We start from the raw sequence: 57,671 nt of genomic DNA, 5'->3' as shown, positions 1-57,671 counted from the left end.
AGATGTGGTACCACGTCGGCTCCAAGGATGACCCGCAGGGCCGCTCGGGTTTCGCCCATCTGTTCGAGCACCTGATGTTCAAGAGCACCAGGCACATGCACGCCGAGCAGTTCGACCGGCTGACCGAGGACGTGGGCGGCAACAACAACGCCTCCACCGGCGACGACGTCACCAACTATTTCGAGGTGGTGCCCAGCAACCACCTGCAGACCCTGTTGTGGGCCGAGGCCGAACGGCTGTCCAACCTCAACGTGGACGAGGCGAACTTCAAGTCCGAGCGCGCCGTGGTGGAGGAGGAATACCGCCAGAGCGTGCTGGCCAATCCGTACGGCAAGCTGTTCAACGCGATCGATCCGAAGTCGTACACCGTGCATCCGTACCAGCGCCCGACCATCGGCAGCATCGAGGATCTTGAGGCGGCGTCGCTGCAGAACGTGATCGCGTTCCACAACACCTTCTATCGTCCGGACAACGCCACCCTGATCGTCGCCGGCGATTTCGATCCGAAGCAGCTCGATGCCTGGGTCGACCAGTACTTCGGCTGGATGCCGAAACCGGCCACGCCGGTGCCGCAGGTCACCGCGCAGGAGCCGGTGCGCAAGAAGGACCTGCACTACACGCTCACCAGCGACACCGCGCCGCTGCCCGCCGTGGCGATCACCTGGCTGATCCCGCCGGCGTCCGACAGTGCCGACAGCATTCCGCTGAAGGTTGCGGCCGCGCTGCTGTCGCAGGGCGATTCCTCGCGCTTGTACCAGTCGCTGGTGTATCGCCATCAGGTGGCGCAGGAAGCCGGCGCCGACGCCGATGGTCGGGTCGGCCCGGGTCTGTTCACCGCCTACGCGATCCTCGCCAGTGGCCACCAGCCGGCCGAGGCGGCGAAGCTGCTGCATGAGGAAATCATCTGGCTGGCGACCCAGCCGATCCCCGCCGCCGAACTGGACAAGGTCAAGACCCAGCTGCTTACCGCCGAACTGAAGCAGCGCCAGACCGCGCAGGGGCTGGCCTTCGCACTGGGGCAGGCCAGCCTGATCGACGGCAATCCGGAACGCGTCAACACCGACCTGGCGGCCTTGCAGCAGGTCACCGAGCAGGACGTGCATCGGGTGTTGCAGAAATACCTCACCGGCGCGCACAGCGTCACCATCGACTACCTGCCGCAGGCTGCCGCCGCGCCGGTCGCCGCCAAGGGAGCAGCGAAATGAGCCGTTCGACGAAGATCTTGCATTTGGCCGTCTTTACGGCTGCGCTCATGGCTGCCGGTAGCACGCTGGCCACCGACTTCCCGGCCACGCCGCCGGCACCGGGCCCGGCGCCGAAACTGACCGTACCGACGCCGTCGTCGCAGATGCTGGCCAACGGCCTGCGCGTGATCAGCGTGCGTCGCGCCGGGCTGCCGCTGGTCACCGCCCAGCTGGTGGTGCGCAGTGGTGGCGAGATGGATCCGCCGCCACTGGCCGGACTGGCCAACCTCACCGCCAACCTGCTGACCAAGGGCGCCGCCGGCAAGACCGCGCCGCAGATCGCCGCCGCGGCCGAGGCGCTGGGCGGTTCGCTCGGCGCCAGCGCCGGCTGGGACGAGAGCGCGGTAGGCATCACCGTGACCACGCCGAAACTGCCGCAGGCGCTGGGCCTGCTGGCCGAGGTGGTGCGCCAGCCGGACTTCAGCGAAGCCGAACTGAAGCGCTCGCAGACGCAGGCGCTGGACGACCTGCACCTGATGCTGAGCCAGCCGACCACGCTGGCGTCGTTTGCCGCCAGTCGCGGCGTGTTCGGCGACGGTGCCTACGGCCACTCGCGCAGCGGCACGCCGCACTCGATTCCGCGCATCACGCGCAGCGATGTGCAGCGCTTGCACGCCGCGCTGTTCCGCCCGGACAACGCGATCCTGGTGCTGACCGGCGACATCACCCCGGCCCAGGCCCGGCAGCTGGCACAGGCCAGCTTCGGCGACTGGAAGAAGCCGGCGACAGCACTGCCGACGCCGCCGGTAGGCTTGCGTGCGAGCCAGCTTCCGCCGGTGCTGCTGATCGACCAGCACGGCGCCGGTCAGGCCGGCGTGGTGGCCGCGTATCCGGCACCGTCGCGCGCCGACCGGGCCTACTACGTCGGCACAGTGGCCAACGCGGTGCTCGGTGGCTCGTATTCGGCACGACTGAACGAGGAGATCCGCATCAAGCGCGGCCTGTCCTACGGCGCCAGCAGCCGGTTGGCGCCGCTGCGCACGGCTGGCATGTGGCTGGCCTCGGCGCAGACCAAGAACCCGTCCGCGCCGCAGGTGGTCGAACTGATGCTGGGCGAGTTCAAGCGACTCGGCGGTACGCGGGTTTCCGCCGAGGAGCTGGCCGCGCGCAAGGCCACCCTGATCGGCGGCTACGGCCGCAGCCTGGAAACCACCGCCGGGCTGGCCGAGCAGGTGGGCGAGCTGGCGGTGTATGGCGTTCCCCTGGACGAGATCGGCAAATACATCGCCCAGGTACAGGCGGTGACGCCGAAGCAGATCGAGAAGTACGCCGACAAATACCTCGGCGCGGATGCCGGCACCGTGGTGGTGGTGGGCGATGCCTCGAAATTCGCCGCCGACATCCGCCGTGCGCATCCGCAGGCCGTGCTGCTGCCCTCGACTGCACTGGACCTGGACAGCGCGAGCCTGCAACCGGGGGCCGCAAAAAAATAGCCGTCTCGACCCGGCATTCACCCGACCCCGGCCATCGTGCCGGGGTTTTTTGTGGCCGGCCGAAACACCGTGTTCGCGAAATGCACCCAAAAGAGTGAAGTCGGGGCGCAACGGTGTAGATAAACTTGCTGGTACATTAATTCACGATCGACCTCATTCCTCGCGAGAGCGCCATGTCCCTTCCTGTTCTCCTCCGTTGCATCGCGGCGCTCGGCCTGGTCGCCGTTGCCGTGCCCGCCAGCGCCGCCACCCGGGTCGAAGTCCAGGCCGGGCGCAGCTACATGGACAGCTACGGCAGCAACGCGGCCTTCGTGGAGGCGGTGTTCGCGCCACGGGCGCTTGCTCAGACGCGTTACAGCTGGTCGCCCGACGTGTCACTGGGCTGGATCGACGGGCGTGACCTGAGCCGCTACGACTACAACCGCTATCCCACCCGTCAGTCGGTGGCCTTGCTGGCGGCCGGTGTGCGGGTGCATCGGGGCGCTGCCGGCGACTGGTATCAGCCGCTGTTCGTGAGCTTCCAGCTTGCGGCCACCAACCACGCGACCCAGGCGCTGTCCGGCCACTACCAGTTTGTCAGCACCCTGGGCTGGCAGGCGAAGCATTTCAGCGTGGCGATCCGGCATGTCTCGAACGGCGGCCTGAACGGCCCGAACCGCGGCGAGACGATGGCGGTGGTTGGTCTCGCTTTCGAACCTTGAGCGCTTGCGAAAACGGCCCCGTCAGGGCCGTTTTCGTGCAATCGGATGGAGCGGTCAGTGGCCGCCGGCGGCCGGACCGGCCTTGGCGCTGAACGGCGGCTTGGCCAGCCAGATCACGAAGACCAGGCCGATGAAGATCCAGCCCAGCGCGTGGAACACCTCGTTGAACGAGATCTGGTAACCCTGCTGGGTGATCATGTTGTTGATCAGGCTGCCGGCGGTTTGCGTATCGCCGTGGCCAAGCTGGGTCATCGCCGCCTGGGTGGTGGGGTCGTACGCGGTGATGTGTTCGGCCAGTTGCTCGTGGTGGCTTACCGCGCGGCGTTCCCACAGCAAGGTGGTGATCGAGGCGGAAAAACTGCCGCCCAGCGTGCGCAGGAAGGTGGCCAGTCCCGAACCGGCGGCGATCTCGTTCTGCTGCAGATCGGACAGCAGGATGGTCAGGATCGGCATGAAGAACAACGCCACGCCCAGGCCCTGCCACAGCTGCACCATCGCCACGTGGTAGAAGTCGATGCCGATGAAGAAATCCGAGCGCATGAAGCAGGTCATGCCCATCACCACGAACGCCACCGACGCCAGCAGGCGCAGGTCGACCTTGGTGGCGTACTTGCCCACGAAGAAGGTCAGCAGCACCGGAATGATGCCCAGCGGCGCGGTGGCGTAACCGGCCCAGGTCGAGGTGTAGCCGAGGTTGCGCTGCAACCACAGCGGCACCAGCAGGCCGATCGAGAAGAACGCGGCGTAGGCCAGGATCAGCGCGATCGTGCCGGCGGTGAAGTTGCGGTGGCGGAACAGCTTGAGATCGACGATCGGATCCTTGTCGGTCAGCTCCCAGATCAGGAAGATCGCGATGTTGACCGCCGAGATGATGCTGGTGACGATGATGAAGGTGGAATTGAACCAGTCCTCGTCGTTGCCCTTGTCCAGCACGATCTGCAACGCCCCCACGCCGATGATCAGGGTGATCAGGCCGACGTAGTCGATCTTCGGCCGTTCGGTCTTCTCCACTTTCCCGCGCAGCTGATTGGCCACCACCATGCTGGCGAAGATGCCGATCGGCACGTTGATGAAGAAGATCCACGGCCACGAATAATTGTCGGTGATCAGGCCGCCGAGGATCGGGCCGGCGATCGGCGCCACCACCGTCACCATCGCCAGCAGCGCCAGCGCCATGCCGCGCTTGGCCGGCGGGTAGATGCCGATCAGCAGGCTCTGCGTGATCGGGTACATCGGTCCGGCCACCGCGCCCTGCAGCGCGCGGAACAGGATCAGCATGCCCATGCTCTGCGACACGCCGCACATGAACGAGGTCAGCGCGAACAGCAGCGTGCAGGCGGTGAACAGCTTCACCTCGCCGAAGCGGCGGGTGAGGAAGCCGGTCAGCGGCAGCGAGATCGCCATGCTCACCGCGAACGAGGTGATCACCCAGGTGCTCTGGTTGTTGCTGACGCCGAGGTTGCCGGCGATGGTCGGCAGCGACACGTTGGCGATCGTGGTGTCCAGCACCTGCATGAAGGTAGCCAGCGACAGACCGATCGTGCTCAGTGCCAGGTTGGGTGGGCGGAATTGGGTGGTCATCGGTGTCGATCAGTGATGGGGGATCTGCTCCTCCCCCTGCAAGGCAGGGGGAGGTCGGGAGGGGGTAAAGCTTTTGATCTTCAATCAAGATCAAGAGCAACCCCACCCCAGCCCTCCCCTGCAAGCAGGGGAGGGGGCCTCATTTGTTGCCGGCCATGTTGGCGTGGATGATCTGCGCGATCGCCGCATCGGCGGCGACCAGTTGCCGCTTGTAGACGTCCGTGCTGAAGGCGGCTTCGGTCGGCGACTGCTGCGCCAGGGTGGGGCCGTTCTGGTCGTGCAGGCTCACGTCCACCGTCACCGACATGCCCAGCCGCAGCGGGTGCTTGTCGAGGGTGGTCGGATCATCGAACACCACGCGCACCGGGATGCGCTGCACGATCTTGATCCAGTTGCCGGTGGCGTTCTGCGCCGGCAGCAGCGAGAACGCGCTGCCGGTGCCGACGCCGAGGCTCTGCACCTTGCCCTTGTACTTCACCGAGCTGCCGTAGACGTCCGACTCGATCTCCACCGGCTGGCCGATGCGCATTTTGGTCAGCTGGGTTTCCTTGAAGTTCGCGTCCACCCACACGCCATGCAGCGGAACCACCGCCATCAGTGCGGCGCCCGGCATCACGCGCTGGCCGACCTGCACCGAGCGTTTGGCCACATAGCCGTCCACCGGTGCGACCAGGCTGGCACGGGCATCGTCGAGGTAGGCGGCGCGCAGCTTCGCGGCAGCCACCTGCACATCGGGGTGCGAGGCAACCACGGTGTCGTCGACCAGCACCTTGCTGGTCTGGTACTGCTGCTGCGCGGTGATCAGCGCGCTTTCCGCGGTGGTCAGCGCGTCGCTGGCATGGGCCAGTTCCTCGGTCGAGATTGCCCCGGACTTGGCCAGCGCCACACGCCGGTGGTAATCGGCGCGCGCCTTGTCGACGGCGGTCTTGCGCTGGGCCACGTCGGCCTGTGCGCCGTTGACGCTGGAATACAGGCCGCGCACCTTGCGCACGGTGTTGGCCAGGTTGGCCTTCGCCTCGGCCAGCGCCACGTCGGCATCGCTGGGATCGAGCTGCACCAGCACGTCGCCGGCGTGCACCAGGTCGCCGTCGTCGGCGCCGATGCTGACCACGGTGCCGGGCACCTGCGGGGTGATCTGCACCACGTTGCCGTTGACGTAGGCGTCGTCGGTGCCTTCGTACCAGCGGCCATCAAGGAAATACCACAGTGCCCAGGCGACGATGCCGAGCAGCACCACCACGCCGAGCAGGCGCAGCATCAGGCCGCGCGAGGTCTTCTTCGGTGGCGGGACGACCGGGGTGGTTTCGGTCGCGGTGGGAGTCTGGCTGGACATGGGGCTGCCTCAGGAATGTGAAGGGGTGGAAGACGGGGATGCTGCTGGCGCATCGGCTTGCGGCTGGAAGCCGCCGCCGAGCGCCTGGATCAACTGCACCGACAGGTCGACCTGCTGCGCCTGCAGCGCGGCCATGCCGGTGTTGGCGACGAGCAGTTGCTGGCGCACGACAAGCGCCTCCAGATAACTGCCGATGCCGGCCTGGTAGCGCTGCAGCGCCAGGTCCCAGGCTTGCTGCGCGGCCGTCTGCGCACGTTGCTGTGCGGCCAGCTGATCGCGCAGCGATTGCAGCGCGGACAGATCGTCGGCAACCTGGTTGAGCGCGCCGACCAGAGCCTGGTTGTACTGCGCCACCGCGATGTCGTACTGCGCGTCCTTGCCGGACAGGTTCGCGCGCAACTTGCCGCCGTCGAAGATCGGCAGGCTGAGCGATGGCCCGAACTGGTAGAACCGTCCCGCCAGGCTGAGCGGGTTGCCGCCGCCCATGCTGATCACGCCGGCCATCGCGCCGATGCTGATGTTCGGCATGAATTCGGTCTTTGCCACCTTGATGTCCTTGCTCGCCGCCTCGACGCGCCAGCGCGCGGCGACCAGGTCGGCGCGATGGCCGAGCAGGTCCAGCGGGAGGTTCGACGGCACCGCCAGCTCGGCCGGCTTCAGCAACCGCGGCCGGGCGATCTGCAGCCCGCGATCCGGGCCCTTGCCCAGCAGCACCGACAACGACGAGCGCGCGGCATCGACCGCGCGTGCCGCCCGTGCCGTGTCCTGCTCGGCGGTGGCCACCTCGGTGTCGCCCTGTTTCAGCGCGATCTGGTTATCGACGCCGGCGGCGACGCGCTGGCGGGTCAGTTCGCGCGACTGGTTGGCGCGCTTCAGTTCGCCGGCCGCCAGATCCTGCTGGGTGAACGCGTAGCCAAGCTGCGCATAGGCCCGGGCGATGTTGCCGGAAAGCTCGATGCGTGCGGCGCGGGCATCGACCTCGGCGGCGCGCGCCTGGCCCACCGCCGCTTCCCACGCCGCGCGCTTGCCGCCCCACAGATCCAGATCCCACTTGAAGCTGGCATAGCCGTACTTGGCCAGCGCGAAATGCGCCTTGTCGCCGAGCAGCGCGGCCGGCGGCCGGGCGCCGGCGGCCGCGGCGCCACCGTTCACGCTGGGCTTGCGCGCGGCTTCGGCAACACCGGCTTCGGCCTGCGCGGCGCGGGCGCGCGCGTCGGCGACGCCCAGGCCGGGGTTGTCCTTGAGCGCTTCGGCGATCAGCGCGTCGAGCTGCGGATCGCCCAGCCCGGTCCACCAGTCCGTGTCCGGCCAGGCGGCGGCGGAGAAGGTGGCCAGGCTGCGGTCGGCCTTCAACGAGGAGGGATCGATCGGCGTGCCGTCCGGGTGCAGGCCGCCGCTGCTGGCGCAGCCGGCCAAGGCCAGAGTCAGTGCGGTAGCCGCCGCAAGTAGGTGCAGACGCATGGGTTGAAGTCCGGGGAAGAGGCGGGGATGGGGTGGAAAAACGGGCCGATCAGTTCTTGTCGCGAAGCGCGCTCAACACGCGTCCGAGGTAGTCGTGCAGCCGGGCCTGCTCGGTCGGTGTCATCGAGCGCTGGGCCGCCTTCAGCACCCGCTGGCTGCACACCGATGCGGTATCGCGCCAGACCTGGTTGCCGTCATTGGTCAGTTCGATGCGCAGCGCGCGGCGGTCCTGCGCATGCGGCGTACGGCGAAGCAGGCCCTTGCGCTCCAGCTGATCCAGCTGGCGCGTCATCGCGCCGCCATCCAGTTCCACCGCGCGGGCCAGCTCGGTGGCCGACACCGCGCCCAGCTGGTGGGCCTTTTTCAGGATCAGGAACTGGGTGAAGCTCAGGTCCAGGTTCTGGCTGGCGAGTTCGGCTTCGATCGCGCGGACCATCTCGGCACGCACCATGCTGAGCAGCATGCCCAGGCTGGGCAGGTCGGCTTCGGCGGGCAGGTCGGGGGCAGGCTGGGCGGTAGCGGGGATCCGATTCATGACGGGCATTCTATTGCCCGAGTGATAATTGTCAAGGCAAATATGTTGCTGTTTATGTTTGGCGTGGCAAAATCAACGTGGCGCGCTTCCCGGGTCGAAACGCAACGCTTCCAGCTCGTCGGCCAGCCAGGTGCGCAAGGCCGGGTCGCGCAGCTTGAACAGTTCGAACACCCCCAGCGCCTGCAGTGCAGGCAGCTGTGCCAGCAGCCTCGGTTCCAGCGCACGGCGGGCGGCTTCCGGCGTGGCCGGGTCCAGCATCCGGTGCGCGCAGGCCACAAAGGTCTCAAGCGGAGAATCAGCCGCCACGTGCTGGCTGGACAGCAGTTCGATCGAAGACATGGATTACCTCGAAGTTCGGTGGGTGGCGTTGCGCGGCACGATGGCAGCGCGGATGCATGATTCCGGCTCCGCATGACGGGCGGTGGCAGGGCGGTTCGCCGTGGGGCGTGGGTGCCGCAAGCAGTGGCAGCGGCGGAATCCGGGGTCACTCACTGGACGTCGAACAGCGTAGGCGCAGATCGACACAAGCTGTTAACGTTATTTAGTCAATTTCTATCGAGAACCGGCCATGAGGTCGAGTCAGGACTCCTTGTTCGAGCTGATCGAGCGCGCCGACGGCCCCGCGCTGATCGCCTACTGGCTGGGTGAGGAGGTGGCCAGCGAATACGGTGAAGAAAGCCACTTCCACGACTGGCACCAGCATGTGCGCGGGCAGTTCTTCTGCATCGAAAGCGGTCTGATCCAGGTGCATACGCGACACGGCTCGTGGCTGTTGCCGCCGCATCGCGCCGGCTGGATGCCGCCGGGTGAACCGCATACCGTCACCATCAGTGGGCCGATGAGCGGCTGGGGCCTGTTCATCACGCCGGCCGTCGACCATGGCCTGCCCGAACACCCCTGCGTGATCGGCGTTACCGAGCTCACCCGCGCCCTGGTCCGGCGGGCCAGTTCATGGGCATGGCACGACGAGCTGAGCGACGAGCAGGAGCGGGTGATGGCGGTGCTGCTGGACGAGATGCGCCGCGCTCCGCATGAAGCGCTGTACCTGCCGATGCCGGTCGACCGGCGGCTGTCGCGGATTGCCCACGCGGTGCTCGAACAGCCGCATGACAATCGCGGGCTGGAGGCATGGGCGGCCTGGGCCGGGCTGTCGGCACGCAGCCTCAGCCGGCTGTTCCGCGCCGAAACCGACTTGAGCTTTGCGCAGTGGCGGCAGCAGGCGCGATTGACCCGTGCGCTGGAGCGGCTGGCCGAAGGCATGCCGGTGGCGGCAGTGGCCGATGCGCTGGGCTATGTCAGCGTCAGCGCCTTCGTGGCCATGTTCCGGCGCAATTTTGGCCAGCCGCCGGCGCGCTACTTTGCCCAGCGACCGGCACCGATCTGAGGGGACGACCCGATCGGTGCAGGCGCCGCGTATAAGCACGGCTTATCCTCACGATCGCAAATGCGCCCTTGGCTTGTCCAGTGGCGTGGACATAGCATGCAGGTACGCCATTCCGCGTTGCTGCCTGCGAGGAAAGTCATGAACCGTCCGCTGTTGTCCGCGCTGTTTGTGCTGATGCTGGTTCCGCTCGCCGCCACCGCCACCGACGATTTCTGGCAGACTCCGACGATCCACGGCGCCGGCAAGATCCATCCGATGCCGCAGGCGGCCTATCAGCCGGATCGCCAGGCCACCTACAAAGTCGTCTTCAGCCTCGGCAAGGCGGGCGCCAAGCCCACCGACGTGAGCCCGTCGCTGGATCACGTGGCGCGCGCGGTGAACCTGTACGTCAACGCCGGGGTGCCGCTGTCGCACCTGAAATTCGTGGCGATTGCCGCCGGTCCGGCCACGCCGATCGTCCTGAACGACGAGCAGTATCGGAAGAAGTACGGCGTGGCCAATCCGAACCTGCCGCTGATTGTGCAACTGCGCAAGGCGGGCGTGGACATCGCGGTGTGCGCGCAGGCCGTGGCCGAACATGACTTCCAGTACGACTGGGTCGATCCGCAGGTCACGGTCGCATTGTCCGGGCTGACCACGGTCATCGACCTGCAGCAGCAGGGTTATGCGCTGAGCCCGCAGTAAGCACCAGGAGAGTCATCATGCGTCATGCCCTGCCACGACTGTTGCTCGCCGCCGCCTGCTGCGCCATCAGCTTTGTCGCCGGCGCGGCGACCCGGCCCGACTATCTGCCGCCATGGAATCCGCCGCCGGCGGGCTTGCAGTTCAGCGTGCCGCCGTTCGACGCGATCGCCGACCTGCATGGCGATATCGTCGATCCGCAACTGGTGGTGTTCTTCGCCGGCAACCAGTTCATGGTGGTGCATGACCTGATGGATGCGTTCAAGCAGGCGCATCCGGCGTACCAACGCGTCTTCGTCGAAACGCTGCCGCCGGGCATCCTGGCCAAGCAGATCGAGAGCGGTTCGCTGGTGATGGGCAATCTGCGCATCACACTCAAGCCGGACGTCTATACGGCCGGCAAGGGCTCCGTCGCCGAGAAGCAGAAGCAGCACGGCTGGTTCGCCGACACCTGCGACTACGCGCGCAATCCGCTGGCGATCCTGGTTGCCAGGGGCAATCCGAAACACATCACGGGGCTGGCCGACCTCGGTCGTGGCGATGTGCGGGTGAGCATGCCGAACCCGGCCTGGGAAGGCATCGCCAGACAGATCGAGGCCAGCTATCGCAAAGTCGGCGGTGAGGCGCTCGACCACACCATCATGCAGACCAAGGTCGCCGACGGCAGCACCTTCCTCACCCGCATCCATCACCGGCAGTCGCCGCTGCGGGTGCTGCAGGGCGAGTCCGATGCAGCGCCGGTATGGTCGACCGAGGCGTATTTCCAGCAGCAGATCCTGCATCACCCGGTCGAGACCGTGGCGATCCCGGACGCACAGAATGCCGTGGCGACCTATACCGTTGCACGCATGAAGAACGCGCCGCACGCGCAGGCCGCGAAAGACTTCATGGCCTTCATGCAGAGTCCGGCCGCCGCGGCGATCTACCGCAAGTACGGTTTCCTTCCCGCCCACTGAGGTTTTGGCGATGCGCAAGCCCCACCTGCGTCGATGGATCTCCGCGCTGTGCTTGGCGTGCCTTGCGCTGCCCTCGGCCGCGGCGCCGGCGGTGGATGCTGGCGCGATCGCGCAATCCGGCAACGGCAAGGGCGCGGTGCCGTGCATGGCTTGTCACGGAGTTGACGGCGCGGGCCAGGCCGCGGCCGGCTATCCGCGACTGGCCGGACTCAACGCCGCCTATCTGCGCAAGCAACTCGACGACTTCGCCAGTGGCGCGCGCGGCAATCCGCTGATGCAACCGATCGCCACCGCGCTCAGTGACGATGAGCGTCAGGCGATGGCGAGCTATTACAGCCAGTTGCCGTTGCCGCCGGCGCTGGCTGCGCCGACCAGCGCCATGCCGGCCGCCGACAGCGTCGGTGCGTTGCTGGCCACGCGCGGCGACTGGAGCCGCAATGTACCCGGCTGCGTGCAATGCCACGGTCCGGGCGGTGTTGGTGTGGGTGCGGGTTTTCCGCCGCTGGCCGGGCAACCCGCGGCGTATGTCGCCTCGCAACTGAAGGCCTGGCAGGCCGGCACGCGGCACAACGATCCGTTGCAACTGATGCAGCATCTTTCCAGCGCGCTCACCGCGCAGGATATCCAGGCGGTGGCGGCATGGTTCGCCGCGCAACCGCTGCCTGCGATGGAGGCCACGCCATGAAGCATCTGCCCGCGTCGCTCGCCATCGCGTTCGCGCTGGCCGTGGCTGGCTGTTCGCAAAAGCCGGCGGAAGCCAGCGCGCCTGCGCCTGCTGCCGCCGTTTCGGCGCTCACGCCGACGACGCTCGCGAAGCCATCGCAAGCCACCTTCCATCCGCCGGCCGAATCGGCGATTCCCGCCGGACCGCTGGGTGATGTGATCCGCCAGGGCCGCGCCATCTTCACCGACACCCCCAATCACGCGAAGGCGTATGTCGGCAACGGCCTGAGCTGCAGCAACTGCCATCTGGATGCCGGGCGCCGGGCCAACTCGGCGCCGTTGTGGGGTGCCTACGGCGTCTATCCGCAATACCGCAAGAAGAACGGCAAGGTGAATACCTTCGGCGAGCGCCTGCAGGGCTGCTTCCGCTTCAGCATGAACGGCAAGGCGCCGCCGCTGGACAGCACCGAAATGGTGGCGCTGGAAACCTATGCATGGTGGATGGCCAAAGGCGCGCCCGTGGGCGGGAAGCTGCCCGGCGCGGGCTATCCGAAAGACGGCTTCAAGCCGCCGCAGCCACCCGACTACGCGCGCGGCGAGACGGTATTCAAGAAGAATTGCGCGCTGTGCCACGGCGACGACGGCCAGGGCCAGCAGGTCGCCGGCCGCAATGTGTTTCCGCCCTTGTGGGGGCCGCAGTCGTTCAACTGGGGTGCCGGCATGCACCAGCTCGACAATGCCGCCGCCTTCATCAAGGCCAACATGCCGTTCAGTCGCGGCGACACCTTGAGCGACCAGGACGCGTGGGACGTGGCGATGTTCATGAACGCCCATGAGCGCCCGCAGGACCCGCGCTACGACGGCAATCTGGCGCAGACGCGCAAGAAGTATCACGACACGCCGCTGTCGCTGTACGGCACCACCGTCAACGGCCATCTGCTGGGCGCCACGCCAGCCAATCACTGAGTGCGGCGCTGGCAGGCCACGCCAGTGCGTGGCCTGCCGCTCGCTCCCGGACCGTGCCTACACGGGCTCGCCCGGGGGATGGCGCCGGCCACCGTCGTGGGCCAGCCAGGTGTAGTACAGCAGCGGAATCACCAGCAGGGTCAGCACGGTGGATACCAGCACGCCAAACACCAGCGACACCGCCAGGCCCTGGAAGATCGGATCGCCGAGGATGAAGAACGCGCCGAGCATCGCCGCCAACGCGGTGAGGATGATCGGCTTGGCGCGCACGGCGCCGGCCTCGACCACCGCATCTTCCAGGCTCAACCCGGCGGCGAGTGAGTGGTTGATGAAATCCACCAGCAGGATCGAGTTGCGCACGATGATGCCGGCCAGTGCGATCATGCCGATCATCGAGGTGGCGGTGAACGGCGCGCCGAACAGCCAGTGGCCGGGCATCACGCCGATCACGGTAAGCGGAATCGGCGCCATGATGATCAGTGGCACCAGGTAGCTCTTGAACTGCCCGACCACCAGCAGATAGATCAGCAGCAGGCCCATCGAATAGGCGATGCCCATGTCGCGGAACGTCTCGTAGGTAATCTCCCACTCGCCGCTCCAGCGCACCGAGAAGCTGCTGTCGCTGGTCGGCGCTCCGGTGAATTCCTGGGTCAGTTGATGGCCGGCGATGCGCGTGTCGCTGATCTTGCTGACCAGCCCGAACATGCCGTAGACGGGGCTGTCCTCGCGGCCGGCGTCGTCGCCGGTGACAAAGGTGTAGGGCAGCAGGTCCTTGTGATAGACCGCATCCGCCCACGGCTTCTCGACCACCTTGACCACTTCGGAGATCGGCACCAGCTGCCCTGCGTGCGAGCGCACGCGCAGATCCAGCACCGAGCCGACCGAGCCCAGCGCTGCCTGCGGCAGGCGCAGCAGGATCGGCACCGCGTATTTGGCCTGTTCATCCGCGACATGGCTGGCCGGATCGCCGCCCATGGCGGCACGCAGGGCATCGACGATTTCCGCCTGACTGATGCCCAGCGCGGCCGCGCGGGCGCGGTCGATCTCGATCAGTTGGCGGGTGGCCTGCGGGTTCTCCACGCTGAGGTTGACGTCGACAATGCCCGGCGTCTGCTTGAACACCTGCTCAAGCGCCAGCGCGACCTTGCGCTGGTTGGCGTAGTCCGGGCCGTAGATCTCCGCCACGATCGGCGCCATCACCGGCGGCCCGGGCGGCACTTCGGCCACCACCAGGTGCGCGTGGAAACGCTGCGCCACCGCGGCCAGTGCCGGGCGCACGGCCAGCGCGATCTGGTGGCTCTGGCGTTTGCGCTCGCCCTTGTCGACCAGGTTGACCTGGATGTCGCCCTGATACGGCTGGTTGCGCAGGTAGTACTGGCGCACCAGCCCGTTGAAATTCATCGGTGCCGAGGTGCCTGCGTAAAGCTGGTAGTTCTTGACCTCGGGTACGCCGTTCAATACCTGACTCATGTCCACCAGGGCCCGCTGGGTCTGCTGCAGGGTTGCCCCCTCGGGCATGTTCAGCACCACCTGGAACTCGGACTTGTTGTCGAACGGCAGCATTTTCAGGATCACCAGCTTGACCCCGGCCAGCCCCGCGGCCAGCAGTACCAGCATGCCCATGCCGAGGAACAGCCGGCGGCGGTTGCGCGCCGCTTTCGGGGTGCCGAGGAACGGGTGCATCACGCGGATGAACAGGCGTTGCAGGAAGCTGTCGATCCGCGACTTTTCGACCACGTGCGCCGCTGGCATATCGCCGGCGTCAGGCGCTTCGTGGCGCAGCAGTCGTCGCGCCAGCCACGGCGCCACGATGAAGGCCACCGCCAGCGAGATCAGCATGCCGATCGAGGCGTTGATCGGGATCGGCCGCATGTACGGGCCCATCAGCCCGCCGACGAAGGCCATCGGCAGCAGCGCGGCGATCACCGTGAAGGTGGCCAGGATGGTCGGCCCACCCACCTCATCCACCGCCGCCGGAATGGACTCGAGCAGGCGCTTGCCGCCCAGTGCCATGTGTCGGTGGATGTTCTCCACCACCACGATCGCATCGTCGACCAGGATGCCGATCGAGAAGATCAGCGCGAACAGCGACACGCGGTTGATGGTGAAGCCGATCGCCCATGAGGCAAACAGGGTCAACGACAGCGTCACCACCACCGCCGTACCGACCACGATGGCTTCGCGCCAGCCCAGCGCAAACAGCACCAGCAAGACCACCGCCAGGGCGGCCAGCGCCAGATGGAGCAGCAGTTCATCCGCCTTGTCGTTGGCCGTCTGTCCGTAGTCGCGAGTCACCGTGGCGTGCACGCCGTCGGGAATGTCGATGCCGCGCAAGGCGTCCAGTCGGTCGCGGATGCTGCTGGCAATGGTGTGGGCATTGCTGCCACTTTTCTTGGCGATCGCCAGGGTGACTGCGGGGGTCAGTCCGGTGAGCGGTCCGGCCGTACCGGGGGGACTGCCGAACGAGGCCAGCCGCGTTGCGTAATTGGTGCCGGCATCGACATGCGCCACGTCGGCCAGATAGACCGGATGGCCGCCGGCCACGCCGATCACCAGCTGCGCCACCTCGCCGGCGTTCATCAGCAAGCTGCCGGCCTTCACCGGTTGCTCGCGGTTGCCCTGGACTTCACTGCCCACGTCGGCCGCCACGTTGGCCGCCTTCAGGCTGTTGGCCAGATCGCCAACACCCAGGTTGTAGGTCGCCAGCCTGGCGGGATCGATCTCGACCATCACCGCGCGATCCGGCGCGCCGAGGGTATAGACATCACGCGTGCCGGGCACGCGCTTCAGATCGGTCTCCAGCGTGTGGGCAACCTTGGCCAGCTGTTCGGGACCGATCTCCGCTCGGTCCGACCACAGCGTGACGGCCATCATCGGCACGTCATCAATGCCGTAGGGCTTCACCAGCGGCTGGCCCACGCCCAGTCCGGGCGGCACCCAGTCGCCGTTGGAATAGATCTTGTTGTACAGGTTCACCAGCGCCTGCTGGCGCGGCACGCCCACGTCGAACTCCACCGTGACCACCGCCATGCCGGCGCGGCTCATCGAATAGACATGCTTGACGCCCTTGATCTCGGACAGCTTCTGCTCCAGCGGAAAACTGACCAGGTTCTCGACGCTGTGCACGCTGGCGCCGGGGTACGGGACCAGCACATTGGCCATGGTCACTTCGATCTGCGGGTCTTCCTCCTTTGGCGTGATGATCGCCGCGGCGAGACCGAGCAGCAGTCCGGCCACCGCCAGCAGCGGGGTGATCTGCGAGGTCTGGAACGCGCGCGCGATACGCCCGGAAATGCCCAACCGCACTGGCTCACTCATGACCGGATGCACCGCTGGCACGTTGCTTGATCAACCACGTCACCGCCGCTTGCGGGTCGCTGGCCACCCGTTCGCCGTCATCCAGCCCGGCCAGCACTTCGACCTGGTTGCCGTCGTGCTCGCCGATGCGCAGCTGGCGCAGCGCGACCTGGTTGGCGTTCACCACATACACGCCAACCAGCTCGCCGCGCTGGATCACCGCCGATGCCGGCACCAGCAGGCGCTTCGCCATGCCGGTGGCAAACGCCACCTTCACCGTCATGCCCGGATACAGGCCGCCGGTGTCTGGCGGCAGCGGCAGGCGCACGTTGAACGCATGGGTTTGCGGATCGGCGTAAGGAAACACCTCGACCGCGCTGGCAGGAATGCGCCGGTCGCCACTCAGTATCGCGGCAGCATGGAACTGGCGGATCGCCTCGACCGTGCTTTGCGGCACCGTCACGTTGACGCGCAGGTCGTCCAGCGCCTGCAACTGGATCAACGGCTGCGGTGAAGGCGGCCCGGCTTGCACGGCCTCGCCCACATGCACGAAGCGGCGCGTGATGATGCCGGCGAACGGCGCCCGCAACACGGTGTAATCCAGTTGCTGGCCGACATTCGCCGATTGCGCGCGCGCCGCATCCAGCGCGGCCCGGGCGCCATCGCGCGCGGCGCGCTGCTGGTCCATCTGCGCGGTGGACACATAACCCTTGGCGTACACCGCGGCGATGCGCTCGTAGGAAGCCTGCGCGTCCCTGTACGCAGCCTGCGCCGAAGCGATCTGCGCTTGCGCGGCCTGGCGGGCGGATTGCTGCTCCACATCGCTGAAGCGCACCAGCACATCGCCCTTGGCAACCCTGTCGTTGACGTCATGCGGCAGCTCGCGCACGCGCGCGTTGGTCTGCGCGGTGATCGTCACCTGGTTCACCGCCTCGACCACGCCGTCCCAGACCTGCTCGCGTGGTGCATTCTCCGCATGCACCACGATGGTCGCCAGCGGCGGAGCCTTCGACGAGGCATCGCCGGGGGGCGACTTCCCGCTGCATCCGGCCAGCAAGCCGAAGCCGACGAGCGCGGCCATGGAAAGGCGTGAGCGGAACATCATGCGGCCTCGTCGATCATCTGCATCGTCGCGCGCTCGACCTCGTGCGCGATCGTTGCCAATGGCGGATCCTGCGAGAGCATGCCGAGCATCGGTACCGGCTTGATCATGCCGATGCGCGTGCTGCCATTCTCGGTGTACACCGAGATGCGACACGGCAGCGCCATGTTCATGCGCATGTCGATGGCCAGCACGCTGGCGGCCTGAGCCGGGCTGCATATCTCGAACACCTTGCACTGCTCGGCAAATGGCAGACCCTTGCCGCGCAGCGTCGCGCCAAGATCGTGCACGTGCAGTACGCCGAACTGGTGGCGCCTGACCGCGGCGTCGAGGTCGCCGGCGGCCTGCTCGAAGGATTTTCCCGATTCGACGATGTAATACATGGTGACCTCACTGGGTGATGCAAGCGTGCTCATGGTCCGAACGCGCAACCGGGCTTCAGGCCCAGCTTGCGCAGAATCTTGGCCAGCGGGCAGAAGCCGGTGAAGGCGGACTGGAACAAGTTCAGTCCCACGAACGCCGTCAGCCACAACCAGCCCGGCGACACGAAGTGCGCCAGGGCCAGGCTGAGCAGGATGACTGCGCCGGCAAAAGCCAGTACTGCTCGTTCAATCGTCATGATGTTCTCCGCTGGGGGATGGAATTCGGGTAGGGGGCTCGGCGCGCCGTATTCGGCAACCTGCGCCGTGCGACGTATCGCGAGGCGCGTCAATCCGGCTTGACCTCGGGCTTCAGGCGATCGATGCCGAACGCCTTCATGATGATCTTCTCGTAGATCGGGTCAGCCTGGCCCTTGCGCATCTTGCGCAGGAAATACTTTTCGTAGGCGACCTTGGCCAGATGCACCCACTTGCCTGTCGTCGCCTTGGTCACGTTGCGCGGCGGAATCTGTGGCAACGCGAGGAAGGCAAAGCCGCGGTCGCCCATGTCGGCCAGGCACATTGCATTCCAGGTGGCGCGTGCACGCACCGGCAGGCCGGCGATCGCGTCGCGCAGGTTGTGCGCGATGGCGGTGACCATCGACTCGATCATCAGTCCGGTTTTTGGTGCGCCGGTCGGCACCGGGGTGACCTCGACCGGCGGGATCGCCACGCAGACACCGGCGGCGAAGACGTTGGGGTATTTCGGGTTGCGTTGATGCTCGTCGATCAGCACGAAGCCGCCCGGGTTCACCAGCCCGTCAATGCCCTGCACGGCGTCCACGCCGGCGAAAGACGGCAGCAACATCGCATAGGCAAAGGGCAGGGTGTGCTGTTGGTGCACGGCGCCCTGGTCGTCCAGTTGCTCGACATGCATCTGGCCGGCCTCGACCGAGCTCACGCGGGCATTGGTGATCCACTTGATATGCCGCTGGCGCAGTTCGGACTCGAGCATCCCCTTGGAATCGCCGATGCCGCCCAGACCCATGTGGCCGACATAGGGTTCCGAGCTGACATACGTCATCGGCACGCGGTCACGCAGCTTGCGTTTGCGCAAGTCGGTATCCACGATCATCGCGAACTCGTAGGCCGGACCGAAGCAGCTGGCACCCTGTGCTGCGCCAATCACGATCGGTCCCGGGTTCTTCAGGAATGCCTGGTAGGCCAGCCAGGCCTGGTGCGCGTGCGGACCGGTGCAGATCGACTGCGTGAACCCTGCCGGCCCGGAGCCAGGCACCCGTTCGAACGCCAGCCGCGGTCCGGTGCAGATCACCAGGTAGTCATAGTCCAGCTTGCGTCCGTCGCCCAGCTCGATCTGATTGTCTGCCGGCAGCACCTTCTTCGCCGTCGCGTCGACGAACTGGATGTGGCGTCGCGCCAGCGGCGCGGCCACGTCGACCCGGATATCGTCCTGCCCGCGCCAGCCCACGGCCACCCAGGGATTGGACGGGGTGAAGTTGAACTGCGGTCCCTCGCCGATCACGGTGATCGCATGCGCGTCGCCGACGGTATCGCGGATCTCGTAGGCGGCCGACATGCCGCCCAGTCCCGCACCAAGAACGATGATCTTTGCCATGGCTCGACACTCCTCAGGGGGTACTTCACGATGGAGCTCTGCGCGACGCGGGGACCTGATCGAAATCAACCTTTCTGAAAAGCATGTTGTTCTAAATTAGAAGTAGCTTATTTAGATGGACGTGGTAAAGTCAAGCCCACGCTTTCCAGGGGCCAAGCACGCCCGGGGATCCAGTCCATGCCGTTACCCGCCAACGCCGACCTGACCGCCATGCGAGCTTGCGCGGAAGACGCCTCGCGCCTGCTCAAGACGCTGGGCAATCCACAGCGGCTGCGCGTGCTCTGCCTGCTTGCCGACCGGGAAATGTCGGTGGGGCAGATCAACGAGCAACTGCCGGATCTCGGTCAATCGGCGCTTTCACAACATCTGGCCAAGCTGCGCGAAGAAGGCGTGGTACGCACGCGACGTGAGTCGCAGACCATCTGGTATGCGCTGGAACCCGGTCCGGCCGAACAGATCATTGCTTCGCTCTACAGCATCTACTGCGCCGTCGACGAAAATCCCCGGGCGCGGAAATCACGGCCCGCGGCAACGAAAGCCAAGGCCTGAACACATGCATTCCCGGGAGGCTCCCATGCCACGTCCTGCAGTAACGGCGTTCTTCCACGAGCCAAGCAACACCTTCAGCTATGTGGTCAGCGATCCGCTGACGAGCAAGGCCGCGGTGATCGATGCCGTGCTGGACTACGACGCGGCGTCCGGCTGCACCAGTCGCGCAGCGGCCGACGCGCTGGTCGATTTCGTGCGCGCGCAAGCGCTGGTGGTGGAATGGGTGATCGACACCCACGCCCATGCCGATCATCTGTCGGCATCGCCGTACATCAAGGCGCAACTCGGCGGAACGCTGGCCATCGGTGAGCACATTCGCGAAGTGCAGAAAACCTTCGGCAAGCTGTTCAATGCCGGCCACGACTTCGCCACCGACGGCAGCCAGTTCGATCACCTGTTTGTCGACGGCGAGCCGTACATGCTGGGCAGCATCCCGGCCGTCGCGATGCACACTCCCGGCCACACGCCGGCATGCATGACCCACCTGATCGGCGATGCCGCCTTCGTCGGCGACACCTTGTTCATGCCCGACTACGGTACCGCGCGCTGCGATTTCCCCGGTGGCGACGCGGCCACGCTGTACCGCTCGATCCGCCGGATCTTCGCGTTGCCGGATGCCACGCGCGTGTTCCTGTGCCATGACTACAAGGCGCCGGGCCGAGATGCGTTCGCCTGCGAAACGACCGTGGCCGCGGAGCGCGACAATAATCTGCATGTTCACCACGGCATCAGTGAGGCCGAGTTCGTCGCCATGCGCACGGCACGCGACGCCACCTTGAACGTACCGCGGTTGCTGTTGCCCGCGGTACAGGTGAACATGCGCGCGGGCCAGTTGCCGCCAGCCGAAGACAACGGCGTTCGCTATCTGAAAATTCCGCTGGATGTGCTCTGACTGTCCGCGGCACCTTGTTCTCCAGAGGAATCCCCATGCAAATCCACCCACTTGTCGATCAGCTGAGCGTCGCGCCCCAGATCGAGGCGGCCGACATGCCTGCGCTGGCCGCCCGCGGCTTTCGCAGCATCATCAGCAACCGTCCCGACAACGAAGAACCGGGCCAGCCGGCCAACCGGGACCTGGAACAGGCGGCACAGCAGGCCGGGCTGGCCTGGCGGCATATCCCGGTGACGTCCGGGCAATTCACCGACGAGCAGGTGCACGGTTTTGCCCGGGCGCTGCAAGAGCTTCCCGGGCCGGTGCTGGCGTTCTGCCGTAGCGGCACCCGCTGCAGCGCGCTGTGGGCGTTGCAGGCCGAGGGATCGGTCGATGCGATCCTGGGTACCACCCGTGCCGCCGGTTATGACCTGTCGATGCTGCGACCGTTGCTGGAACGCAACCAGCGCGCCTGATCGGCGCGACGTCGAGCCCGAGTCCGCCGCATGCACCTCGCCGAACACCGCCACCATCGGGGTTACCCATGCCACATCTGCTGACCATGCAGGCCCTGCTCGCCATCGTGTGCGGCTCGGCGGTGGGCTTCTCGCTGGCGCTGATCGGCGGCGGCGGCTCGATCCTCGCCGTGCCGCTGCTGCTGTACGTGGTCGGCGTGCACGACCCGCACCTGGCGATCGGCACCAGCGCGCTGGCGGTGTCGTTCAATGCGTTCGCCAACCTGGTGCCGCACGCGCGCGCTGGCCATGTGCGCTGGAAGGTGGCGTTCACCTTTGCCGCCACCGGCGTGCTCGGTGCCTTCATCGGTTCCAGCATCGGCAAGGCGATCAACGGCCAGCACCTGCTGGTGCTGTTCGCGCTGCTGATGCTGATGGTCGCCGGCTTCATGTTGCGCGGCCGTCGCGGCGGCGCCGATCGCTATCCGCTGCCCGGCATGTATCCGCGGCTGGGCGCGGTGGGTCTGGGCACCGGCAGCCTGGCTGGCTTCTTCGGCATCGGCGGCGGTTTCCTGATCGTGCCCGGGCTGATGTTCGCCAGCGGCATGGAGATCATCCATGCGATCGGCACCTCGCTGTTCGCGGTGGGCGCGTTCGGGCTTACCGCGGCGATCAATTACGCGATGTCCGGCCTGATCGACTGGCCGGTGGCGGCCGAGTTCATCGGCGGCGGCATCGTCGGCGGCTGGCTCGGTGCGCTGGGCGCCAGGCGGCTGGCGAAGACGCGCGGGGCGCTCAACATCATCTTCGCGCTGGCGATCATCGCGGTGGCGATCCTGATGCTGGTGAAAAGCCTGCACAGCTGAGTCATCCGCGCTGCGCCAATGCAGGCTCGCTGCGGCACAATGCCCGCTTCGCGTGATCGGAGTGCCCGATGATCTTCGTGTTGTTGAGCGTGCTGTGCAGCGTGCTGGTGTCGGTGCTGCTGAAACTGGCGCGCCGGTTCCAGCTCGATGTGGGCCAGGCCATCGCCTGGAATTACCTGGTGGCCAGCGCGCTCACCGCGCTGCTGCTGCAGCCCGCGCCGGCCAGCCTGCGTGGTGCGGGCGTGCCGTGGCTGGCGCTGGCCGCGCTCGGCATCCTGTTGCCGACCATCTTCCTCGCCCTTGCCGCCGCGGTCCGCCACGCCGGCATCGTGCGCAGCGACGCGGCGCAGCGGCTGTCGTTGCTGCTGTCGCTGCTGGCCGCGTTCGTGCTGTTCGGCGAGCAGCTTTCCGCGTTCAAGCTGGCCGGCATCGCGCTCGGTCTGCTCGCCCTGCTGTGCATGGTCTGGCGCAGCGAGCGTTCGCCGACGCAAGAGGGCGCTGGCAGTTGGCTGTATCCGCTGCTGGTGTTCGCCGGCTTTGGTGCGATCGACATTCTGTTCAAACGCGTCGCGCAGGCAGGCGTGCCACTGGGCACATCACTGCAGGCGATGTTTGCGCTGGCGCTGCTGGTCGCGTTCGCCATGCAGCTATGGCGACGCATGCGCGGCGACACTCGTTTCACCGCGCGCGGCGCCGTGGCCGGGCTGCTGCTGGGTCTGTTCAACTTCGGCAACATCCTGTTCTACCTGCACGGCCACCGCGCCTTGCCCGAACATCCTGCGCTGGTCTTCGCCAGCATGAATATTGGTGTGGTGGCCTTGGGCGCGGTGGTGGGGTTGCTGGTGTTTCGCGAGCGGCTGAGTCGGCTCAACGTCGCCGGCGTGGCGCTGGCGGCGGTTGCGATTGGTGTTCTTGCGCGCGGTTGAGTCTATCCCGCTGGATTGAGGTTGCAGGCCAAGTTGATCAGGTGAATCTCCCGCCGCTCGGTGGATGGCTTAGCGCGAGACGATGTGGCAAAGCCAGACCTGACCCTCAGGTTATTTCACGAACTAAACAGCTGAAAGAGCCTTGATCAAGGACAGTGCCTTAGCCTTGGTCAGGTCACCATTGATTTCAGGATTGGCCAGTTCGAACAGCACATCATTGATGCCCACGTCTCTTGGTGCATCGGCATTGACGCGCTCATTCATCTCAAGTGCTTCCATCAAATCAACAACACTTTCAGCAGGAATATGATCCTCAAGATAACGGCGCAGCAATGCAATAAGTGCAACCCGACTCAATTTCAAATGCTGATCGACATCAAGCAACATTTCACGCAAGTCTGAGAGATCTTCTTGCCCTGAGATGACTACAAATCGCGCGTTACTGGTCATGGGGAATGATCGTGTTGTTGATCTTGTCTTTAATGTGAACAACAGACCCATTTGGCGCAAATGTCGTTTTGAGATAGCTCGACGTCTGTCCAGCGCTATCTACTGTCTTCTGATAGACCGCCGATGAGCCGGGAACCCTTCCTGGAACAGTCGCAGAGAAAACGACACCGCCTCCCAGGCTGTCAACATCTACCCCAAGGTTCCCGCTTGGGAGGCTCTTCTCGAAGCGAGCCAAATTTGAAGACTGGCCTGTTGTTAAGGAAAACTCCCCATCCATCATTGTGGACAGCGGAGACATCGGCGCGTTGACGCCGTTGGCTGCCGCAACCCCTTCAGCAAGCAATGACCCACTAGCAACCACTGCAGGCCCATTCGCCATCAATCCAGCGGCAAGACTCCCGGCAGCAAGCGAGTCATAGGCGACAGCGACGGCTGTTTTCACCACAAACCCCGCTGCCGGAGAAGCCGCCGCCGTCGCCAAGGTCCCCAACACAAGTTGGGCTTGCGCCGCGTTTTGTTGATTGAGCTGCTGAACTTGCTGAGGACTTTGTTGAGCCATGATGGCTTGGCCTGTCCACCATCCCGCATCCATCGTGCTTTGTCGCCCGTCCGGATCAATGTTGGCAATGGGATTATTGTTGACGTACGCATAGCGATTGAAGCTAAAAACATTGCCCGGCGTCGGCTCCATCGGATCCACGCTGAGCATGCGCCCCATCGGGTCGTAATACCGCGCCTGCATGTAAACGAGCCCAGTCTCTGGGTCGTTCACGTGCCCTGTATACCCCATCCCATCCGGCGAGCCGCTCATGCCCACCACCGGCACCCCGTACGGGGTGTACTCGTAGGTGGCGATGATGTTTCCTTGCGCGTCGGTCTTGGCCAGCACCGTACCCTGTGGGTCGGTGTAGTAGTAGTGGTGCGTGCCGGCGTGGGCGGCTCCCCAAAGCAACAGGCCCAGTGCGATGATCGCTAGCTTCGTTGCTTTTGTCATTAATCGTCATCCATAAGAATGATCACCCCGAACTTCGGATACGACACTTTTCGTCCTTCGTCGATGTTTGGAGATGGAGGTACTTGGGTCTCGCTCTTCGGTCTCGCCAGACGCGCGATCTGGTGCCGACTTCCTTACCTCAGTAATAAGTCCATGAAAGTACTAGTTCGCGACGGACTCGAATCTCCCCGAGCTCTCAGGCAGTGGGCTTGCGCCGATTGCTGCCGTTGCGCCCCGCCTGTGCGACTTGTCGCGGCGCCGTCGACCCACGCACCACCAACTCCGGGCTGAAGCCTTCGTTCGCATGCTGCGCCGGTTCGCCGTTGGCTTCGCGCTGCAGGTCGCCGATCAACCGTTGCGCCGCATGCCGCGCGATTTCCTCGGTGGCCTGGCGAGCGGTGGTCAGCGCCGGCCAGGACTGCTTGGAGAACGGGCTGTCCTCGAAGCCGGCGATGGAGAGTTCGTAGGGCACGTTGATGCCATCCGAATGGGCGGCGGCCAGCACGCCGGCGGCGATTTCGTCGTTGGAGCCGAAGATCGCGCTGGGGCGATCCTTCAGTGCCAGCAGCTTGCGTGCGCCGCGGAAGCCGTCGTCGAAGGTGTAGTCGCCGGGCACGATCAGCTTGCGGTCGAGCGCGATGCCGTAGTCCTTCAGCGCATCCTCGTAGCCCTGGTAGCGCTCGCCGCTGGAGCGGTGCTCGCGCCCGCCCCACAAAAAGCCGATGCGCTGGTGGCCGAGCTGGATCAGGTGTTCGGTGATCGCGTACGCCGCGTCGCGGTCGTCGACGTAGACGCAGGGGAAGCCGTCCTGCGGATCCTTGCGTGCCGAGATGATGCGGATGAACGGGATCTTTGCCTCGACCAGGCTGCGGATCAACTCCGGCTGTTCGGACATCGGCGGCGCCAGCACCAGTCCGGCCAGCCGCGAGCGCTGCACCAGGGTGCGCAATTCGTCGGCGAGTTTCGGCGAGGCCGAATCGCAGGGATGGATCTGCAGGCCGAAGCCGCTGGTACGGCACACCGACAGCACGCCGCGCTGCAGGTTGATGATGTAGTGCGCGTTCGGGTTGTCGTAGACCAGCCCGATCGCATAGGCGCGCGTGCTGCGCAGGCTGCGTGCCGAAGGGTCGGGCTGGTAGCCGAGGGCGTCGATCTCGCGCTGCACCTTCTCGCGCGTGCGCGCATGCACGGAAGGCTCGTTGTTGATCACCCGGGAGACGGTCTTCAGCGAGACGCCGGCCCGTTCCGCGACATCCTTGATGGTGGCACTGCGCACCGTTGAACCTCATGCATCGTGATGGGTGACGCCGCATGCCGAGCAGCCGACGCGGGGCGCCGCAGCCAGGCGCGGCGGCGTACGCATCCTAGCATTTTGCGGCTGTGCGCCGGCTCCGCTCGCCGGTTCAGCCGTGTCCCGAAGCGGCGACTGCCTGGCCGATCCGGTGCCCGGCCATGCCGTAATAGAGGATGTACAGGTAGCACGGCACCATCACGCACAGGAAGGCCAGCTGGAAGTCGATCGCCTGCTTCAGGTGCACGAACACCTGCGGAATCAGTGCGCCGCCGACGATGCCCATGATCAGCAGCGCGGACGCCGCTTCGGTGTGCCGGCCCAGGCCCTTGATCGCCAGCGGGAAGATCGCCGGCCACATCATCGCGTTGGCGAAGCCCAGCGCGGCGACGAAGCCCACCGACAGATAGCCCTGCGTGACATACGCGCCGATGGCGAACAGCACGCCCAGCGTGGCCGACACCGCCAGGTAGCGCTGCTGCGAGATGAAGCGCGGGATCACCAGCAGGCCGACGACATAACCGGCCAGCATGCCGAGCATGGTATACGAGGTGAAATGCTTGGTCGCGTCCAGCGGCAGGCCGAAGCCCTGGCCGTAGATGCCGATCGCATCGCCGGCCATCACCTCCACGCCGACGTACAGGAAAAGGCAGAGCACGCCCAGCCACAGGTGCGGGAAGCTGAAGATGCTGCGGCCGGAATGGCCGATCGCCTGTTCATCGTTGGCGCCGGCCGGCTTGATCTCCGGCAGCGACGAACGCACCACCCAGATCGCCAGCAGCACCAGCAGTGCCGCCATCGCCATGTACGGCCAGTACACGCGCGCGGCGAAACTGTTGAGCAGCGCGTCGCGCGCCGCGGCGGTGGGCGCGGCCTTCACCTGCTGGTCCAGCGTGTCGATGCCGCTCAGCACCAGCGCGCCGAACACCACCGGCGCCAGCGCGCCAGCGACCTTGTTGCAGATGCCCATGAAGGCGATCCGCTGTGCCGCGCTGTCGATCGGGCCGAGGATGCTGATGTAGGGATTGGAGGCGGTCTGCAGCAGCGACAGGCCGGCACCGATCACGAACAGTCCGACCAGCGCGCCGTGATAGATGCGGATGTTGATGAACTCGCCGAACAGCACCGCACCGATCGCCATCACGAACAACCCGAGCCCCATGCCCTTCTTCATGCCGGTGCGGCGCAACACCATCGACGAGGGCAATGCCAGGCAGAAGTAGGACAGGTAGAACGCCACCGGAATCAGGAAGGCGCTGACGTCGTCGAGGTTGAAGGCCAGCTTGACGAAGATCGTCAGCGGCCCATTGAGCCAGGTGACGAAGCCGAAGATGAAGAACAGCACACCGATGATCAGCATCGGGCCGAAATAGTTGCCTTGGGTCGGTGCCGCCGTCTGCGTTGTGGCCATGTGCTTCCCCCGAAGTCGCCGCGCCCGCCGGTCGGACGACCGGGCAGACGGAATGTCTCTTTATTTGCCGAAAAGTGCAACGTTGTCAATTCTTGCCCGGCGAAGAATCGCCAGTCGCTCCGGTGGCGTGGACTTCCGGACGGCTGAATCCGGCGCCCGTGTGGCGCCGCGTCATGCCGGGCCTTGCGTCTGATGATGGACAAATTCCACTGGATAAAGGCTCGCATGCCATCAGTTCGAGCATGCCTCAAGAATGTCGCGGCAGCTTTGTTGCGACGCCACAACGGACGTTCGACGATTTGCCACAAGTCCTGTTGACAACGTTGTCATTTTGACGACAGACTCCGCCTCAATCGGGCCAGACACGGGCCAGGTATGGGAGAGGGCAGTGGGGGAACGCGCCAACCAGCGCCACGCATCTGCGGCAACGACCAGCTCGCTGGTCGATGGCTCGTCGGCGGGCGGCGTGGGCAATCCTCGTCCATCCGCGGCGCAGCCGTTCCTGGCCGCCGATGTCGGCGGCACGCATGCGCGCATCGGCCTGGTGGTCGAGGCGGCCGGCGGGCAGTCGGTGCAGGTATTGCACTACCACCGCTACAGCTGCGCCGACTGGTCCGGCCTGCCGGCCATGCTCAAGGACTTCGTCGCCCGGCTGGCCGACTCACCGCATGCCGGCGTGAGCCACCAGCTGCGCGATTGCGCGGTGGCCTGTGCCGGCTACGTGCTGGACGATGCCATCGTCAACGAGAACCTGCCATGGCCGGTGTCGATCGGCGAGATCCGCGACGCGCTGGGCATTCGCGAACTGGCGGTGATCAACGATTTCGAGGCGGTGGCCTATGCCACCCAGTTCATCGGCGTCGACGACACCCGACCGATCATCGAGAGCAGCCGACCGGCCTCGCGCGGTCCGGTGCTGGTGATGGGGCCGGGTACCGGTCTGGGTTCGGCGGTACTGCTGCCGGGCCTGCCGCGGGCACAGGTGCTGGCCACCGAGGCGGGCCAGATCTCGCTGGCGCCGGGCACCGAGCGCGAGATCGAGATCCTGCGCCTGTTCCGGCGCCAGCAGTCGCATGTGTCCTTCGAGGACGCCTTGTCCGGTCCCGGCCTGTTCAAGCTTTACGGCGCGCTGTGCGAATTGCGCGACAGCCCGCAGCGCCAGCTCACCCCGGCCGAGATCACCGCCGCCGCGCTGGCCGGCAACGATGCCGCCGCGGTGGAAACGCTGGAGGTCTTCTGCGGACTGCTGGGCAGCTTCGTCGGCGACCTGGTGCTGCTGTACGGCGCCCGCGCGGTGTATCTGGCCGGCGGCATCCTGCCGCAGATCCAGCCGTTCCTGCTGGCCAGCACGTTTGCCGAGCGCTACTTCAACAAGGGCGTGATGCGCGCCTGGCTGCAACAGGTTCCGGTTCGACTGATCGAGCACGGCCAGCTTGGTGTCATTGGCGCCGCCGGCTGGTTTCTGGGTGAGCACAAGGGAGATTGAACGACATTCCGCCCGCCATCCGGCGACACGGCGCCAAGCCATCACAAACCAACGTCCGCGACCGTCATCAACCGGTCTTGATTCAAGCCAACCTCTGAGGGGAGGAGATCATGAATTACCGCAAGACATTGCTAGCCGCCAGCATCATCACCAGTCTGTGCGTATCCGGCATGGCGTTCGCGCAAGACACCACGTCATCGACCGACAGCACCACCAACGCGACCCGGCAGAAGCAGAAGGACGCCACCCAGCTGGGCACCGTCACCGTGGTCGGCATCCGCGACAGTGAGGCGGAGTCGCTGAACCTCAAGAAGGCCGCGGCGTCGCACGTGGAAATCGTCACCGCCGAGGATATCGGCAAGCTGCCGGCGAAGAACGTGGCCGACACGCTGCAGCGCCTGCCCGGCGTCAACATCAGCTCGTCCAGCGCGGCCGAAGGCGGCTTCGACGAGAACGACCGCGTCAGCCTGCGCGGCACCAACCCCAGCCTGACCCAGACCCTGGTCAATGGCCACAGTGTGGGCACCGGCGACTGGTTCGTGCTGAGCCAGGTGCAGACCGTGGGCCGCAGCGTCAGCTACAGCCTGCTGCCGGCGGAAATCGTCAGCCAGGTGGTGGTGCACAAGACCTCCGAAGCGAAGATCGTCGAAGGTGGCGCGGCCGGCTCGGTCGACATCATCTCGCGCAAGCCGCTGGAGTTCGCCAAGAGCATCACCGCCGAGGCTTCGATCGGCGGCGTGTACGCCGACCTGCCGGGCAACACCAAGCCGCAGTTCAGCGGCCTGTTCAACTGGAAGAACAGCGACAATACCTTCGGTGTGCTGGTGCAGGGTTTCTACGAGAAGCGCAGCCTGCAGCGCAACGGCCAGGAAGTGGTTGGCGGCTACAACCAGATCACCGCCGCCTCCGCGCCCAATACTGTCGCGGCGCATCCGGAACTGGCCGGCCTGTACTACCCGAACGAGATCGGCGCGGTGCTGTTCACCCAGACGCGCGAGCGCAAGGGCGGCGTGGTCGATCTGCAGTTCAAGCCCACCGACAACCTCACGCTCGACCTCAACGGCTTCTATTCCAAGCTCAAGGCCGACAACTACAACCGCAACTACATGATGTGGGCCAGCAGTGCACTGGGCGGCGCCAACGGTGGCGTGCTGAATCCCGGCTCGGTCAACAACAACGTGATCACCAGTGGCACGATCACCGGCGGCACGAACGCCTACGGCGTGTACGACCAGATTTCGCGCCCGGGCGCGGCTTCCGAATCGAAGTTCCTCACCCTCGACGCCAACTGGCAGGTCACCGATCACCTGACCCTGAAGGGCCAGGTGGGCAGCACTCGCGGCACCGGCACCAGCCCGACCCAGGACGTGATCGAAATGGGCACCGCCGGCGGCGCCGGCGCCAGCTGGGGCATGAATGGCATCGGCAGTCCGATCAACTGGAGCCTGGGCGGCGACAACGCCTCGCCGTCCGGCATCCTGCCCGGCTCGGGCTGGATCTTCGGTGGCCAGGGCATCAAGGTGACCGACAAGGAAAAGTGGGGCCAGCTTGACGGCGAATTCGCCTTCGATGACGGCGCGTTCTCGTCGCTGGAATTCGGCGTGCGGTACGCCAACCACACCCGCGAGAATCCGTTCGAAGTCGCGCAGGGGCCGAACTGGGCGACCGACTGGACCAACCCGGCGCTGTATCCGACCTCGCACCAGAACTACCCCGGTGATTTCGGCAGCTCGGTCGGCGGCAGCTTCCCGACCAACATCTGGTACTACACCCCGGCCCAGCTGGCCCAGATCGACGCGCAGTTCGCCAACCGCGATCCGGTCGGCCGCTTCTACTTCAACGACATCTACAAGGTGAAGGAGAAGGACAGCGCCGCGTACCTGCAGCTGAACTTCGAGACCGGCGCGGTCGCCGGCAACTTCGGCGTGCGCTACGTGCAGACCAAGGAAAACATCGGCTACAGCAGCACGGCGCCCGATGCCGACGCGAACACCGTCGAAGGTCCGATCACCGGCTCCGCCTTCGGCGCCTACTACTGGAACACCTACAAGAAGACGCACAGCAAGTTCCTGCCCAGCGCGAACCTGCGTTACAGCATCACCGATGACCTGCTGCTGCGTCTGGCGGCCTCGCAGACGATGACCCGACCGGACTATTCGGCGCTGGCCGGCTACGTCTCCGCCGACGATCTCACCCACACCGGCAGCGGCGGCAACCCGAAGCTCAATCCGCTGATCTCCAGCAACTTCGATGCCTCGCTGGAATGGTATTTCGCGCAGCGCGGCCTGCTCTCCGCCGGCGTCTATGCGATGAACCTGAAGGACTACATCAACTTCGGCAACGAGACACGCACCTTCAAGGACATGCAGGCCTCCCAGGCTGCCGGCCACGATGTGTTCAACGACTACCTGATCAGCGTGCCGCGCAATGTCAACGGCCAGGTGCGTGGTGTGGAGCTGAACTACATCCAGCCGATCGGCGAGCACTTCGGCGTGCAGGGCAACTACACCTACGCCGACGGCCATGCCACCGGCGACAAGCCGCTGCAGGGCACCTCGAAGAACACCTACAACGTGTCCGGCTACTTCGAAAACAATCTGTTGAATGCCCGCGTCAGCTACACCTACCGTTCGGAGTTCTACGCCGGTGTCAGCCGCACCGATACGTTCTTCCAGCAGGGCATCGGCAACCTGTCGGCGTCGCTGGGCGTGAAGCTGACCGACTGGATGTCACTGTCGCTGGACGCGATGAACCTCAACAACCCGAAGCTGAAGTACTACACCAAGGGCGATGCCTACGGAAAACAGCCGTACGCGTTCTACGTGAATGGCCGCCAGTATTATCTGAACCTCCGCTTCAAGCTCTGATCCGCGCCAGCAACGCGAGCCATGGATGGCGCCGCAACCTCCCCGAACGGGCCCGGGTAATACTTTCCGGGCCCGTTTTTTTGAGGCTCTGCTTCCTTCCCCATGGCATCCTGCATGGACACCCCGGAGACCGCCGATGACCCTTCCGATCACGCGCCGCCCGGCCGTTCTTCTTCGCTGCGTGCTGCTCGCGGCGATCTGCCTGTTCGGTGAACCCTTGCTCGCCGCAACGGCACCGCTTCCGTTGATCCCCCAGCCGGCGAAACTCGAGCTGGCCGAGGGACACTTTTCCGTCAGCGCGGCCACCCCGATCGTGGTCGCCGACGATACGCCGGCCAGCCTGCGCACCGCGCACTGGCTGGCCGAACTGACCGCCCGCACGCGCGGCCTGAAGCTGGCGGTGCAGCGGCGCGCGGCCAGTGCCGGGGCCATCGTGCTGCGGCTCGATCCTGCCTTTTCGCCAGCCAGCGACGAGGCCTATGCGCTGGCGGTGACGGCGCAGGGCATCGTGCTCAGCGCGCGCACCGATGCCGGCCTGTTCCGCGGCGCCGCCACGCTGTACCAGCTGCTCACGCCCGATGCGGCGCAAGGCGCCGTGCAGATACCTGCGTTGCACATCGCCGACCAGCCGCGCTTCGGCTGGCGCGGGTTGATGCTCGACTCGGCGCGCCACTTCCAGAGCGTGGCCGAGGTGAAGCGCCTGCTCGAGCAGATGGCCCAGCACAAGCTCAACGTGCTGCATTGGCATCTCACCGACGACCAGGGCTGGCGCATCGAGATCAAGCGCTACCCCGAACTCACCCGCATCGGCGCGTGGCGCACGCCGCCGGATGCCGGTCACGATGGCGAGCCGCGGAAGTACGGCGGCTTCTACACGCAGGCGCAGATCCGCGAGGTGGTCGCGTACGCGGCGGCACGCTTCATCACCGTGGTGCCGGAGCTCGACATGCCCGGCCACGCGCAGGCGGCGGTGGCCGCGTATCCGCAGCTTGGCGTCAGCGGACAGCGGCCGGCGGTGTCGACCGACTGGGGCGTCAATCCATATCTGTACAACGTCGACGATGCCACCTTCGCGTTCATCGACCACGTGCTCGATGAAGTGATGGCGCTGTTTCCCTCGACGTACATCCACGTTGGCGGCGACGAGGCGATCAAGGACCAGTGGCAGGCCTCGCCCGCGGTGCAGGCGAAGATGCATGCGCTGGGCATCGCCAGCGAGGACACCCTGCAGGGCTGGTTCATCGACCGCATCGGCCAGTACCTCGACCGGCACGGCCGCAAGCTGATCGGCTGGGACGAGATCCTCGAAGGCGACCACCTGCCCGCCGACGCCACGGTGATGTCCTGGCGCGGCACCGACGGCGCGATCAAGGCTGCCATGCTCGGTCACGACGTGGTGCTGTCGCCGTCGCCGGCCCTCTACTTCGACCACGTGCAGGGCGACCTGGCCGACGAATACGCCGGCCGCCTCGGCGTGGAATCGCTGCAGAACGTATATGCCTTCCAGGTGGTGCCAGGCGTGTTGAACGCCAGCCAGGCCGCGCATGTGCTCGGCGTGCAGGCCAACCTCTGGACCGAGCACATGCCCGCTTTCGCCCACGTCGAACACGCCGCGTTCCCGCGGCTGGATGCGCTGAGCGAAGTGGCCTGGTCGCCGGCGGCCAGCCTCAACTGGCCGGGCTTCCTCGCCCGTTTGCCGACGCAGTTCGAGCGCTACCGCGCACAACAGGTCAACGTGGCCGACAGCGCCTTCGCGGTGGACATCGGCACCGACCGCAACCTGGCGCTGGCCACGGGCAAGGCGACGGTGACGCTGGCCAGCCAGGTGGGCATGGGCGCCATCCACTACACCGTGGACGGCAGCACGCCCACGCCCGCCTCGCCGCGTTACGACGCGCCGTTCAACGTGGCGCTGCCGGTCACCGTGCGCGCCGCCAGCTTCGCCGCCGACGGCGGTGCGCTGGCCGCGCCGCGTCAACGCGTGCTGGATCGCGCCAGCCTGCTCCGCCTCGATGGCAATGCAATGCCGAACTGTCCCGGCAGCGACTTCCGCCTGCGCCTCCAGCCGATGCCCGACGCGAACTCGCTGACGCCGGTGTACAGCATCAACCTGTTCGACAGTTGCCAGCTGTATCCGGCCACGTTGCTGGACGGACTGACCGCGATCCGGGTCGAGGCCGTGCGGCTGGAACGCAACTACGCGCTGGCGCACGAACGGAAGCTGGTGGTCGCGCGCCCGCACAACACGCCATACGGCGAACTGGTGGTGCATCTGGATGGCTGCAGCGGACCGGTGCTGGCCAGCATGCCATTGCCCGATCCGGCTCACAGTGCTCGGCGCTTCACCCTGGACGCGACCTTGCCCGCGCAGCAGGGCGAGCACGCGCTGTGCCTGATCTATGCCGCCCCGGTCGACGGTCCGCTGTACGCCATCGGCAGCGCGGCGCTGCGGCCATGAGTCCCGAACGGCACGCGGGTTCCACGGCTCCCCCGCCCGCGCCATCGGCAGAAGCGGTGCCGCCGGACTCCCTCCCCTGTTTGCCCGCAAGGGACTTCCTTCGGTCGCCGGGGAGGGGTTCGCTCTTGATCTTCCCCGCGACCCCGCGCCACCCCCTCACCTGAAGGACTCCCTTCGGTCGCCAGCCTCCCCCTGCGCGCAGGGGGAGGAGCAGTGCTGCTCTACTCCCTGCCCTGTGCAGCAGGGGAGGGCCGGGGAGGAGTTCGCTCTTGGTCTTCCTGGCGATCCCCCCGACCCAAGGGTTCGGTCAGCGAGGAAGGATGGCGCAGCAAGGCCGTGCGGGCCGCCTGCAGCTCTGCCGGCGGCAATTCGATCAGCGCGACCATCCTGCCGCCGACCAGGGCGGCGATCGGCATGCCGTCGCGGTACAGCACGCGCGAACCGGCCAGCGCCGGGACCTTGTCGCCGACCAGCACGGTGCCGACCAGGTTCAACGGATCGCTGCCGCTGAGGCAGACCAGTTCGCCATCATCCGCGCGCTGACGGATCGCGCGCAGCGGGGCGATCGCCTCGGGCAGGGCGAACTGCTCGCCGACCAGGCCTTCGACGAAGCGGCCGCCGCGGATTTCGCCGCGCGCCTCCAGCCGGTGGTACACGCGCAGCAGCTCGCGCCATGACGGCAGCCACGGCGCCTCGCGTTCGAGCAGCTTCCAGAACACCACGCCGTAGCGACGCAGCAGGCTGCGGGCGATGTGTTCGATCGCCTCGGGTTCGGGCTTGCCGTTGCCCGTTGCCGCGCCGCGCGCCAGCGCCCAGCGCCCCGCGTCCTCGATGCGGGCGAACGAGTGCCGGCGCGCCCGCCGGTGCCGTCCACTGTCGCGCTTCGCCGCGGGCAGCAACAGCGCCCGCAGGCCGGCGAAACTGTCGGCGCTGACCCGGCCGGCGGCGACCAGTTCGCCCAGCGCATCCTCCAGTTCGGTGCGCAGCAGGTGGGCGATATCCAGCAGCTCGTCGAAGAACAGGGCGCCGTGTTCGCGCAGTGCATCGGCGACGGCCTGTGCGCGCGATGACAGCAGGATCTCCTGCGGATCGTCACTGGCAGCTGCGGACGTCCAGACGGCCATCTCGCGTCGCGGCAGCAGCACGATCGGCGTGCTGCGCACCGGGCCACCGCCGCCACCGCTGCCGGTGCGCAGGCGCGCCCAGCCGATCCGTCCGGCACGACACAATTCGTCCAGCCAGTGGATCGAATAGTCGTCGATGCGCGCGGGCAGCAGTTCGGTCTCCCACGCGCCGGCCGCGGCCTCGTAGCCTTCCAGCTGCGCCAGTGTGGCCACCAGTGCGTCCGGCCCGCTGAGCTTCGTGGCCGTCGACACATGCTGCCAGTCGCACAGGTAGCGCATCAGCGCACGCCGGCTGACCGGTTCGATCTCGCGGCGCAGGCGGCCGATGGTGTAGCGGTGGATGCGCGCCAGCAGATGCCGCTCGCACCATTCGATGTCGCCGGCATCGGCGGTGAAGCGGCCCTGCATCACATAGCCTTCGGACTGCAGCCGCAGCAGTGCGTGGTCGATCTGCGCCGCATCCACCGCCAGCGCCGGCGCCAGCGCCGCCACCGTGACCGGACCGAGTCCGCCGAGGCGGTGGCGCACCAGTTCCAGCAAGGCGTCCTCGCGCGTCCATACCTGTGCAGCGTATTCGGCGGGCGCGGCGATCGGCGGTTGCATGGGGGCGGTGGGATGCAGCGCCTGCCACAGCGGCAGGTTCTCCGCGGACGTCCACACCGTTGTAGGAGCGCACCCTGTGCGCGATGCTTCTTCGCCGGATGAAGAGGAGCAATCGCGCACAGGGTGCGCTCCTACAGAAAGGCGTGTCGCGCGCCTTGCCTGGGCCAGTGCCTGCAAACGTTCCGGCCAGCCCATGTTGGCGTCGGCTTCCGCGGCGCTGACGAAACCAAGCAAGGTCAGCGCCTCGTGCATCTCGTCGGCGTCGCGCACCTGCGGCCACGCCTCCTCGCGCACCGCGGCGATCGCCTCGGGGTCGAGCCGGCCCAGATCGTCGGCGCTGTCGGCGCCGTTCCAGCGGCGGCTCTGCACGGCCTGGGTGCGGCGCTCCTCCAGCGGCGCGTCGTCGAGGAAGGCATACGGAGCGGCATTCAGCACCTCGGCGGCGAGCGGGCTGGGGCCGGTGAGGTCGCGCGCCACGATGGCGATGGCGCCGCTCTCGATCGAACGCAGGATCGCCAGCAGGCCGTCCACGTCCATCGCCTCGCGCAGGCAGTCGTGCATGGTCTGCCGGACCAGCGGGTGATCCGGCACCTCGCGCTCGCCCACGATGTTTTCCAGGCAGGCGACCTGGTCGGGGAACACCGCGGCGAGCAGGTCCTCGCTCTTCATCCGCTGCAATGGTGGCGGCGTCTTCTTGCCGCCGGTGAAGCGCGGCAGCGCCAGCGCGGTCACCGCATTCCAGCGCCAGCGTGCGGGGAACAGCGGCGCATCGAGCAGCGCCTGAATCAGCACATGCTCGGCGGTATTCGAGTGCAGGTAGTGCGCGACTTCCTCCAGTGGAAAGCTGTGGCTGGTCGACAGCGACAGCACGATCGCGTCCTCGGTCGCCGCCGCCTGCAATTCGAAGTTGAACTGGCGGCAGAAGCGCTTGCGCAGCGCCAGCCCCCAGGCGCGGTTGATCCGGCTGCCCCACGGCGTGTGGATCACCAGCTGGGTGCCGCCGGATTCGTCGAAGAAGCGTTCCAGCACCAGCGTGTGCTGGCTCGGCAGTACGCCCAGCGCGGCCTTGGCGCGGGCCAGGTAATCGGCCAGCTGCTGCGCGGCGGCGTCGCCCAGGCCCAGCTCGTCGTGCAGCCACGCCACGGCGGCCGGCACGCCGCCGGCATCGAGCTGCGCGGCAATCTCCTCGCGCAGGCGCGACACGCCGAGCGACAGCTCGTTGCTGCGCCCCGGCGCCTCGCCCAGCCAGAACGGGATACTCGGCGGCGCGCCGCGCGCATCCTCCACCCGCAGGCGGTCGCGCTCGACGCGCTGGATGCGGTAGCTGGTGTTGCCGAGCTGGAAGATGTCGCCGGCCATGCTCTCGACCGCGAAATCCTCGTTCACCGTGCCCACGATGATCGCCTGCGGCTCCAGCACCACCTTGTAGTCGGCGGTGTCGGGGATGGTGCCGCCACTGGTGAGTGCGGTGAGCCGCGCGCTGCGCCGCGGCCGCAGCTGGTGGTTCACCGCGTCGCGATGGATATACGCCGCGCGCGGGCCCTGGCGGGTGGTGAAGCCCTCGGCCAGCATGCGCACCACCGCGTCGAAATCAGCTCGGGTCAGATCGCGGTACGGGTACGCGCGGCGCACCAGCGCGTACAGCGCATCTTCGTCCCATTCGGCGCAGGCGACTTCGGCCACGATCTGTTGCGCCAGCACGTCGAGTGGCTGCGGCGGCATGATCAGCGCGTCCAGCTCGCCGCGGCGCACGCAGTCGAGCAGGGCGGTGCATTCGATCAGGTCGTCGCGGGTCGCCGGGAACAGCCGCGCCTTCGGCGTGCCGTCGATGCTGTGGCCGGAGCGGCCGGCGCGCTGCAGGAACGCGGCGATCGAGCGCGGCGAGCCGAGCTGGCAGACCAGGTCGACTTCGCCGATGTCGATGCCCAGCTCCAGCGACGCGGTGGCCACCAGCACCGACAGCTCGCCGCGCTTGAGCCGCTGCTCGGCATCCAGCCGCTGCTCCTTGGCCAGGCTGCCGTGATGCGCCGCCACCACCTCCTTGCCCAGCCGTTCGGACAGATGCCGCGCGGCACGCTCGGCCATCCGCCGCGTGTTGACGAACACCAGGGTGGTGCGGTGCGCCTGCACCAGTTGGGCGAGGCGGTTGTAGACGAGTTCCCAGCTGTCGTTCGACATCACCGCTTCCAGCGGCACCGGCGGCACCTCGATGGCGAGGTCGCGCACTCGGGTGTGGCCCACGTCGATGATGGTCGCCTTGCTCCCTCCCCTGCTTGCCCACAAGGGACTTCCTTCGGTCGCAGGGGAGGGCTGGGGTGGGGTGCTCTTCGCTTCATCAAGATCAAAAGCTTTACCCCCTCCCAACCTGCACTCGGGCCATCCATGGCCCTCGCCCTTCGGGCGGCTTGCGCCGTGCAAATCGGCAGTCCTGCCGATTTGTCCCCTGCGAGCAGGGGAAGGAGCAAGAGCGGTGAGCGAGGCGTTTTCCCCAGCGCCAACCAGAAACTCGGCGACCATCTCGATGGGCTTCTGCGTCGCCGACAGCCCGATCCGCAGCAACCGCCGCTGGCACAGCGACTGCAGCCGCTCCAGCGACAGCGCCAGATGCGAGCCGCGCTTGCTGCCGGCGATGGCGTGGATCTCGTCGACGATCACCGTGCGCGTATCGGCCAGCATCGCGCGGCCGGAGGCGGAGCCGAGCAGCACGTACAGTGATTCGGGCGTGGTCACCAGGATGTGCGGCGGCTGCTTGCGCAGCAGGTTGCGTTCGGCCTGCGGCGTGTCGCCGGTGCGCACCGCCGTGCGGATCGCCACGTCGGGCAGGCCGAGCCTTTCCAGCTCGGCGCGGATGCCTTCCAGCGGCGCTTCGAGATTGAGGTGGATGTCGTTCGACAGCGCCTTCAGCGGCGACACGTAGACCACCGTGGTGGCGTCGGCCAGCACGCCGCCATGGGCGACGCCCTCGCACACCAGCGCGTCGATCGCGGCGAGGAACGCGGTCAGCGTCTTGCCCGAACCGGTCGGTGCGGCGACCAGGGTGTGGTTGCCGGCGCGGATCGACGGCCACGCGGCCGCCTGCGCCGCGGTGGGTGCGGGAAAGCTGCGGCGAAACCACGCGGCGACGGCCGGATGGAAATCGTCGAGGGGGCAGGGGGCGAGGCGCATCGGCAGGGATCCGCGCGGCGGTCGGGAGATACTCACCGAGCATATATGGGGTCGTGATCGGCTGGCACCACTGCAGCGGAAGTCCCGCCGCCATGACTTCGGCCGCTGGCGGCCATGCCGGCGCCGGTGCAGCAGCGGACCTGGCATGGCAGTATTCAGTTTCGGTCGTCACAGCCCAGGGGCCCGAGGGGGGAATCCGGTGGCGGCGTTCATGCGAAGGACACTCATGCACGTAATGGATATGCCGCGGCGCAAGCCCGGCTTCATGCGCACGGCTTGCGGCCGGCTCGCGCTCCTCGTCCTGGTCAGCCTGTGTGCCGCGACCGCCAGCCATGCCGCCAGCCTTGATCCGGCCGTGCTGCCGAAGATCCAGGCGGCCACCTTCGAAGTGGTGGCGGCCAAGCCGGTCAAGGATCCGCTCAGCTACGAAAAGCCGCTGCCGCTGGAATTGCTGCCGTTCCAGGAGCGCAACGACAAGTACTACTCGATCGGCACCGCCTTCGCGCTGGGCAACCACCGCTACGTGACCGCGGCGCACGTGCTGCAGATCGGCATCGACAGCCTGTGGGGCGAGCCCGCCCTGCGTGATGCCAGCGGCCATGTCTACGCGATCGACAAGGTCGAGAAGTTTTCGTTGCAGCAGGACTTCGTGGTGTTCACGCTGGCCGAACAGCCGGCTTCGGCGGCCGCTCTGGAGGTCAATCCGAAGCCGGCGTTGAACGAGGTGGTGTATGCCGTCGGCAACGCACTCGGCACCGGCGTGGTGATCCGCGACGGCCTCTACACCTCGGACACCCCGGAGGAGCAGGATGGTCGCTGGAAGTGGATGCGCTTCTCGGCAGCAGCCTCGCCCGGCAACAGTGGTGGCCCGCTGCTCGACACCAACGGCAAGCTGATCGGCATCGTGCTGATGAAGTCGGCCAACGAGAATCTGAACTACGCGCTGCCGATCCACGAAATACTCGACGCGCCCGACCGCAAGGCCAGCATGGATTCCCGCGGCGCCTACCAGCTCGATCTGTTCGACGCCCGCCAGAACGGCACGTTCAAGGCGCAGTTCGCGTTGCCGCTGAGCCTTGCCGCGTTCTATCGCGAATATCAGAAGCACCTCAACGCCTTCAGCGACGAGCAGATCAAGGCACTGCTGGCCAGGGAATCGCCCAACCTGTTCCCCCAGGGCCAGGGCTCCGCCAAGTTGCTGTACCAGCAGACGCAGTTGACCGGCTTTCCCCAACTGATCATGCGCGGAAGCACCGGCGAGTGGGCGCTCAATGGCAACCGGTCGCGACATCTGCCGCTGGATGGCAACGGCTATCTGGATGTGGGCGGCGTGGGCCGCAACGGCCTGGCGCACCTGCGCCGTCCCGATGGCGTGGACGTTGCCAGCTTCTATGGCGACGCGAAGCTGCGCATGGACCTGATGGCCAAGACCGGCATGTTCCAGCGCACGGTGGGCAGCGAGAACGTCAAGATCACCTCGTTCGGGAAGCCCAGCTTCCAGACCGAGCACATGGACCGCTGGCAGCGGCCGTGGCATGTCGAGATCTGGCCGATGCCGTATGCCAACGCGCTGATGATGATCTATTCCCTGCCGGTGCCCGACGGTACCGTGATGCTGACCCGCTTCGTGCCGGCATCCGGCAAATACGACGCCAGACTCGACATGGATGAGTTGAGCAATTTCGTCTACACCAGCTACGAGGGCACCCTGGCCCAGTGGAAGCAATTCGTCGCCAGACCTGCGCTGTTGCCGGCGGCATTCAAGAACATCCACCTCGACTTCGACTACGACCACCGCTTCAGCTATGCCTCGCAGCGGGTGGCCTTCTCGTACACGCCCGAGCTGCAGGTCATCAAGCCGGACAACCTGCTGTATCTCGGCTTCCGCTTCCTGCTGGACAAGCAAAAGCCCGCCTGGGATGTCGGCGCGGTGCTGGTGTGGAAGACGCCGGCGTCCGACGACAAGAACAATGTGGTGGTGCAGCGTTTCGTGGCGCCGCCGGTCGGCCTGGACGAGGACCTGACCAGCCAGTGGCAGAAAATTTCGCAGCGACGCTACCCCTACAACGCCGTGGCACGCCAGGAAGATGGTCTGATGAAGATCAATGGCGTGGTCGCCGCTGCTGCCGACGACGGCCATGCCTCGGTGTTGTACAGCCCGTTCTACGGGGTGGAGGGCAGTCATTCGCAGGACGAGATGAAGCAAAAGCTCGATCTGCTGACCAGGGACCTGCGGGTCAGCGAGCCTTGATGGACATTCCCCGTCGCGTGCTCCCGTGATCAAAAGCGATCATTGAAATGGCAGAGAGGCTTCAAGTGCAGCGATCCCCGCAACCGACGCCGCCAGACCGCGTCGAAATCGAACCGCAAGAGCCATGGTTGGGCATGGCCGACGGCCAGCGCGTGTTTCTGCGCGACTGGCCGCTGGCGCAGGCGCGTGGCGCGGTGCTGATCGTGCACGGGCTGGGCGAACACAGCGGGCGCTACCAGCGTCTCGCCGCATGGTTCAACCAGCGCGGCCATGCCGTGCGCAGTTACGACCAGCGCGGCCACGGCCGGACGCCGGGCCGTCGCGGCAGGCTGCGGCATGCCGACGACCTGCTGGAGGACCTGGCCACGGTCTACCACGACTACGCCGACAGCCAGCCGCACGCGCCCTTGTTGCTCGGTCACAGCATGGGCGGCCTGGTCGCCGCGCGCGCGGTACTGGATGGCCGGGTCACGCCGCCGGCACTGGTGTTGTCGTCGCCGGCGCTGCGCAGTTGGGAGTCGCCGCGGATGATCGCGCTGGCGCGGCTGCTCAGCCGACTCGCGCCCAACCTGCCGCTGCGCAACGGGCTGGACGCGAGCAAGCTCTCGCACGAGGCCGGCGTGGTCACCGATTACCGCGCCGACCCCCTGCGCCACGGCTGGATCACCCCGCGGCTGGCCGACTTCATCTTCCATGCCGGTGCGGCGTGCATCCGCGATGCGGCCAGCCTGGCGGTGCCGACCCTGCTGCTGGTCGCCGACAGCGACGCGCTGGTCGATCCGTCCGGCAGTCGCGCGTTCGCCCGCAAGGCCGCCAAAGGTGGCCAGCTGACCACACGCTACTTTTCCACGCTGTACCACGAATTGTTCAACGAGGCCGAGCCCGGTCGCAGCCAGGTGCTGATGCAACTGGGCGACTGGCTGGGCCGGCAGGATCTCGCCCCGGCCCGCTGACCGGCATCCTGCGCACGAAAATAGTCGGCCGGCCCGCAGCCTGCCTCCGCATCGCCATGAATGGCGGCGATACTCCTGCGCAAACCTACAGGGAGAAGGTTGCATGTCACCTCGATCCAGCCAGCATCGTTCGCGCCAGCTTGCCTGGCGCGCTTTTGCCTGCCTCTCGCTCGGCCTGCTGGCTGCCTGCCATCGCGGCCACGATGACGGCAAGCCGCCATTGCAGGGAGCGCCCGCCAAGGCATCCAGCGCGCCGGCGGGCGAGCACGCCAGGGCCGGCTTCGCGCTGGTCTCGGCCAGTTCCCGCACCGCCGACTCGCGCACCGCGATCACCCTGCGCTTCAACGCCGCGCTGGCCTCGGCGCAGGCGTTCGACACGCTGATCGCGGTAACCGGCCCCAACGGCGAAGCGATCAGCGGCAGCTGGAGCCTGGACGACGACGGCAAGACGCTGGGCTTTCCGTTCGTGCAGGCCAACACGCGCTACGTGGTGCAGCTGAAGTCCGGCCTGCTCGCCGCCGATGGCCGCACCCTCGGCCACGAGGTGAAGCACGAGGTGTATTCCGGCAACCTGCCGGCGGCGGTCGGCTTCGCCTCGCACGGCAGCGTGCTGCCGGCGCGCGGCACGCGCGGCCTGCCGCTGGTGTCGATGAACGTGCACGATGCCGACGTGGAGTTCTTCCGCGTGCATGACGATGCCCTGTCCGACCTGTTCTGCGCCTACCCGCGCAACGGACATCGCGACAGCTACGAGCTCGACCACGAGGTCAGCTACTACAACAAGTGTGGCAAGGGTGACGATCAGCGCAGCCGCCTGCCGATCACCGACATCGCCGACTCGGTCTACGCCAACCATTACAGCCTCGGTGGCGAAGCGAACGAGCGCACGGTGACCTACCTGCCGGTGCAGAACATCAAGGAGCTGGCGCAGCCGGGTGTGTACATGGCCGTGGTCAAGGCCGGCGGCACCTTCAAGGACGGCTACGACACCGCCACCTTCTTCGTCAGCGATCTCGGCCTGCACCTGCGCGTCTACCGCGACAACGTGCTGCTGCACGTCGCCTCGCTGCGCGACGGCACGCCGGTCAACGCGGTCGACATCGAGGTGCGCGATGCGGATGGTCACGGCAAACTCAAGGCCAGCACCGACGCCGACGGCAACGCGCTGATCGCGTACAAGGTCAAGCCGTCCGACGTGCTGGTGGCGCGGCACGGCAAGGATGTCTCGGTGCTGCCGTTCAACCGGCCGGCGCTGGATGTGTCGAACTTCGACATCAGCGGTCGCCGGCAGGCGCCGTTCGAGGTGTATGCATGGTCCGGCCGCGACCTGTACCGGCCGGGCGAAACCCTGCGCGCCTCGGCGTTGTTGCGCGACTACGACGGCAAGCCGATGAAGCCGCAGTCGCTGTTCGTGCGGGTGAAGCAGCCTGATGGCCGCACCCTGGTGGAGACCCGGCTGGAACCGCAGCAACTGAACTACTTCGAGCTGAGCCAGGCAATTCCGGCCGACGCGCCGACCGGCCTGTGGCAGCTGGAATTCCGCCTCGATCCCGCCAGCAAGGAGACCGTGCAGGCGTTCCCGTTCCATGTCGAGGAATTCCTGCCCGAGCGGCTGAAGGTCGAGCTGTCCAGTGCGCAGAGGCAGCTGGCGCCGAATGAACCGTTGCAGCTGAAGGTCGCTTCCAGCTACCTGTATGGCGCGCCTGCCGACGGCAACCGCTTCACCGCGAAACTGCTGGTGGCGCCGGACGTGCATCCGCTGGCCACGATGAAGGACACCTTCTTCGGCAACCCGCTGGTCGAGCTGCCGAAGAGCGCCGATGACGTGGTCGATGCCAAGCTCGATGCGCAAGGCGTGCTGGAGCAGGAGGTGCCGCTGCCCGATGACGTGAAGCCGGTCGCGCCGCTGGCGGTGACCTTGTCCGGCAGCGTCTACGAAAGTGGCGGGCGCGCGGTGACGCGGCTGCTCAAGCGCACTTACTGGCCGGCCGACACGCTGGTCGGCGTGCGTCCCTTGTTCGATCCGAAGCAGGGCGCCGAGAGCGAAAGCCCGGTCGGCTTCGAGATCGTGCGCGCGAATGCGAACGGCGAGCTGGTAGCCGGCGCGCACCTGAAGGTGCGCCTGCAGCGCGAACTGCGCGACTTCTACTGGTTGTATGAACAGAACGGCGGCTGGCAGTCCAACGCCAACCAGCGTCTGCAACTGATCGACGAGCAGGACGTCGATGTCGCCGCCGGCAAGTCGGCGCACGTGGAGTTCCCGGTGCAATGGGGCAGCTATCGCGTCGAGGTGTACGACCCGGCCACGAAACTCACCACGGTGTTTCCGTTCTTCGCCGGCTACAGCTGGGACGACGAGAACCTCGGCAAGGAGGCGCGCCCGGACAAGGTCAAGCTGCAGCTGGACAAGGCGCGCTACCGTGCCGGCGACACCATGAAGGTCACGGTAACGCCGCCGCACGACGGCCCCGGCGTGCTGCTGGTGGAATCGGACCATCTGCTCTACACGAAGAATATCGATGCCAGGGCCGGCAGCAGCTTCGAGATTCCGGTGACGAAGGACTGGGAACGCCACGACGTCTACGTGTCGGCGCTGGTGTTCCGCGGTGGCGAAGCGGCCGAGCACACCACGCCGGCGCGCGCGATGGGCGTCGAGTACGTGGCGATGGATCGCAGCGACCGGCGCATCCCGCTCAAGCTCGACGCACCCGCGCTGATGCGTCCGGGCAATCCGCTCAGTGTCAGTGTGGAGGCGACCGGGCTGGCCGGGCAGAAGGCCTATGTCACGCTGTCGGCGGTCGACCAGGGTGTGCTCAACATCACCGACTATCCGGTGCCCGACGCGTGGGCCTGGATGTTCGCCAAGCGCGCGCTCGGCGTCGATGCCTACGACTTGTACAGCCGCCTCATCGAGGCGATGGATGGCGAGCAGGCCAAGTTGCGCTACGGCGGCGACATGAGTGCGGCCGCCTTGCCCAAGGCGACCCGGCTCAACCCGAAGGTGCAGATCGTCGACCTGTTCAGCGGCCCGGTCGCGTTCGATGGGCAGGGCAAGGCCACGCTGCATGTCGACGTACCCGACTTCAACGGCAGCCTGCGGCTGGCCGCGCTGGCGTACAGCGACAGCCGCTACGGCAATGCCGACGGCAACGTCACCGTGCGTGCGCCGCTGGTGGTCGAGCCGAGCACGCCGCGGGTGATGGCGGCCGGTGACAAGGCGATGATCAGCCTGGACCTGAAGAACCTCTCCGGCAAGGACGGCACGGCCAGAGTCAGCGTCAAGGGCGGCGGCCCGATCAGCATCGACAAGGCGAGCCAGAGCGTGGCGCTGAAGGACGGTGCCGGCACCACGCTGCACCTGCCAGTCACCGCGCAGGCCGGTGCCGCGGTGGCCACGGTGGATATCCACGCCGAACTCAACGACTACCAGGTCGATCGCCACTTCGAGTTCGCCGTGCGTCCGGCCTGGCCGGAAACGGTGAGCACCACGCCGATGGCGCTGGAAGCGGGCAGCAGCGAGCGCCTTGGCGCAACGGCGCTGACCGGCCTGCTGCCGGCCACCGTGCGTGCGCGCATCACCTTGAGCACCTTGCCGCCACTGCCGTACGCCGCGGCGCTGCGCGACATCCTGCGCTATCCGTATGGCTGCATCGAACAGACCACCAGCAAGGGCTACGCCGCGCTGATCCTGGACGGCCAGACGGCCGCGGCACTGGGTGCGCCGGTGATGAGCGACGAGGTACGCAAGTCGGCCGTCGAGGGTGCGCTGTCGCGGATCGCCTCGTTCCAGGCCAGCAACGGCCACTTCAGCTTCTGGGGCGGCAGCAGCCCGATCGTCACCTTCACCACGCCGTACGTGGTCGACTTCATGCTGGACGCGCGCGACGCCGGCTTCGCCGTGCCGCAGGACGTGCTGCAGAAATCGTTGCAGCGGCTCAACGATGACCTGCTCGCCGGCGGCCATCCCTACTACGACTACGAGCAACACGACCACCTGCGGCTGGCCGACGAGGCTTACTCCGGCTTCGTGCTGGCACGCGTCAACCGTGCACCGCTGGGCACGCTGCGCGCGATCTTCGACAACGAGCGGCAGAAGCTGGTGGCGCCGTTGCCGCTGGTGCACCTGGGCATAGCGTTGAAGCTGATGGGCGACAACGAGCGTGCGCAGAAGGCTGTCGACGAGGCGTTCGCGTGGAGCAAGGAGCGCCCTTGGTACGTCGGCGACTACGGCTCGGACCTGCGTGATCTGGCGCTGATGGTCGCACTCACCCACCACTACGGCATGAGCAAGCCCGCCTACGACGCCAAGCTGGTCGACTGGGCGCGCAACGCCACCGCCAACGTGCGAGTGCGCCAGCAGCAGGACAAGGACTACCGCTGGTCGTGGTCGTACCTGAGCACCCAGGAGCAGGCGGCGATCGCCCGCGTGGCACGCGCGTTCGATGCGAAAAGCCAGGCGCCGCTGGCGGTGTCGCTCAACGTCGGTGGCAAGGTCGAGCAGGCGCCCGCGCAGCGCGTGTGGAGCCGCGAGCTGAGCGTGGCCGAACTCGACGCCGGCGTCACCGTGCAGCCAACCAGCGACGCGGCGATCTTCGCCACGCTCGATGTGGCCGGCATTCCGCAGAAGGCGCCGGCCGCGGACGACAGCCAGATCGACGTGCGCCGCAGTTACTTCACCACCGACGGCAAGCCATGGCGCGGCGACACGCTGAAGGAGGGCAACACCCTGATCGTCGAGCTCGACATCGAGGCGCGCATGGACATCCCCGATGCGCTGGTCACCGACCTGCTGCCCGGCGGGCTTGAAGTGGAGAACCTCAACCTCGGCGGCGCGCAGGCGTGGTCGGGCGTGGTGATCGACGGCATCGATCTGGACCAGCACGCCGCGGCGGCCGACATCCGGCACGAGGAATACCGCGACGACCGCTACGCCGCCGCGCTGAACCTGCGCCGCGGCGACAAGGCGCGCGTGTTCTACCTGGTGCATGCGGTGACGCCGGGCAGCTATGTCGTGCCGCCACCGCTGGTCGAGGACATGTATCGCCCGGCCGTGCGCGGCATCGGCAAGGTTGCACCGGCGAAGATCACCGTGGTCGAGCCGTAGCCGCTCTTGCTCCTCCCCCTGCTTGCAGGGGGAGGTTGGGAGGGGGTAAAGCTTTTGACTTTCGCTTCGGCGTGCCGAAGAGCGACCCCACCCCAACCCTCCCCTGCGTTGCAGGGGAGGGAGCAAGGCGCATCATGACCGCGACCACCTCCACTGCGCCGCCCACCATCACGCGTCGTTCCCGTGCCTGGCGATGGCTGCGCGGCATCCTCATCGCAAGCACTTTCCTGCTGCTCACGGCAGTCATCCTCGACCGCCTGTTCCCACTGCAGCTGCCGGCACCCGACAGCGGCAGCACGGTGGTGCTGGCGCGCGATGGCACGCCGCTGCGCGCGTTCGCCGACAACGATGGCGTGTGGCGTTATCCGACCACCGCCAAGCAGGTGTCGCCGCTGTACCTGCAGGCGCTGCTGACCTACGAGGATCGCTGGTTCTATCGCCATCCCGGGGTGAATCCATACGCACTGCTGCGCGGCCTGGCCGGCGGCATCATGCATGGCCGTGTCGTTTCGGGCGGATCCACGCTGACCATGCAGGTGGCGCGGATCATCCATCCGATCCCGCACACGTTCGGCGGCAAGCTGGTGCAGATCCTTCGCGCGCTGCAGCTGGAGGCGCATCTGAGCAAGGCGCAGATCCTCGACCTGTACCTCAACCACGCGCCGTTCGGCGGGCCGATCGAGGGCGTGGAGGCGGCGTCATGGGCGTATCTCGGCAAGCCGGCGACGCGGCTGTCGCATGCGGAGGCGGCGCTGCTGGCGGTACTGCCGCAATCGCCCAGCCGGCTGCGCCCGGACCGCCGCGCCGCGGCCGCCCGCGTGGCTCGCGACAAGGTGCTCGGGCGCATGCGCGACCTCGGCGTGTGGAGTGCTGCGCAGGTGCGCGATGCGGCGATCGAGCCGGTGGCGGCGCGTTCGTTGCGCGCGCCGTTGTCCGCCGCGCTGCTGGCCGAACGGCTGCACCAGCAACAGCCGCAGGCACGGCGGATCACCAGCACCATCGACGTGAACCTGCAACGCGCCGCCGAGGATCGCGTCGGCGCGTATCTGTCACGGCTGCCGCCACAGACCTCGGCCGCCTTGCTGGTGGTCGACAACGCCACGCTGGAAGCACGCATCTATGTCGGCACCAGCGACTTCGCCAACCCGCAGCGGCACGGCTACATCGACATGGTGCGCGCACCGCGTTCGCCCGGCTCCACGCTGAAACCCTTCCTGTACGGGCTGGCGCTGGATGACGGGCTGATCAACTCGGCCAGCCTGCTGGTCGACGCGCCGCAGGACTTCGGCGGCTACAAGCCGGGCAATTTCGACGAGGCGTTCTCGGGGCCGGTCAGCGCGGCCGAGGCGTTGCAGCGCTCGCTCAACGTGCCGGCGGTGGACGTGCTCGACCGGGTGGGACCGAGCCGCTTCGTGGCGCGGCTGGCCAACGGCGGCGTCGACCTCGGCCTGCCCGCCGGCGCGCAGCCGAACCTGTCGATCATCCTGGGCGGTGCGTCGACCCGGCTGGAGGCGCTGGTCGGCGCGTATACCGCGTTCGCCAATGGCGGCATCGCCGGCACGCCGCGCTACACCAGCGCGCAACCGGCGCGGCCGCGGCGACTGCTGTCGCCCGGCGCAGCGTGGATCGTCCGCGACATCCTCGCGCACAATCCGGCCGACGTCGAAGGCGCGCCGCTGGCCGGCGCCATCAACCGCCACGCCAGCGTGGCGTGGAAGACCGGCACCAGCTACGGCTATCGCGATGCGTGGTCGATCGGCGTCACCGACCGCTGGACCATCGGTGTATGGATTGGCCGTCCGGACGGCACGCCGTCGCCGGGCCAGTACGGTGCGGTCACCGCGTTGCCGCTGCTGTTCCAGATCGCCGACATGCTGCCCTCGCGCGGCGGTCGTGTTGTCGCGCAACCGGCCAGCGTCAGCCAGCGCGAGATCTGCTGGCCGCTGGGCGGCGCGCTGGACGCGACCGATCCGGCGCTGTGCCGCCAGCACCGCACGGCCTGGCTGCTCGACCACGCGCTGCCGCCGACCTTTGCCGAGCGCGGCCTCGGTGCCTGGTCGGCCGGCCTGCTCGACTTGCGCCTGAACGACAACGGCCAGCGGCTCAGCGCGACGTGCCATGCGCGGCACGAGCGCACGCTCCAGTTGGCGCGCTGGCCCGCGCTGGCCACGCCCTGGCTGAGCCGCGACGATCGCGAGCGTTCCGCCTTGCCGCCGCTGGCACCCGGCTGCGCCGCCGATTCGCTCGACAGCGCCAATCCGATCCGCATCAGCGGGCTGGTCGATGGTGTCACCCTGCGCCGTGCACCGAACAGCGAGCAGTCGCTGCGCGTGACGCTGCATGCGCTGGGTACGCAAACCACCGTGCAATGGCTGCTCGACGGTCGCCTGCAGGGCAGCAGCGAAGCCGACGCTGCAATCGCAATCAGCCTGCCGCAAGCCGGCAATTACCGGATCACCGCGCTGGCCCGCGATGGTGCGTTTGCCACCCTCGCGGTGCGGGTGGTGGGTCCGCCGTCGTGAGGTCGCCGGACCGGTCGGCCCTGCCGGACCACGCCCGCCAGCAAGTATCGATCAGAAGCGGAAGCGCACGAATAGCGACGGACCATCCAGCTTCATGTCTAGGTTGGCGTTGTAGTCGTGCTTGCGCTGGTGCAGCACCACGCGGCTGTAGCCGTATTCGGCACCGAAGCCCACGTTCTGCCACGGGAAATATTCCACGCCCAGCGCGGCATTGACGATGTGGCCGTTGAGCCTGCCGCCATTCTTCTTCACGCCGGCGGCATCGAGGTACATGCGCCACTGGTCGTTGAACGCATGCCTCCAGCCCAGCTGCAGCATCGGTGCCCAGGCGCTGTCGGTGGTGCTGGACGAGGCCTGTCCCACCGAATTGCCGTTGACGCTGGCTTCGCCGCTGATGCCGGCGTGCACGCGATACCAGGCGCCACCCAGGCCGACGCCGAACACGTCGTTGCCGTGGCCCAGCCACCAGCGGTAGGCGGCGCTGCCGAAGTCGAAGTTGAGCTTGCCGCGCACCGACGCGGCCGCGTTGTAGTCGTTGCCGTTGTAGCTGATGCCGCGCGACAGGCTTCGGCTGTTCTCGCGGTTGACGCTGTAGTAGTCCAGCGAAAAGCCCTGGCTGTCACCGAGCAGGAAGTCGATGCGTGCGCGCGGCACGCGCTTGTGGTCCTTGAAGCCCAGATCCTTTTCGAGGCTGAAGTCGCCGCCGTACCGGTTGCTCTTGTCGCTGGCGCCGATCGTGGTGTCGGCGTGGGCGTCGTAGCCGCCCAGCCAGATGCTGATCCGGTCCAGCGCCGGCGACTGCTGCGCCAATGCGCTGCTGCTGGCCGCGGCCAGCGCAAGAAGGATGGCTGCGCGACCGGTGTTGCGCCGGCGGAATGCGCTTGCAAAAGACATCAGTGAACTCTCCATGCCGAGGGGTGGCGTGCGCGCCGAAGGCGGGCGCTGCGGGGGAAGCCTCGCGCATGGTAGGAAACCCGGTTGTCTAGACAGCGTGCAGGCGACTGCTTCGTCGCGTGCGTGTCGGCGCGCCGGCGTGGATCGTCATCCGGTTCATCACGACGGATCGCTGCCGGCCGGCGCATCCGTCGCGAGCGGCAGGTTGCATGGATCACCTCGTCGCGGCGGCATCCTGTTGTGGCACCTTGCGCACCTTCGCCATCGGATAGCCCAGCGCCTTCACCCGGGCGAGCAGCGCATCGTAGTCGGCCTGCGCAATCGTCGGCGTGCGCGCCATCACCCACATGTAGTCGCGCGCATCGCGGGCCACGATCACCTGGCTGTAATCGTCCTTCAGATACGCCACGATGTACTGCGCCTTCAGCGGCCAGAACACCTGCACGCCCCACACCGCGTTGCCGGTGCCTTGCTTGACGATGCCGGTGGAATGGATGTCCTTCTGCTGGCCATCGAAGCTGCCGTCGCGGAAATGGAACGAGGTGGCCACGTCGCCATTGGGCTTGAGCGTGTAGATCTCGAGCGCGTTGTAGGCGGTTTTCTCGAACCGGGTGGGGATGGTGGCGATCACGTACCAGTTGCCCATGAAGCGGGGCAGGTCGACGTGGGCCACCGGCTTGATCGGCGGCAGCTCGCTGGCGCAGGCATTGGCGCTCAGCAGCACGGCGCAGGCCATCAGCAGGGTCCTGGAAAATTTCATGGTCACTCCGGGCGAAGGTGGGGAAAGCGGGTGGTGGATTCAGGGGCGCACGAAGCGGTAGTGCGCGACCAGCCACTCCTGGCCGTCGGCGTAGCCGAACAGTTCGGCGCAGGACATCCAGAACATGCGCCAGCGCTGGAACCACAACGTTGCGGCCTTCGCGCCATACGCCGGGACCAGTACCTGCATCACCTGCTCGCGACGGGCATCCTGGTTGGCCAGCCAGTGGTTGGCGGTGCGCTGGTAATGCTTGCCGTCGACCAGCCAGCGCTGCTCGATGTTCAGCGCCGACTGGAACCACAGCAGCGTGTCCGAGGCCGGCATCAGGCCGCCGGTGAAGAAGTGCCGGCCCATCCAGTTGTCGTCGCCGGCGGTCTCGAACGGGTACATCGCGGTCTTGTGCGCGAAGATGTGCACGAACAGCTTGCCGCCCGGCCGCAGCCAGCTGGCGATGCGCTGCAGCAGGATCTCGTAGTTGCGCATGTGCTCGAACATCTCGATCGACACGCAACGGTCGAACTGCGCCGCGTCCAGTTCCAGCGCATTGACGTCGCAGGTGAGCACGCGCACGTTGAACAGTCCGCGCCGGCGGCACTGCGCCTCGATGTGTTCGCGCTGCGGCCTGGAGTTGGACACCGCGGTGATCCGCGCGTCGGGATAGCGCTCGGCCATCCACAAGGTCAGCGAGCCCCAGCCGCAACCCAGTTCCAGGATCGACTGGCCGTCGGCCAGTTCGGCGCGCTCGCCGTATAGCCGCAGCATCGCCTCCTCGGCCTGCTCCAGCGACTCGTCGCCGCGCGGGTAGTAGCAGCCGGAGTATTTCAGGCGTTTGCCCAGGCACAGTTCGAAGAATGCCGGCGGCAGCTCGTAATGCTGCGCGTTGGCGGCATCGGTATGGATCGCCACCGGGCTGTGCCGCAGCATCGCGATGCGCTCGGCATAACGCGCGGCCTGGGCGTCGAGGCCGCCGGCCTGTTCCTCGCGCAGGCGTTGCGCGCACAGCCGGCGAATGCCCTGGCGCAGCAGCGCATCGGGAAGGTGGCCGCGTTCGGCCATGCCCAGCAGACCCGGCGCCGGGCGCTCGCTGGCCAGCTCGTGGGAAGCAACGGTGTTCATCGTTCGGTCCTCTTCGGAAACCATGGAATCAGCATCGGCGTGCTGCGCTGGTAGTCGCGGTAGTCGTCGCCGCGGTTGCGCAAGGCCTGCGCCTCGGTGTACGGCACGCCGCTGATCCAGCGCAGGAACACGTACATCACCAGCGGGCCGGACCAGGCCAGCCAGGCGAGCGGCGAACCGACGGCAAGGCAGACATAGGCAAACCAGTGCAGCCACTCGAAGAAATAGTTCGGGTGGCGCGAGTAACGCCACAGACCTTCGCGACAGGTGCGGCCCTTGTTGGCCGGGCTGTGGCGGAAACCGGCCAGCTGCGCATCGGCGATCGCCTCGCCGATCACGCTGAACAGCCAGATCGCGGCCGCCGCCAGCAGCCACCATCCGGACAGGTGCGGGTTGCGCGCCACCGCCACGAACGGCAGCGCGAACAGCACGATCAGCACGGCCTGGAACTGGAAGAAGGCGAAGAACTTCCACTGGCTGCCGTGCCAGTGAGCGCGCAGGTTCTGGTAGCGGCCATCCTCCGGCTCGCCGCACACCCGTCGCCACAAATGGACGGCCAGACGCGCACCCCATGTACCACCGAGCAGCGCCAGCGCCAGGCGAGTCCACGGCGTGCCGCTGCCGGTGAGCGCCAGCAGCACGGCGCTGCCGCCCACCCCCGCCGCCCACAGCGCGTCGACGATGCCGGCGTTGCTGCGCTTGCGCTGCCACTGCCAGCCCAACGTCATCATCGCCGTCGCCAGCAGCCAGACCAGCAACAACTGGCAGAAGACGCTCATGTGGAAACCCCTCGCGTCGGCTGGTTCGCCGCGCCCGTGTGCAGCGTGGTCGCGCCGCGGCGAGCCAGCCAGGCCAGCGCCGGTGTCGCCAGCGCCCAACCGATGGCCAGCGCCAGCAGGGTGCGCCACGTCGGCTCGGCGAAAGTCACCACGTGCCAGCCGCGCGCCGCGCCGAGATAGGCCAGCGGGCCGCCGAGCAGTCCCAGCAGCGCCGCCAACCACAAGCGGCTCTGCAGATAGCGCAGCGATTGGGTGAAGGTCAGCGCAAAGGTCACCCACAACGCCAGGATCCATGCCGGCGCCAACGCCAGCCCGGGCCAGCCGCTGGCGTAGCTGGCCAGGCCGCCGCGGATCAGTGCGCCGTCCAGCAGGAAGCCGAACACCAGCCCCGCCGCCATCAGGCTGAGGTCGACGCGGTAGTTGCGCGCGCCGGCCAGCTGCGCCAGCGCATAGACCAGCATGCCAAGCACGCCCGGCCACGCCAGCCCGTGGCCGGCACCGATCACCGCGGCGAACCAGACCGCCTGGTAGCCGAGCAGGCTGAGCCAGAAACTCATGCGGGCAGCTCCACGTGGCGGCTGATCTGCGGCAGCAGGGCGGCGTGACGATTGCCGGGCTTGGCCAGCAGCAGCTGCGCCACGCCGATCGAGCGCTCGCGGAAGCCGCCCTCGCAGTACGCCAGGTAGAACTCCCACAGGCGGATGAAACGCTCGTCGAAACCCTGCGCGCGCACCTGCGCCAGCTTTGCCATGAAGCGTTCGCGCCAGGCCTGCAAGGTCAAGGCGTACGAACTGCCGAAGTCCTCCAGCTGGGTCAGCGCCAGATCGCTGGTGCGGGTCTTCGCCGCCAGCAGGGCGTTGATCGACGGGATGAAGCTGCCGGGGAACACATGGCGCTTGATGAAGTCGACCGACTTCAGCGCCTGCGCGTAGCGATGGTCCTCGATGGTGATCGCCTGCAGCAGGGCCAGTCCGTCGGGTTTCAGCAGGGCGCCAAGTTTTTCGAAATAGACGTCCAGATACGGCGCGCCGATCGCCTCCACCATCTCGATCGAGACCAGCTTGTCGTACTGGCCATCGAGGTCGCGATAGTCCTGCAGCAGCAGTTCGACGTGCGCGCCCATGCCGGCCGCGGCCGCCCGCTCGCTGGCCAGCGCATGCTGCTCGCGCGAGATCGTGGTGGTGGTGACATGGCAGCCATACTGCTGCGCGGCATACAGCGCGAAGCCGCCCCAGCCGGTGCCGATCTCGATCACCCGGTCGGTGGGCTGCAGGTCGAGCTTGCGGCAGATCCGCTCCAGCTTGCGGGTGGATGCCTGTTCCAGCGTGTCGCTCGGCTCGGTCCAGATCGCCGAGGAATACATCAGGTCGCTCGACAGGAACAGGCTGAAGAAATCGTTGCCAAGGTCGTAGTGCGCGGCGATGTTGCGCCGGCTGCCGTCGCGGGTATTGCGGCGCAGCGCATGCCAGCCGCGCATCGCCATGCCGCCGAGCCGGGCCAGTCCGCTTTCCATGCCGTCGAGCAGGTCGCGGTTGCGCAGCAGCAGCTGGAACAGGCCGACCAGGTTGTCGCAACGCCACTGGCCGTCCATGTACGACTCGCCGGCACCGACGCTGCCGTTGCGCGCCACCGCGCGATAGAAGTCCGGGTCCAATACCTGCAGGTGGATCTGCAGCTCGGGATGCGCACTGGCTGGGTCGCCCAGCTCGACCGTACCGCCGGCATCCTGCAGCACCAGCCGGCCATGGCGCAGGCCGCGCAGCTGGCCGAGCAACTGCTGGCGCAGGAATCGGTCGACGGTACCGAGCGAGGCTTGCTGGCCGGTGATGGTGGTGGCGATGTGGTTCATGTCATGCCTCGGGGATGTCGTCATTCGGGTTGTCAATCGCGATGGCGCGACGGCAGCGAAGGGTGGTCGTGCACCGGGTTGCGCTTCAGCCACAGGCGCAGCGCCTGCCAGTGGATCGCGCCGACCACCTGGGCGGTCATCAGCGGGTAGCGCCACAGCACGCGTGCCAGCGATCCGCCGGTCAGCGCGCGGCGCCGCAGATCCAGCGTGGCGTCGAAGGTGCGCACGCCGTCGTGGAGCACATTCATGTGCACCCGCAGGTCATCGCCGGGCAGGGTGAAGCGCCAGTCGTAGGCGCAATCCATCGGCATGAAGGGCGAGACGTGGAAGGTCTTGGCAAACGCCCAGTGCAGCGCGCGGCCGTGGATCTGCGCGCCCTCGATCGGCAGCACGTAGGCATGGCGTTCCCGCCATGGCGTGTTGGTGATCTCGGCCACGATCGCGACCAGGGTCCGGCCGTCTTCGGCGTAGCAGTAGTAGAAGCTGACCGGATTGAACACCAGGCCGAAGTAGCGCAGGTGAGTGAGCAGGCGCACCGGCCCGACCGGCCGCTGGCCGGTGGCCTGCTCGACGCGACGGCGCACGGCTTCGGCCAGGGACAGGTCGGCCGGCCCGAGGTAGTCGCTGCGGCGGAACTGCGCCACGTTGCCGTGCTTGGTCGACCACAGCCAGCGTCCGGCGAAAACCTGCTCGACTTCGTCCAGGTCCAGGTACAACTGCGCCATGCGGTAGTCGAACGCGTGCGGATGCGGCGCGTGCCGACGATGGCGCACCACGCCCTCATACACCGCGCTGTTCAGCAGCAAGGTCGAGCTGGCCGGCTTCACCGTCATGCGACCGGCTCCGCTTCGCGCGGCGCCGTGGCCGGCAACGGCTCGGTACCCAGCGGCCAATGTACGCCGAGCGCCGCCGCCACTTCCACCGCGCTGCGCATGCCATCCTCATGGAAGCCCCAGCCCCAGTAGGCGCCGGCAAACCAGGTGCGGCGCCAGCCCTGGATTTCCGCCTTGCGCGCCTGCGCCCGCACCGACGCCTCGGTGTAGACCGGATGGTGATAGCGCATGCGCGCCAGCACCTTGGCCGGATCGATCGCCTCGCTGCGATTGAGGGTGACCACGAAGGGCTCCGGCGAGTCGATGCCCTGCAGCAGGTTCATGCAATAGCTGACCGTGCAGGCGGCGTCCGGATCGCGCGGCAGCCAGGCGTTCCACGCCGCCCACGCCTTGCGCCGCCGCGGCAGCACGCGGGCGTCGGTGTGCAGCACGGTGTCGTTGGCCTGGTAGCTCATCGCGCCGAGAATGGATTGCTCGCGCTCGTTGGCGTCGGCGAGCAGGGCCAGCGCCTGGTCGCTGTGGCAGGCCAGCACGATCTGCTCGAAGCGCTCGCTGCCGGCGGCGCTGTCCACCTCGACCCCGTCGTGGTGGCGACGAATGGCGAACACCGGGCAGGTCAGCCGTTCGTGCACCGGCCAGTGCGCGCGCAGCGCCGCCACATAGGTCGACGAACCGCCCTGCACCACCCGCCACTGCGGCCGGTCGCCGAGCTGCAGCATCTGGTGGTTGGCCATGAACTGCACCAGGTAGCGCGCCGGGAACTTGAGGATCTGCGTGGCCGGCGACGACCACAGCGCCGACGCCATCGGAATCAGGTGTTCGTCACGGAACGCCGCGCCGTAACCGTGCTGCTGCAGGTAGTCGCCCAGCGTGGTCATGTCGTCGCGCTGCAGCAGCAGCGCCGGCGCCTCGCGGTAGAAGCGGGCGAGGTCGCGCACCATGCCCAGGAAGCGCGGCGACAACAGGTTGCGGCGCTGGCAGAACAGCGTATCCAGCGTGGCCGCGTTGTACTCCAGCCCGCTCGCTTCGCTGTGCACGGAGAAGCTCATCGTGGTCGGCTGCGAGGCCACGCCCAACTGCGCGAACATCCGCGTCAGCAGCGGGTAGTGCGCCGGGTTGTGCACGATGAAGCCGCTGTCGATGCGATAGCGCCGGCCGGCCTGTTCCACCGCATGCGTATGCGTGTGCCCGCCGAGATAGTCGTTCGCCTCGAACAGGGTCACGTCATGCTTGCGCGACAGCAGCCACGCCGAGGCCAGCCCCGCAATGCCCGATCCGACCACGGCGATGCGCATGACCTAGCTCCTCGCCCTGGCCAGCACCCAGGCCGGTACCGGCTTCAGCCCGCGCACCAGGCCCAGCATCGACATCAGCTTCAGGCCGTACCAGGTCAGGTCCACTTCCCACCACCGGAAACCCTGGCGGCTGGAGCCGGGAAAGAAGTGATGGTTGTTGTGCCAGCCTTCGCCGAACGTGAGCAGGGCCAGCCACAGGTTGTTGCGGCTGTCGTCCTTCGTCTCGAAACGGCGCTTGCCGAAGCGGTGCGCCAGCGAGTTGATCGTCACCGTGGCGTGGAACAGCACGATGGTGGAGACGAAAAAGCCCCACACCAGCATCTGCCCGCCGCTGGTACCCAGCTGCGGCGCCACGTCACGCAGCAGGGCGCCCAGGCCGTACATCGTCACGGCGAGCAGCAGCGGGATCGCGATGTCGTAGCGGTCCAGCCAGCGCAGTTCCGGATACTTCGCCAGGTCCGGCACCC

43 protein-coding genes and 1 pseudogene (2 of these 44 only partly in view) are annotated in these 57,671 nt (G+C 67.0%); 20 read left to right on the top strand and 24 right to left on the bottom strand.

What is annotated here, in order from left to right; genetic code table 11:
• The 3 genes from ACQGNJ_RS17950 to ACQGNJ_RS17940 all read left to right on the top strand — a co-directional run.
• A protein-coding gene (locus ACQGNJ_RS17950) for a M16 family metallopeptidase (RefSeq protein WP_426690607.1) crosses the window boundary here: on the top strand, window positions 1-1,205 show its 3' portion. Its footprint begins 187 nt before the window's first position; only the last 1,205 of its 1,392 coding nucleotides appear in the window; its start codon lies off the left edge, out of view; the stop codon is at window positions 1,203-1,205.
• Between the two features lie 47 nt (window positions 1,206-1,252).
• Window positions 1,253-2,677, top strand: coding sequence for a M16 family metallopeptidase (locus ACQGNJ_RS17945; RefSeq protein WP_426690606.1), 1,425 nt, complete (start codon window positions 1,253-1,255; stop codon window positions 2,675-2,677).
• A gap of 173 nt (window positions 2,678-2,850) precedes the next feature.
• Window positions 2,851-3,378 carry an acyloxyacyl hydrolase gene (locus ACQGNJ_RS17940; RefSeq protein WP_426690605.1) on the top strand — a complete coding sequence of 176 codons (528 nt, stop codon included), beginning with the start codon at window positions 2,851-2,853 and terminating at the stop codon, window positions 3,376-3,378.
• Window positions 3,379-3,432: 54 nt separating this feature from the next.
• Here ACQGNJ_RS17940 and ACQGNJ_RS17935 read toward each other — a convergent pair whose 3' ends face one another.
• The 5 genes from ACQGNJ_RS17935 to ACQGNJ_RS17915 all read right to left on the bottom strand — a co-directional run bounded on the left by ACQGNJ_RS17935 (window position 3,433) and on the right by ACQGNJ_RS17915 (window position 8,627).
• Window positions 3,433-4,959 carry a DHA2 family efflux MFS transporter permease subunit gene (locus ACQGNJ_RS17935; RefSeq protein ID WP_426690604.1) on the bottom strand — a complete coding sequence of 509 codons (1,527 nt, stop codon included), beginning with the start codon at window positions 4,957-4,959 and terminating at the stop codon, window positions 3,433-3,435.
• A gap of 139 nt (window positions 4,960-5,098) precedes the next feature.
• Window positions 5,099-6,292, bottom strand: coding sequence for an efflux RND transporter periplasmic adaptor subunit (locus ACQGNJ_RS17930; RefSeq protein WP_426690603.1), 1,194 nt, complete (start codon window positions 6,290-6,292; stop codon window positions 5,099-5,101).
• 9 nt (window positions 6,293-6,301) lie between these two features.
• On the bottom strand, window positions 6,302-7,753 hold the full coding sequence (locus ACQGNJ_RS17925; RefSeq protein WP_426690602.1) for an efflux transporter outer membrane subunit: 1,452 nt from the start codon (window positions 7,751-7,753) through the stop codon (window positions 6,302-6,304).
• A 49-nt stretch (window positions 7,754-7,802) separates the two neighbouring features.
• The gene (locus ACQGNJ_RS17920; protein ID WP_426690601.1) at window positions 7,803-8,288 is read right to left on the bottom strand and encodes a MarR family winged helix-turn-helix transcriptional regulator; all 486 of its coding nucleotides are present in this window, start codon (window positions 8,286-8,288) and stop codon (window positions 7,803-7,805) included.
• 72 nt (window positions 8,289-8,360) lie between these two features.
• A complete protein-coding gene (locus ACQGNJ_RS17915; RefSeq protein ID WP_426690600.1) occupies window positions 8,361-8,627 on the bottom strand; it encodes a hypothetical protein in 267 nt (88 codons plus the stop codon).
• A 229-nt stretch (window positions 8,628-8,856) separates the two neighbouring features.
• Here ACQGNJ_RS17915 and ACQGNJ_RS17910 point away from each other — a divergent pair, with 229 nt between their 5' ends.
• From ACQGNJ_RS17910 to ACQGNJ_RS17890, 5 genes are all read left to right on the top strand, one after another.
• The gene (locus ACQGNJ_RS17910) at window positions 8,857-9,672 is read left to right on the top strand and encodes an AraC family transcriptional regulator (protein WP_426690599.1); all 816 of its coding nucleotides are present in this window, start codon (window positions 8,857-8,859) and stop codon (window positions 9,670-9,672) included.
• 138 nt (window positions 9,673-9,810) lie between these two features.
• Window positions 9,811-10,356 (top strand): DsrE family protein, encoded by a 546-nt coding sequence (locus tag ACQGNJ_RS17905; RefSeq protein WP_426690598.1) that lies wholly within the window; start codon window positions 9,811-9,813, stop codon window positions 10,354-10,356.
• A 17-nt stretch (window positions 10,357-10,373) separates the two neighbouring features.
• Window positions 10,374-11,309: a substrate-binding domain-containing protein gene (locus ACQGNJ_RS17900; RefSeq protein ID WP_426690597.1), complete on the top strand. Its 936-nt coding sequence runs from the start codon at window positions 10,374-10,376 to the stop codon at window positions 11,307-11,309.
• 10 nt (window positions 11,310-11,319) lie between these two features.
• Complete coding sequence (locus ACQGNJ_RS17895; RefSeq protein WP_426690596.1) at window positions 11,320-11,994, top strand: c-type cytochrome; 675 nt, start codon at window positions 11,320-11,322, stop codon at window positions 11,992-11,994.
• The gene (locus ACQGNJ_RS17890) at window positions 11,991-12,938 is read left to right on the top strand and encodes a c-type cytochrome (RefSeq protein WP_426690595.1); all 948 of its coding nucleotides are present in this window, start codon (window positions 11,991-11,993) and stop codon (window positions 12,936-12,938) included. Before ACQGNJ_RS17895 ends, ACQGNJ_RS17890 begins: the two co-directional genes overlap by 4 nt.
• A gap of 57 nt (window positions 12,939-12,995) precedes the next feature.
• Here the strand turns inward: ACQGNJ_RS17890 and ACQGNJ_RS17885 are convergent, their stop codons facing one another.
• The 5 genes from ACQGNJ_RS17885 to ACQGNJ_RS17865 all read right to left on the bottom strand — a co-directional run bounded on the left by ACQGNJ_RS17885 (window position 12,996) and on the right by ACQGNJ_RS17865 (window position 19,332).
• Window positions 12,996-16,256 (bottom strand): efflux RND transporter permease subunit, encoded by a 3,261-nt coding sequence (locus ACQGNJ_RS17885; protein WP_426690594.1) that lies wholly within the window; start codon window positions 16,254-16,256, stop codon window positions 12,996-12,998.
• Entirely contained in the window at window positions 16,249-17,337 is a 1,089-nt protein-coding gene (locus ACQGNJ_RS17880; RefSeq protein ID WP_426690685.1) for an efflux RND transporter periplasmic adaptor subunit, read from the bottom strand. Before ACQGNJ_RS17880 ends, ACQGNJ_RS17885 begins: the two co-directional genes overlap by 8 nt.
• Entirely contained in the window at window positions 17,337-17,753 is a 417-nt protein-coding gene (locus tag ACQGNJ_RS17875; RefSeq protein WP_426690593.1) for a DUF302 domain-containing protein, read from the bottom strand. The genes ACQGNJ_RS17880 and ACQGNJ_RS17875 overlap by 1 nt, the downstream gene beginning before the upstream one ends.
• Complete coding sequence (locus tag ACQGNJ_RS17870; RefSeq protein WP_426690592.1) at window positions 17,750-17,956, bottom strand: YgaP family membrane protein; 207 nt, start codon at window positions 17,954-17,956, stop codon at window positions 17,750-17,752. Before ACQGNJ_RS17870 ends, ACQGNJ_RS17875 begins: the two co-directional genes overlap by 4 nt.
• 89 nt (window positions 17,957-18,045) lie before the next feature.
• Entirely contained in the window at window positions 18,046-19,332 is a 1,287-nt protein-coding gene (locus tag ACQGNJ_RS17865) for an NAD(P)/FAD-dependent oxidoreductase (protein ID WP_426690591.1), read from the bottom strand.
• A 177-nt stretch (window positions 19,333-19,509) separates the two neighbouring features.
• Between ACQGNJ_RS17865 and ACQGNJ_RS17860 the strand changes: the two genes are divergently transcribed.
• The 5 genes from ACQGNJ_RS17860 to ACQGNJ_RS17840 all read left to right on the top strand — a co-directional run bounded on the left by ACQGNJ_RS17860 (window position 19,510) and on the right by ACQGNJ_RS17840 (window position 22,999).
• Complete coding sequence (locus ACQGNJ_RS17860) at window positions 19,510-19,881, top strand: ArsR/SmtB family transcription factor (RefSeq protein WP_426690590.1); 372 nt, start codon at window positions 19,510-19,512, stop codon at window positions 19,879-19,881.
• A gap of 25 nt (window positions 19,882-19,906) precedes the next feature.
• Window positions 19,907-20,773, top strand: coding sequence for an MBL fold metallo-hydrolase (locus tag ACQGNJ_RS17855; protein WP_426690589.1), 867 nt, complete (start codon window positions 19,907-19,909; stop codon window positions 20,771-20,773).
• Window positions 20,774-20,808: 35 nt separating this feature from the next.
• The gene (locus tag ACQGNJ_RS17850; protein WP_426690588.1) at window positions 20,809-21,228 is read left to right on the top strand and encodes a protein tyrosine phosphatase family protein; all 420 of its coding nucleotides are present in this window, start codon (window positions 20,809-20,811) and stop codon (window positions 21,226-21,228) included.
• An 80-nt stretch (window positions 21,229-21,308) separates the two neighbouring features.
• Window positions 21,309-22,073: a sulfite exporter TauE/SafE family protein gene (locus tag ACQGNJ_RS17845; RefSeq protein WP_426690684.1), complete on the top strand. Its 765-nt coding sequence runs from the start codon at window positions 21,309-21,311 to the stop codon at window positions 22,071-22,073.
• A gap of 68 nt (window positions 22,074-22,141) precedes the next feature.
• A complete protein-coding gene (locus ACQGNJ_RS17840) occupies window positions 22,142-22,999 on the top strand; it encodes an EamA family transporter (RefSeq protein ID WP_426690587.1) in 858 nt (285 codons plus the stop codon).
• A 123-nt stretch (window positions 23,000-23,122) separates the two neighbouring features.
• Here ACQGNJ_RS17840 and ACQGNJ_RS17835 read toward each other — a convergent pair whose 3' ends face one another.
• The 4 genes from ACQGNJ_RS17835 to ACQGNJ_RS17820 all read right to left on the bottom strand — a co-directional run bounded on the left by ACQGNJ_RS17835 (window position 23,123) and on the right by ACQGNJ_RS17820 (window position 27,145).
• A complete protein-coding gene (locus ACQGNJ_RS17835; protein ID WP_426690586.1) occupies window positions 23,123-23,449 on the bottom strand; it encodes a hypothetical protein in 327 nt (108 codons plus the stop codon).
• Complete coding sequence (locus ACQGNJ_RS17830) at window positions 23,439-24,443, bottom strand: RHS repeat-associated core domain-containing protein (RefSeq protein WP_426690585.1); 1,005 nt, start codon at window positions 24,441-24,443, stop codon at window positions 23,439-23,441. Before ACQGNJ_RS17830 ends, ACQGNJ_RS17835 begins: the two co-directional genes overlap by 11 nt.
• 196 nt (window positions 24,444-24,639) lie before the next feature.
• Window positions 24,640-25,719, bottom strand: coding sequence for a LacI family DNA-binding transcriptional regulator (locus ACQGNJ_RS17825; protein ID WP_426690584.1), 1,080 nt, complete (start codon window positions 25,717-25,719; stop codon window positions 24,640-24,642).
• 127 nt (window positions 25,720-25,846) lie between these two features.
• Window positions 25,847-27,145, bottom strand: coding sequence for a sugar MFS transporter (locus ACQGNJ_RS17820; RefSeq protein ID WP_426690583.1), 1,299 nt, complete (start codon window positions 27,143-27,145; stop codon window positions 25,847-25,849).
• 388 nt (window positions 27,146-27,533) lie between these two features.
• On the opposite strand from ACQGNJ_RS17820, the gene ACQGNJ_RS17815 reads away from it, so the two are divergent.
• The 3 genes from ACQGNJ_RS17815 (at window position 27,534) to ACQGNJ_RS17805 (ending at window position 33,956) form a co-directional block, all read left to right on the top strand.
• Window positions 27,534-28,631: a glucokinase gene (locus ACQGNJ_RS17815; RefSeq protein ID WP_426690582.1), complete on the top strand. Its 1,098-nt coding sequence runs from the start codon at window positions 27,534-27,536 to the stop codon at window positions 28,629-28,631.
• A gap of 110 nt (window positions 28,632-28,741) precedes the next feature.
• Window positions 28,742-31,498 (top strand): TonB-dependent receptor, encoded by a 2,757-nt coding sequence (locus ACQGNJ_RS17810; RefSeq protein ID WP_426690581.1) that lies wholly within the window; start codon window positions 28,742-28,744, stop codon window positions 31,496-31,498.
• A gap of 136 nt (window positions 31,499-31,634) precedes the next feature.
• Window positions 31,635-33,956, top strand: coding sequence for a beta-N-acetylhexosaminidase (locus tag ACQGNJ_RS17805; RefSeq protein ID WP_426690580.1), 2,322 nt, complete (start codon window positions 31,635-31,637; stop codon window positions 33,954-33,956).
• Window positions 33,957-34,267: 311 nt separating this feature from the next.
• On the opposite strand, the pseudogene ACQGNJ_RS17800 reads toward ACQGNJ_RS17805, so the two are convergent.
• Window positions 34,268-38,848: pseudogene (locus ACQGNJ_RS17800) on the bottom strand (DEAD/DEAH box helicase); the annotation flags it as partial.
• 226 nt (window positions 38,849-39,074) lie between these two features.
• On the opposite strand from ACQGNJ_RS17800, the gene ACQGNJ_RS17795 reads away from it, so the two are divergent.
• The 4 genes from ACQGNJ_RS17795 to pbpC all read left to right on the top strand — a co-directional run bounded on the left by ACQGNJ_RS17795 (window position 39,075) and on the right by pbpC (window position 49,678).
• Window positions 39,075-41,099 (top strand): S1 family peptidase, encoded by a 2,025-nt coding sequence (locus ACQGNJ_RS17795; RefSeq protein ID WP_426690579.1) that lies wholly within the window; start codon window positions 39,075-39,077, stop codon window positions 41,097-41,099.
• A 134-nt stretch (window positions 41,100-41,233) separates the two neighbouring features.
• A complete protein-coding gene (locus ACQGNJ_RS17790; RefSeq protein WP_426690578.1) occupies window positions 41,234-42,052 on the top strand; it encodes an alpha/beta hydrolase in 819 nt (272 codons plus the stop codon).
• A gap of 103 nt (window positions 42,053-42,155) precedes the next feature.
• On the top strand, window positions 42,156-47,156 hold the full coding sequence (locus ACQGNJ_RS17785) for an alpha-2-macroglobulin family protein (protein WP_426690577.1): 5,001 nt from the start codon (window positions 42,156-42,158) through the stop codon (window positions 47,154-47,156).
• Between the two features lie 134 nt (window positions 47,157-47,290).
• On the top strand, window positions 47,291-49,678 hold the full coding sequence (gene pbpC, locus ACQGNJ_RS17780) for a penicillin-binding protein 1C (RefSeq protein WP_426690576.1): 2,388 nt from the start codon (window positions 47,291-47,293) through the stop codon (window positions 49,676-49,678).
• 51 nt (window positions 49,679-49,729) lie between these two features.
• On the opposite strand, the gene ACQGNJ_RS17775 is transcribed toward pbpC, so the two are convergent.
• The 9 genes from ACQGNJ_RS17775 to ACQGNJ_RS17735 all read right to left on the bottom strand — a co-directional run.
• Entirely contained in the window at window positions 49,730-50,572 is an 843-nt protein-coding gene (locus tag ACQGNJ_RS17775; RefSeq protein ID WP_426690575.1) for a hypothetical protein, read from the bottom strand.
• Window positions 50,573-50,786: 214 nt separating this feature from the next.
• Window positions 50,787-51,332 carry a lipocalin family protein gene (locus ACQGNJ_RS17770; protein ID WP_426690574.1) on the bottom strand — a complete coding sequence of 182 codons (546 nt, stop codon included), beginning with the start codon at window positions 51,330-51,332 and terminating at the stop codon, window positions 50,787-50,789.
• Window positions 51,333-51,371: 39 nt separating this feature from the next.
• Window positions 51,372-52,448, bottom strand: coding sequence for an SAM-dependent methyltransferase (locus ACQGNJ_RS17765; RefSeq protein ID WP_426690573.1), 1,077 nt, complete (start codon window positions 52,446-52,448; stop codon window positions 51,372-51,374).
• A complete protein-coding gene (locus tag ACQGNJ_RS17760; protein WP_426690572.1) occupies window positions 52,445-53,227 on the bottom strand; it encodes a DUF1295 domain-containing protein in 783 nt (260 codons plus the stop codon). Before ACQGNJ_RS17760 ends, ACQGNJ_RS17765 begins: the two co-directional genes overlap by 4 nt.
• Window positions 53,224-53,784, bottom strand: coding sequence for a DUF2878 domain-containing protein (locus tag ACQGNJ_RS17755; protein ID WP_426690571.1), 561 nt, complete (start codon window positions 53,782-53,784; stop codon window positions 53,224-53,226). The genes ACQGNJ_RS17760 and ACQGNJ_RS17755 overlap by 4 nt, the downstream gene beginning before the upstream one ends.
• Window positions 53,781-55,076 carry a class I SAM-dependent methyltransferase gene (locus ACQGNJ_RS17750; RefSeq protein ID WP_426690570.1) on the bottom strand — a complete coding sequence of 432 codons (1,296 nt, stop codon included), beginning with the start codon at window positions 55,074-55,076 and terminating at the stop codon, window positions 53,781-53,783. The genes ACQGNJ_RS17755 and ACQGNJ_RS17750 overlap by 4 nt, the downstream gene beginning before the upstream one ends.
• A 32-nt stretch (window positions 55,077-55,108) precedes the next feature.
• A complete protein-coding gene (locus ACQGNJ_RS17745) occupies window positions 55,109-55,909 on the bottom strand; it encodes a DUF1365 domain-containing protein (RefSeq protein ID WP_426690569.1) in 801 nt (266 codons plus the stop codon).
• Window positions 55,906-57,204 (bottom strand): NAD(P)/FAD-dependent oxidoreductase, encoded by a 1,299-nt coding sequence (locus ACQGNJ_RS17740; RefSeq protein ID WP_426690568.1) that lies wholly within the window; start codon window positions 57,202-57,204, stop codon window positions 55,906-55,908. Before ACQGNJ_RS17740 ends, ACQGNJ_RS17745 begins: the two co-directional genes overlap by 4 nt.
• Window positions 57,205-57,207: 3 nt before the next feature.
• Window positions 57,208-57,671 carry the 3' end of an acyl-CoA desaturase gene (locus ACQGNJ_RS17735; RefSeq protein WP_426690683.1) on the bottom strand. 466 nt of this gene lie beyond the right edge of the window, so only the last 464 of its 930 coding nucleotides appear in the window; the start codon falls outside the window, past its right edge; the stop codon is at window positions 57,208-57,210.

It is taken from the genome of Rhodanobacter ginsengiterrae (genome assembly GCF_050026815.1).
In the GTDB taxonomy this organism is placed as follows: Bacteria; Pseudomonadota; Gammaproteobacteria; order Xanthomonadales; family Rhodanobacteraceae; genus Rhodanobacter; species Rhodanobacter ginsengiterrae.
This window is presented reverse-complemented; position numbering and strand designations above follow the sequence as displayed.

Bases quoted from the DNA above. Each gene is read 5' to 3' on its own strand.
- ACQGNJ_RS17895 (WP_426690596.1), top strand. From the start codon at position 11,320: ATGCGCAAGCCCCACCTGCGTCGATGGATCTCCGCGCTGTGCTTGGCG.
- ACQGNJ_RS17755 (WP_426690571.1), bottom strand. From the start codon at position 53,784: ATGAGTTTCTGGCTCAGCCTGCTCGGCTACCAGGCGGTCTGGTTCGCC.
- ACQGNJ_RS17750 (WP_426690570.1), bottom strand. From the start codon at position 55,076: ATGAACCACATCGCCACCACCATCACCGGCCAGCAAGCCTCGCTCGGT.
- ACQGNJ_RS17785 (WP_426690577.1), top strand. From the start codon at position 42,156: ATGTCACCTCGATCCAGCCAGCATCGTTCGCGCCAGCTTGCCTGGCGC.
- ACQGNJ_RS17885 (WP_426690594.1), bottom strand. From the start codon at position 16,256: ATGAGTGAGCCAGTGCGGTTGGGCATTTCCGGGCGTATCGCGCGCGCG.
- ACQGNJ_RS17745 (WP_426690569.1), bottom strand. From the start codon at position 55,909: ATGACGGTGAAGCCGGCCAGCTCGACCTTGCTGCTGAACAGCGCGGTG.
- ACQGNJ_RS17900 (WP_426690597.1), top strand. From the start codon at position 10,374: ATGCGTCATGCCCTGCCACGACTGTTGCTCGCCGCCGCCTGCTGCGCC.
- pbpC (WP_426690576.1), top strand. From the start codon at position 47,291: ATGACCGCGACCACCTCCACTGCGCCGCCCACCATCACGCGTCGTTCC.
- ACQGNJ_RS17920 (WP_426690601.1), bottom strand. From the start codon at position 8,288: ATGAATCGGATCCCCGCTACCGCCCAGCCTGCCCCCGACCTGCCCGCC.
- ACQGNJ_RS17855 (WP_426690589.1), top strand. From the start codon at position 19,907: ATGCCACGTCCTGCAGTAACGGCGTTCTTCCACGAGCCAAGCAACACC.
- ACQGNJ_RS17930 (WP_426690603.1), bottom strand. From the start codon at position 6,292: ATGTCCAGCCAGACTCCCACCGCGACCGAAACCACCCCGGTCGTCCCG.
- ACQGNJ_RS17870 (WP_426690592.1), bottom strand. From the start codon at position 17,956: ATGACGATTGAACGAGCAGTACTGGCTTTTGCCGGCGCAGTCATCCTG.
- ACQGNJ_RS17935 (WP_426690604.1), bottom strand. From the start codon at position 4,959: ATGACCACCCAATTCCGCCCACCCAACCTGGCACTGAGCACGATCGGT.
- ACQGNJ_RS17915 (WP_426690600.1), bottom strand. From the start codon at position 8,627: ATGTCTTCGATCGAACTGCTGTCCAGCCAGCACGTGGCGGCTGATTCT.
- ACQGNJ_RS17940 (WP_426690605.1), top strand. From the start codon at position 2,851: ATGTCCCTTCCTGTTCTCCTCCGTTGCATCGCGGCGCTCGGCCTGGTC.
- ACQGNJ_RS17820 (WP_426690583.1), bottom strand. From the start codon at position 27,145: ATGGCCACAACGCAGACGGCGGCACCGACCCAAGGCAACTATTTCGGC.
- ACQGNJ_RS17875 (WP_426690593.1), bottom strand. From the start codon at position 17,753: ATGAGCACGCTTGCATCACCCAGTGAGGTCACCATGTATTACATCGTC.
- ACQGNJ_RS17925 (WP_426690602.1), bottom strand. From the start codon at position 7,753: ATGCGTCTGCACCTACTTGCGGCGGCTACCGCACTGACTCTGGCCTTG.
- ACQGNJ_RS17890 (WP_426690595.1), top strand. From the start codon at position 11,991: ATGAAGCATCTGCCCGCGTCGCTCGCCATCGCGTTCGCGCTGGCCGTG.
- ACQGNJ_RS17905 (WP_426690598.1), top strand. From the start codon at position 9,811: ATGAACCGTCCGCTGTTGTCCGCGCTGTTTGTGCTGATGCTGGTTCCG.
- ACQGNJ_RS17835 (WP_426690586.1), bottom strand. From the start codon at position 23,449: ATGACCAGTAACGCGCGATTTGTAGTCATCTCAGGGCAAGAAGATCTC.
- ACQGNJ_RS17810 (WP_426690581.1), top strand. From the start codon at position 28,742: ATGAATTACCGCAAGACATTGCTAGCCGCCAGCATCATCACCAGTCTG.
- ACQGNJ_RS17805 (WP_426690580.1), top strand. From the start codon at position 31,635: ATGACCCTTCCGATCACGCGCCGCCCGGCCGTTCTTCTTCGCTGCGTG.
- ACQGNJ_RS17865 (WP_426690591.1), bottom strand. From the start codon at position 19,332: ATGGCAAAGATCATCGTTCTTGGTGCGGGACTGGGCGGCATGTCGGCC.
- ACQGNJ_RS17790 (WP_426690578.1), top strand. From the start codon at position 41,234: ATGGCCGACGGCCAGCGCGTGTTTCTGCGCGACTGGCCGCTGGCGCAG.
- ACQGNJ_RS17840 (WP_426690587.1), top strand. From the start codon at position 22,142: ATGATCTTCGTGTTGTTGAGCGTGCTGTGCAGCGTGCTGGTGTCGGTG.
- ACQGNJ_RS17770 (WP_426690574.1), bottom strand. From the start codon at position 51,332: ATGAAATTTTCCAGGACCCTGCTGATGGCCTGCGCCGTGCTGCTGAGC.
- ACQGNJ_RS17880 (WP_426690685.1), bottom strand. From the start codon at position 17,337: ATGTTCCGCTCACGCCTTTCCATGGCCGCGCTCGTCGGCTTCGGCTTG.
- ACQGNJ_RS17775 (WP_426690575.1), bottom strand. From the start codon at position 50,572: ATGTCTTTTGCAAGCGCATTCCGCCGGCGCAACACCGGTCGCGCAGCC.
- ACQGNJ_RS17910 (WP_426690599.1), top strand. From the start codon at position 8,857: ATGAGGTCGAGTCAGGACTCCTTGTTCGAGCTGATCGAGCGCGCCGAC.
- ACQGNJ_RS17945 (WP_426690606.1), top strand. From the start codon at position 1,253: ATGGCTGCCGGTAGCACGCTGGCCACCGACTTCCCGGCCACGCCGCCG.
- ACQGNJ_RS17850 (WP_426690588.1), top strand. From the start codon at position 20,809: ATGCAAATCCACCCACTTGTCGATCAGCTGAGCGTCGCGCCCCAGATC.
- ACQGNJ_RS17760 (WP_426690572.1), bottom strand. From the start codon at position 53,227: ATGAGCGTCTTCTGCCAGTTGTTGCTGGTCTGGCTGCTGGCGACGGCG.
- ACQGNJ_RS17860 (WP_426690590.1), top strand. From the start codon at position 19,510: ATGCCGTTACCCGCCAACGCCGACCTGACCGCCATGCGAGCTTGCGCG.
- ACQGNJ_RS17795 (WP_426690579.1), top strand. From the start codon at position 39,075: ATGCACGTAATGGATATGCCGCGGCGCAAGCCCGGCTTCATGCGCACG.
- ACQGNJ_RS17830 (WP_426690585.1), bottom strand. From the start codon at position 24,443: ATGACAAAAGCAACGAAGCTAGCGATCATCGCACTGGGCCTGTTGCTT.
- ACQGNJ_RS17765 (WP_426690573.1), bottom strand. From the start codon at position 52,448: ATGAACACCGTTGCTTCCCACGAGCTGGCCAGCGAGCGCCCGGCGCCG.
- ACQGNJ_RS17740 (WP_426690568.1), bottom strand. From the start codon at position 57,204: ATGCGCATCGCCGTGGTCGGATCGGGCATTGCGGGGCTGGCCTCGGCG.